The sequence below is a fragment of the Massilia scottii genome (assembly GCF_030846495.1).
GTDB classification, from domain to species: Bacteria; Pseudomonadota; Gammaproteobacteria; order Burkholderiales; family Burkholderiaceae_D; genus Telluria_A; species Telluria_A violaceinigra.
In genome coordinates, this window is the sequence record NZ_JAVCWM010000022.1 from 1 (window position 1) to 56,586 (window position 56,586).

Here is a 56,586-nt window from a genome sequence, read left to right on the forward strand (position 1 = left end):
GTACGTCATCACAACAATCAGTGCGCCGGACGTCAAACGGTTGAAAATACGGCGGGTCATCGTGCAGCTCCGGTTTGGCTCGTCAGACGGCCGGTTTTGTCATAGGTACGGGTAATCTGGCGCACAAGGTTGCCTTTGTGGTCGCGCACTTCTTCCTTGATCCGGTTGCCGGTGAGGTCGAGCGTATAAATGATGCTTTCGATGCTCTCGTCACGACCGCTGACGACGGAGGTCAGCCGCTGGGCTGCATCGTAGGTATACTTCGTCACGCTGTTGTCGGGGAACGTGACCATCTCGATCTGACCTGAAGGCGTATAGGCGTATGTGGTCGTCTGTGGAGGCTTATTCGCGTCTATGCCGCTTGATACGATTTTCGACTTGACCCATCCGCGCTCGGTGTAGTCCAGCTCTGTCGTGACGCCGTCAGGCGCGCGTATCGTGTGAACCCGGCCGTGGGCATCGTAGCCCCCGTACGTCGTCGCTCTGCCGGCGGCGTTGGTTACCTTTACCAGGTCGCCCGTGGACTCATCATAGTCGTACTTGGTGACGTCGACGATGTCGGTACGCGGACCGGTGACGGTTTCCAATTGCCCCTTATTGTATGTATATGCCCATTTCCGGACGCTTCCCGTCACAGGCGCGTTCACTCCCTGCGCGCCCGTCAGGTCGGTGGTGGCCTGCTCGGTCTTGGTCAGTACATTGCCGGTTTTTACGTCGTACTGGTATTTCGTCATACGCTTGGGTTCGGCGATGGTCTCCGGCATGCTAAGCTCCGCGTGCCATTTGGTCGTGGTTTTACGTGCTGGCGAAGCAAGTGTCTGCGCGGCCAGCAGCGATGTACAATCGCCAGTCGACGCGCCTTCAACACGCGACGTTTCAAGATTGCGCCCAGCCACATATTCGAAGCAGCTGTAATTGTTGTTGAAATCCTTCGTCATTGTGACGTTTCCAACGGTGTCATACTTACGTTCGGCGATCGGGCCGCACTCCAGGCACGGCGCATTGATGGTGGTGGTTTTCGCAACGTTTAGCACATAATCTTTTTGAAAGGTGCTCGCCGACGTCACTGGCTTTTCCCTCGGCCCCAGAAAGTGGATCACTATTGCGAATGGGGGGCCACCCCACTCCGGCTCAGGGACATAGACAACCTTGACCTTGTCGGCATCTTCACCGAGTTGCGATGAAGTCGCCCGCCCGGCACAGTCGTAAGTCCAGCTGATGTGGCGCTCTTCATTTTCATCGACCAGGCCAGTCATCAGGTTTCTAAAAGCCGTGGGGCCAAAACCATTTCCGGTTGTTTTGGTCAAGACTTTGCATTCCTTCTCGTCGTTGATTTGGATTTTGCTCGCTTCGTTATACCAATACGTCTGGCTTTTTCCGTCAGGGTAAGTCACCTTGGTCAGATTGTTGGCCTTGCAGGCGACGGTGGACTCATTGCCTGGAATGCAGCCGCCGGAGGCTCCATCATATTCATAAAGAGTGGATTTACCCGCCGGATCGATCATCTCGGTAATGCGGCCTTTCACGTCATACTTGAACTGAAGCTGGCGTCCCCAATTGTTCGTCACGCAGAGCAGGCGACCGGCGGGGAGTACGTCGTCCGGATGCACACTGGCGCACGCTGGCGCGGCCGATGGAAAATGGCTGACGCTGGTGTTGTTGCTGACGCCGTCGCTATACGTGAATTCTTGCTTGAGGCCGCTGCGTTCCGTTACCGACAACAGCAAACCCTTAACGTCGAAACGTTCCGTGCGGTCATGCTGCGCGCTGGTAAGAATCCACTCTTTTACTGCCAAATTGTCGTCCGCCATGACTGGCGACAGCCTGTCGCACACGTCGGCCGAACTGGTGTATTTGCCGTCGGTGGAACGAGTGAACATCGTTTGCTTGCCGTCGGGGTGGCTGATGGATACCCTGCCTGGGATAGGTTCATCGCTCCGGAAGCCGGACGAGCATTCAAAGGAGCCGTCTTCGGAGACACGCCAGCACGTGTTGCCATTGGCGTACTGCTTTTCCGGCCTGAGCGATTTGTTATACGAATGGGTCCAGCGCACGCCAAATCCACGAATCACAGCGGGGTCCGGATAGGTGGGCGCACTGTTATAGATACGGCTCAGCGTCAGGCTACTCGCGCTTTTCGACGCTTGGTAATCCGTGATGATGTGCCACATATTGCCGGTGGCGGGCTGAATCGGTTGGCCAACGGTCGGTCCTTTCGTGGGTGGACATCCCTCGCCGATATTTTTCCCGTCCGAGTCTTTGTTGGACTCAGGTTTGTCCTCGACACATGCATTTTTCTCAGCGGAATAACGCAACTTGTCCGCTGCGCTGCATCTCACTCGCTCGCGCTTCATAGTAAAGATACCGGGTCCGTATTTCGTCACATTGGTGCATGCGCCCTGGTCCATAGTATAGTAGTAAGCGTCTATCGGCTTGCTTGAATAAGCGGCGTTTCCAGAGGAACTGATAGTTTCAGGTCCATAAATTGATGACGCAGGTGGTACAAAATCCACCTTACAAAGGACATTATTTACGTCCGGGTCTCGTACAAACTTAATCGCCGTTTTTATTGCACCTTCTTCATCCAAGTCACTACTTCCACCAAAAATAGTGTATTTATACGGACCAAAGGTGTCGGGCGTAGGTGCAGGTGCAGGCTCAGCGGCCGGCGCGTGGAGCGTGACGCACAGAAGAATTACAGTGATTATTGCGAAAAAAATGCGGTGGGGCGATAGGCGCAATACGAATGTAGGGCTTGCGAAAGGAAAAGCCATTTCATACCTTTGATTTTTTAAAGTTGCGAGATTATCTCATGCTGCGTCAATACATTTTGAAATCTGACAACAATTTTTGAAAATTAACGTTGTTTTATTGCAACTAATATATGTTGACATGCTGCCTTTTATCACCGCGTTTGACGGGTGGTATCGAACGCACGATCGAAATGCTTCTCATGGATCGGGTGGGGCAGGGCGGTGCGCCGAGTAGGAGAATCGGGCGCTCTTGAATAGTCGGATGTTTGTAGATCGTCGCTATTTAGCGGCTGCTCTTAAACGACAAGGTCCGCAGCAATTGCGGGCAGGCGCTACCACCGGATGGGTATGATTGAGAGTGTAGGCGGCTAGCGAGGGTGAAACACTGGGCTTCGAGCACTCTTCACTTGGCTATCAGCGTCTGCCTACGCCCCCACTCCCGACTTGCTTGCTGCTCTGCGGAAAACGCAGCCGGTAATGTAAGCCTCGCTCGGAGTACTGTCCACCCTCACCAGCCCCCCATCGGCCCCGTCACCAAGTCGTATACGATATGCGCCCCAGCCCGCTGCCGCCATGCCCACGCCACGTCGTGAAAAACGGGTCGAACTGCTTCGCCAAGGTTTGCTGGTCCATGTCGGTGCCCCATCGCTGTATTCGAACCACACTTTCCCGCCGTCCACCTGCACGTCGATCCGAATCGTTCCCGCCTGCTCGCGCGCGTTGCCGTGCACCAGCGAATTGATCACCAGATTGGTCACGATCTGCGACACCGCTCCCGGTAAACTGTTCAGTGCAATATTCTCGGGATAAAAGTCGGCGCGCTTGGCCATGCCGATGGCGCGTTTCTGGATAGTCAAATATTAGTTAGGTCTGGCAGGGGGCGCCGCCGGTACCACCGCCGGTGCCGGCGTAGCCGCCATACGCGGCACCCGCCTTGCCGTTTCGATGCCCTGGTTGAACAGCACCTGGAACGGATTGCCCAGGTAAGGCAACACCATCACGATCACCAGCATGCCCACGCCCAGGGTGATCGGAAAACCAATCCCGAAGATGTTCAGCTGCGGCGCGGCGCGCGTGAGTATCCCCAGCGCGACCTGGGTAATGAGCAGCGCCGCCACGATCGGCAGCGACAAATGCAGCCCGGCGCTGAAAATCAAACCACCCCATTTCGCGATTTCCCATTCCGCCGAAGACGACATCGGCGTGGCCGAAATCGGCATCGTCACGAAACTCTCGGCCAGCGCTTCAAGCAGCACCAGGTGCGCATTCACCGCCAAAAACGCCATGGTCGCGATCAGCGCCAGGAACTGGCTGACAGCCGAGGAGCGGCCCTTGGTGAGCGGATCGAAAAAGCTGGCAAAGCCCAGGCCCATGGTCAGGCTACAGATTTCGCCGGCCATTTCGATGGCGGCAAACACCAGCCGGATGGAAAACCCCATCGCGATGCCGATCAGCATCTCCTGCACCAGAATGAGTAAGCCCGCCATCGACATCGGATCGGCCGCGGGAATAGCGGGAATCGCCGGCGCGATGATGCTCGCCAGAAGTATGCCGAGCGAGATCTTGACCGACACGGGCACGCTGGCATTGCCGAACAGGGGAGCTGCCGTGATCAGGCCGAGGATGCGGGTCAGCGGCCACAACAGGCCGGCGATCCACGCGTTCATCTCGACGCTGGTCAGGGTAATCATGCGGGGGCGGCAGGCAAGGGCGGGGCGCGGATGCGCCTAGCCGACCAGGCCGGGAATGCCGCTGAACACCTGGCGCATGTAGTCGAGCATGACCGCCAGCATCCACGGTCCGGCCACGATCAGGGCGACGAAAATGCCGACCAGCTTGGGGATGAACGACAGCGTCGCCTCATTGATCTGGGTAGCGGCCTGGAAGATACTGACGATCAGGCCGATGATCAGCGCCACCAGCAGCATGGGCGCGGCCACCATCAGGGTTACTTCCATGGCCGTGCGGCCCATTGTCATCACGCTTTCGGGTGTCATGGCGGGCCCTTCCTAATAAAAACTCTGCGCGAGCGAGCCGAGCAGCAACTGCCAGCCGTCGACCAGCACGAACAGCATCAGCTTGAACGGCAGCGAAATGACGGCCGGCGACATCATCATCATCCCCATCGACATCAGCACCGACGCCACCACCATGTCGATGATAAGAAAGGGAATAAAAATGGCAAAGCCGATCTGGAACGCGGTTTTCAGTTCGCTGGTGACGAACGCGGGAATCAGGATGCGCAGCGGAATGTCTTCCGGCCCCTGCAGCGCGGCCGAGCGTGAAATCTTGACGAACATGGCCAGGTCGGCCTGGCGCGTCTGGCGGATCATGAAGGTTTTCAGGGGCGCCACCGCCTTGTCCACGGCTTCGCCCATCTGGATCTTGTTTTCCTGCAGCGGCTGGTATGCCTCCACATATATCTTGTCGAACACCGGACCCATCACGAACAGGGTCAGGAACAGCGCCAGCCCGACCATGACCTGGTTGGGCGGGGCCGACTGGGTGCCGATCGCCTGGCGCAGCAGCGACAGCACGATGATGATGCGGGTAAAACTGGTCATCATCAGCAGCACCGCCGGCAGGAACGACAGCGCCGTCATCAGCAGCAGCGTCTGGACCGGCAGCGAGTACGCCGTGCCGCCGCCCGGGGCCGGCGTGCTGGTGAAGGTCGGGATGCCCGGCGCGGCGATTGCCAGCGCCGGCAGGCACAGCGCCAGCAGCGGCAGCCAGCGGCGCGCGCGGCTCAGGGGCGCAGAAGAAGGCGGCTTAGCGTCCATTGCGTTTGTCGATGGTCTGTTTCAGCCACTCGGCAAAGGTGCCCGATGCCGGGCCGTTGGCCAGCACCGCCGGGCCGCCGGGGGGCGTTTCCTGCTTCGGCATGGTGGCCAGCGCGTTGATGCGGCCGGGCGAGGCGCCCACCACGATCCACTGGTCGCCCACCTCGACCACGATGATGCGTTCGCGCCCACCCAGGCTGAGGGCGCCGACGGTGCGCATCTGGGCCGCGCCGGCGGCGGCTTGGGGACCGTAGCGTTTCATGAACCAGACCATGGCGCCCAGCAAGGCCAGCACCAGGGTCAGGGCGAAAATCGTTTGCAGCAGGTTGCCGGCCGATGGACCCGCCATCGGACCGGGCGCCGGCTGCACGGCGGCTGCGGCAGGAGCCGTCACTGGCACCGCGGCCGGGGCGGCAAGCGCGAGACTGGCCTGCGCTTCGGCGGCGGCAGGAACCGCTGCCGCCGGAGTGGAGACGTAAGGTACAGGAACCGAAGCGGCAGGAGCCGACGCAGCAGGAACCGAAGCGGCCGGAGCCGAAGCAGCAGGAACGGAAACGGCCGCCTGTGCGGCGGCCGGACCCGGCGCCAGGCTGCACGCCAGCGCCACGGCGGCAAGCAGGCGGGCCGTCATTTATTCAGTTTTCGAATCCGTTCGGACGGCGTGATGATGTCCGTCAGCCGAATACCGAATTTATCGTTCACCACCACCACCTCGCCCTGGGCGATCAGGCAGCCGTTGACCAGCACGTCCATCGGCTCGCCCGCCAGTCCGTCGAGCTCGACCACCGAACCCTGGGCCAGCTGCAGCAGGTTCTTGATGGCGATCTTGGTCCGTCCCAGCTCGACCGTGAGCTGGACCGGGATATCGAGGATGAAGTCGATGTCGTTCGGCGTGTCGGGCTTGGTGCCCTTGTTGGAAAAATCCTTGAACACGGCCGCGCTGGCGGCCTGGCTTTGCAGCGCGTCGGCTTCCGCCTTGGCCTGCTCGGCGATGGCCGCGCCCCAGTCGTCATCCATTGCATCATCTTCGAGATTATCGGCCATATTGCCCTCCTAAATTATTTGGTGTCCGCATTGGCGAGCAGTTTCTCGACCTTGAGCGCGTACTGTCCGTTGAGCACGCCGTAAGTACAATCCATCACCGGCACGCCGTCGACGGTGGCCTGGATCTGTTCGGGCACGTTGAGGGCGACGATGTCGCCCACCTTGAAATTGAGAATCTCGTCGAACGAGGCGCGCGCGGTGCCCAGCACGGCCACCAGCTCGACTTCGGCGATCTGGATCTGCTGGGTCATCAGGCGGATCCAGCGCTTGTCCACTTCCAGGGCCTCGCCCTGCAGGCTCGAGGTAAGGGTGTCGCGGATCGGCTCGATCATCGAATACGGCATGCAGATGTGAATCTGGCCGCTCACCGAGCCGAGCTCGATGGTGAACGTGGACGACACCACCACCTCGTTCGGGGTGGCGATATTGGCGAACTGGGTATTCATCTCGGAACGGATGTACTCGAACTCGACCGGATACACCGGTTCCCACGATTTCGCATACGAATCGAACACGATATCGAGGATGCGCAGGATGATGCGCTGCTCGGTCTGGGTAAAGTCACGGCCCTCGACCCGGGTATGGAAACGCCCGTCGCCGCCGAACAGATTGTCCACCAGCAAAAACACCAGGCCCGGATCGAACACGATCAGGGCCGTGCCGCGCAGCGGCTTCATGTGCACCAGGTTCAGGTTGGTCGGCACCACCAGGTTGCGGATGAATTCGCTATATTTGGAGACCCGCACCGAGCCGACCGACACCTCGGCGCTGCGCCGGATGTAGTTGAACAGGCCGACCCGCAACAGACGCGCGAAACGCTCGTTGATGATTTCGAGCGTCGGCATGCGCCCGCGCACGATCCGTTCCTGGGTCGCCAGGTTGTAAGTACGTACGCCCGTGTTGTCTTCGGGCGCGGAAGCTTCGTCCTGGTCGCCGTTGACGCCCTTGAGCAGGGCATCGACTTCTTCCTGCGAGAGAAAATTATCGGCCATGGCGGATCATTGGGACTGGATGATGAACTGGGTGAACATGACTTCGTTCACTTCCTGCGGCTCGTCGTGCTCGGCGAAGGGCTTCTTGAGCGCTTCGAGAATTTCCTCGGCCAGCTTGTTCTTGCCTTCCACCGTCTTCACGTCCGACGCTTTCTTGGCCGACAGCAGCAGCAGCACGCGGCTGCGCACCTTGGGCATGTTGGCCTTGATCAGGTCGGCCTGCTCCTGGCCCAGCATTTCGAGCGTGATCGTGGTTTGCAGCATGTTTTCTTCTTCACCGTCCGGTTGCAGATTGACGGTAAATACTTCGAGCGGGGCGAACACCGGCGGCGCCTGCGCCTTGGCCTTTTTCTTTTTCTTGCTTGGCTTGGCGGTTTCCTCGGCTTCTTCGCCGCCCTTACTCTGCGTGAAATACCAGCCCGCACCGCCGCCGCCCAGCACAAGCACGGCCACGATCGCACTGATCATGGCCATTTTCTTCGACGGCGGCTTGGCGGCCGCATCAGGGGGGGCTGCAGCTTTCATGTTTGCTTTCGCTTTCAAGGTACCTCAAGACGGCGTCGGTGGATCATGCCTGCATTATGTCATTATCGCGAAGAAATGAGCGGGCGCATGTGTGGAAAACAGGGCCGAACCCGGCCCAACTCGTGGCTAGCTATCGACAGCCGATCCGCTTTTCATTCGCGGCGCATGCTTCGCGCCGGGAAGGCCAGGCAGTTCGGCAAGTTCATGCCGCGCCATCAGGCGAAGGTGTCGACCATCCCCAGCTGTCCACCCTGGACCGGGGCCTTGGCGGCCAGGCGCTCGTTGGCGTCGGCCGCGCTGCCGTTGACCGGGCCGCGCACGCCGTCCGCGCCACCGCTGCCGCCCGCCGTGGCACGTTCGCCCTGGTCCTGGCGCTGTTCCGGCATGCCGGCGTTGACGCTGGCGTTGCCCAGCGAAATGCCGCTCTCGTCCATCATCTCGCGCAGTTTCGGCATGGCATTCTCCAGCGCCTGGCGCACTTCCAGTTCGCCCGAGGAGAACGTCACGCTGGCGTTGTCGCCGCTGACGTTGAGCACCACCTGGACCGGACCCAAGTCGGGCGGGTTCAGCGTCAGGGTCGCGCTTTGTTCCTTGCCGGCCACCATCCAGACGATTTTCTGGCCGACCTGGTTGTCCCAGGCCGGGGTGCCGACACGCGCCGACAGCTTGTCGGCGCCGCCATTGGCCGCCTGCGCCAGGCCGACCGCGGCCTGCTGCAGCGGGGCGCCGACCGGTGTCGGTTCGATCGCCGTGGTGTCCGTCGTTGCCGCCTCGGGCAGCTCGCGCGCGGCGGGAGCGATGCGCGCAGCCTCGGTTTGCAGGGCGGCCGTTTGCAGCGCCGGCGCGCTGCCTTGGGCCTGGGTGGTGTCGGCGGCGGCGCTGGCGCCGGCCGCGCGCGGCATGGCGCCTTCGAGCATGGCGCGCAGCTCGCCCAGCGCTGCGCCGTCGGTCTCCATCGCCGCTTCGGTCGGCAAGCCCATCGCGCCGACAGCGGGCGGGGTAGGGGCGCCGTCGACGGTCGGGAAGCGGCCGGCCGCGGCCAGGGCCGGCGCGGTGAAGGCGGCCAGCGCGGCATCGGCCGCCAGGCCTGGATCGGCGGCGGCGGTGGTGGCGCTGCGGGTCGCGGCCAGGGTGCTCCAGGCCGGATCGGTGGCCACCGGCGCGGCGGCCGCTTGCGCCGGCTGGGTCAGGCTGGCGACCAGGGCCAGCATGTCGGTCAGGGGCAGTTCGGCGCGCGCCGCGGCTGCGGCGGCGCTGTCGGCGGCAGCGGCCGCGGCGGCCGCGCTATCGTCGGTCGCCGGGCTGTTGCCGCTCTCGCCGGACTGGTTGTTGCTGGCATTGCCGGCAGCCGCTGCGTTCGGCCGGGCGGGCGCGGCGTCCGGGGCGGGCGCGCTGGCCTGCTCCGCCTTGGCCCCCTGTTCCGGACGCGGCGCCTGGGCTTTTTCGGCCGGGCGCGGCGCTGCGGGCTTGGCGCTCGCGCCCGCCGGTGGCTGCTGGGTCATGCTCTGGCGCTGCGCGATTTCGCGCGACAACGTCTGGCCGAACTGGACCGCCGGCGCCGCGGCGGCGGCATTGCTGCGCGCCGGTGCCGGCGTAGCGTTCAGGGAAGCCAGTGGCTGCGAAATGGGAGTAGTGGACATGGCGGGCGATCGGTTGGTTATGACAGGGTGCATCAACGTTTGTAATAAGCCTGGCGGGCGGCGTGTTCATCCATCTGTTTCTGGTCGCGCTTGTTTTCCAGGCGCAGTGCTTCGGTCGCCGCGCGCTCGTTCAGGGTGCGGTACGACACCCGTTTGCGCTCGCTGGCCTGCCACAAGCCCTTTTCCACCGCACTGCGATGGTGCGCATGCTTGACGATCTCGCGCTGGCCCATGATGGCATGCTCCAGCTTGCCGATGAAGGCGATGAAATTGGCGTACGCCATCGGCGTGATGCCGCTGCGCTGGGCCGCGTCCAGCTTTTGCGCGTAATCTTCCAGATAGCCCAGCAGCATCTGCAGCTTTTGTTCGGTCTCTTCCGCCGCCTTGATCGCCACCCCCAGCCGCTTGGCGGCATCGTCGGTGTCGCGCTGGGCGAGTTCGAGCAGGGTATCGAGGACGGTTTGTTTTGCCATAATGCATCATTATAGGCATCCCGAACCCTGTTCCATCACGAGAATAGAGAGGTCAATTCGGCCAAGCTCTGCGGCATGCCGACGTTATCCGTGATCTCCTGGCACAGGAACGCTTCGATTTTGTCGTTCAGGGCGATGGCCTGGTCGAGCACCGGGTCGGTGCCGTGGGCGTAGGCGCCGACCGTGATCAGGTCGCGCGAGCGCTCGAAGCGCGAATACAGTTGCTTGAGGCGGCGCGCCGCGTGCTGGTGGGCGGTGGTGGTGATCGTGTGCATGGCGCGGCTGATCGACTGTTCGATGTCGATGGCCGGATAGTGCCCGGCCTCGGCCAGGCGCCGGTTGAGCACGAAGTGGCCGTCCAGGATCGCGCGCGCCGAGTCGGCGATCGGGTCCTGCTGGTCGTCGCCCTCGGTGAGCACGGTGTAGAACGCGGTGATCGAGCCGCCGCCCACCAGGCCGTTGCCGGCCCGTTCCACCAGCACCGGCAGCTTGGCGAAGACCGACGGCGGATAGCCCTTGGTGGCGGGCGGTTCGCCGATGGCCAGCGCGATTTCGCGCTGGGCCATCGCGTAGCGGGTCAGCGAATCCATGATCATGAGCACGTTCTTGCCCTGGTCGCGGAAATGTTCGGCAATCGCCGTGGTGTAGGCCGCGCCTTGCAGGCGCATCAGCGGCGGGGTGTCGGCCGGCGCCGCCACGACGGCTGCCCGCGCCAGGCCTTCCGGTCCGAGGATGTGTTCGATGAATTCCTTGACCTCGCGGCCCCGTTCGCCGATCAGGCCGACCACCACCACGTCGGCCTTGGTGAAGCGCGCCATCATTCCCAGCAGCACCGATTTGCCGACGCCGGACCCTGCGAACAGGCCCAGGCGCTGGCCGCGGCCGACGGTGAGCATGGCGTTAATCGCCCGGATGCCGACGTCGAGGGTTTCCACGATGGGGGCGCGGTCGAGCGGATTGGCGGGGCGCACGTTGATCGGGCCGCTGTCTTCGGTGAGCAGGGGGCCCAGGCCGTCGAGCGGGCGCCCGGCGCCGTCCACCACCCGGCCCAGCAAGCCCATGCCTACCGGCAAGTGGCGCGCGCGGTCGCTCGGACGGCGCCGTGGGTGCGGTACCGTGCCCGGACGCGGCAAGGTCGCCTCGACCGGCAGCACCTTGGTGCCCGGCACGATGCCTTCGACATCGCTTTGCGGCATCAGGAACAGGCGGTCGCCGTCGAAGCCGACCACTTCCGCTTCCACGCGCGCGCCGTTGGGCATCGGGATGGTGCAGGCGCTGCCGACGGCCAGCTTGAGGCCCACGCATTCCATGACCAGGCCGGCCACGCGCGTGATGCGGCCCGACACCTGCTGCGGCTCGACGAAGCCGACCAGGGTGCCGCAGTCGCGCAGGTAGGACGACCAGCGGGCGGTATGTCGGTCAACAGTGCGGTCGGGGGCGGTCATCGGTCCAGCCACTCGACGTCGTTCTTGCCGAGCGCGTGGGCCAGGCGCTGCCAGCGCACCTCGACCTGGGCATCGATCTGGTTGCTGGCGGTATCGATCTTGCAGCCGCCGCGGCTGATATGGGCGTCGTCCGCCACGCGCCAGCCGCCTTTGTCGAGTTCCTCGCCGATGGCGTCGCGCACCAGGCGCGCATCGTCCGGGTGCAGCATCAGCACGGCCGGCTGCTGCAGCACCGGCAGGTAAGAGATGGCGTCGCGTATCACCGGGATGATCAGCTCGGGCTTGACCCCGAGCGCGCTGCGCAGCATGTTCTTGGCCAGGTGCAGGGCCAGTTCCAGCATGTCGTTGGCGATGGTCTCGTCGGCCTGCGTGAGCGCCTGCGCGAAGGTGGCGGCGATCGATTGCAGGTTGGCGATCTCGCCCGCGCTTTCCTCGCGCCCGAGCGCGAGCGCGTCGGCGTAGCCGGCCGCGTGGCCCGCCTCGTAGCCTTCCAGGCGCGCCTGCTCGCGGATGGCGGCCAGTTCGTCCTCGGTCGGCCAGGCTGGCGCGGGCGGCTCGTCCGGCAGCGCTTCCGGCTGCGGTTCGGCCGGAAGATAGACCGGTTCCGGTTCCGGAACGCGGTCGAAGGAATTCATTTCCCAGCGCTGGTACGCGGTTTGCAGTTCTTTCGGAAGGGTAGCCATCAGACGAAGGAATCCTCACCTTTGCCGAGCACGATCTGGCCTTCGTCGGACAGGCGGCGCACGATCTGCAGGATTTGTTTTTGCTGCGTTTCGACTTCGGACAGGCGCACCGGCCCTTTCGATTCGAGGTCTTCGCGCATCATTTCGCCGGCGCGCGCCGACATGTTGCGGAAGATTTTCTCGCGCAATTCCTGCGAGGCGCCCTTGAGCGCCATGATCAGCATTTCGGACTGCACTTCGCGCAGCAGCAGCTGGATGCCGCGGTCGTCGATATCGATGATGTTATCGAACACGAACATTTCGTCCATGATCTTCTGGGCCATATCGTTGTCGTAGTTCTTGATGTTGTCCATCACCGAACCCTCTTGCTCGCCGCTCATGAAGTTGAGGATTTCGGCCGCCGCGCGCACGCCGCCGAGCGAGGATTTCTTGATGTTTTCGTTACCCGACAAGAGCTTGGTGAGCACGTCGTTCAGTTCGCGCAGCGCGGCCGGCTGCACGCCGTCGAGGGTGGCGATGCGCAGCACCACGTCGTTGCGCAGGCGGTCGGTGAAGTTGCCCAGGATTTCGCAGGCCTGGTCGCGCTCCAGGTGGACCAGGATGGTGGCGATGATCTGCGGGTGCTCGTTGCGGATCAGTTCCGACACCGACGAGGCGTCCATCCACTTCAGGCTTTCGATGCCCGAGGCATCCTTGCCGCCCAGGATGCGCGACAGCAGCACCGACGCCTTGTCGTCGCCCAGCGCCTTGGTCAGCACCTGGCGGATGTATTCGTCCGAATCGAGGCCGACGGTGGAGGTCAGTTCGGTCTGTTCGCGGAACGATTCGAGCACCCCGACCACCTGCTCGTGCTGCACGTTCTTCATCGTGGCCATGGCCGCGCCGAGCTTGAGCACTTCGCGCGGGCCGAGGAAGCGCATCACCTCGGCCGCCTCGGACTCGCCGATGGCCAGCATCAGGATGGCTGCCTTCTGGATTCCATTATCATTCATTTGTACCTACCCATGCCTTGATGACGTTTGCGACGATGCGCGGATCTTCCTGCGCCAGTTTCTTGGCCAGCGCCAGGTTGGCCCGGTAGCTGTGGTCCTGCTGCGATTCGGCCTGGGCTTCGGCTTCCTGCTCGGCCGCGGCGGCGTCGGCTATGGCTGCCTGTTCGGCCGCCTTCTCTTCCTCGGTGGGGGTCGGCTCGGGCGGCAGTTCGTGGGCCTTGTCGAACTTGGTCATGACCGGGCGCAGCATCGGCCGCAGCAGGCGGAAGTACAGGAAAGCGATGATCGCGAACACGAACAGGTACTTGGCGACATCCTTGGCCAGCGGCAGGTTGGCCGGGTCGCGCCACCAGTCGAGCGTGGCGGCCGGCACATCCGGCTTGTCGACGCCGTCGAAAGGGGCATTGGTCACGTTGAGCGTGTCGCCGCGGGCCTGGGAGTAACCCATCGCTTGCTTGACCAGCTCGTTGATCTGGGCCACCTGGGCGGCCGGCAGCGGGGTTACCGTGACCTTGCCGGTCCTGGCGTCGACCGAGCGGCGGTGGTTGACCAGCACGCCGACGGTCAGGCGCTTGATCAGGCCCATCGGACGCTGCTCGTAGCGGATGGTCTTGTCGACTTCAAAATTGGTGGTGGTGTCCTTGCGCGTCGGGCCGGTGGTGGTCACCGGCACGGTGCCGGGCGCGCCGGTGGCGGTCAGGGGCGCGGTGTTCAGGCCTGGCGGCTGGTTGGTCAGCGCGCCCGGCACGCCGGACGCCACGGTGGTGCCGGGGCCGTTCGCTTCCGAGGTTTGCTGGCTGCGGATCGATTGCGGCTCCGGCGGCGAGTTCGGCTTGTAGACTTCGGCGGCGGTGTCGACCTGGGCGAAGTCGATGTCGGCGGTCGCTTCGGCGCGTACATTGCCGGGGCCGACCAGCGGCGAGATCAGCGACTCGACCTGCTTGATGATGTTCTTCTGGACCGCTTCCACGTACTTGAGCTGGTTCGGATCGAGCTTGCGCGCGTTGCCCGATTTGTCCGGATCGGACAGCAGGTTGCCGGCCTGGTCGACCACGGTCACGTTCGAGACCGGCAGTTCCGACACGCTCGAGGCCAGCAGGTGGACGATGGCGTTGACCTGGGCCTGGTCGATGACGCGGCCGGTTTGCAGGTTCAGCAAGACCGAGGCGGTCGGCTTTTGCTGCTCGCGCACGAAGACCGACGGTTTCGGCAGCGCCAGGTGCACGCGCGCCGAGCTGACGGCGGCGATCGATTCGATCGAGCGCGCCAGTTCGCCTTCGAGCGAGCGCTGGTAATTGACTTGTTCGTGGAACTGGGACACGCCCAGTTTCTGGTTTTCCATCAGCTCGAAGCCGACCGTGCCGCCCTTGGGCAAGCCCTGGGCAGCCAGCTTCAGACGGATGCCGTGCACCTGCTCGCTGGGCACCAAGATGGAGGCGCCGCCGTCGGAAAACTTGTAGGGCACCGCCATCTGGTCGAGCGAAGCCATGATGGCGCCGCCATCCTTGTCGCTGACATTGGTAAACAGGACACCGTATTCGGTGCGCTGGCTCCACATCCAGACGCCCAGCATCAACGCCAGCACCGCCGCGATGCCGAGACCGCGCAGGAAATTCTTTCCGAGCGGGGTCTGCAGGAACGTTGGCGGAGGCGTTTCCGGGATATCGACGAGTTCTTCTGCGGTTGCAGCTGCCATAGTGGGGGTGTCCGACGGGCTAGGCCCAAACTGGTAGGAATTTCCCAAACCTGCGCAAAGGCTGGGGCTCAGACTCCATTATGTGGGGCAGGGCCCCCGGTCAAAGCATCGAACAGAGCGCGCTTTTGGCCCCTGCTCGCGGGGCCGGCGCGCCACCCGGGTGCTATTCTGGCACCCTGACTTCGCTGGTATACATATTGTACTCGCGAGATGGGGCATGGATGCGCCCGGCAGTGTGAACAGAGGAAACGACATGAACGTGAACGGAATCGGATCGGACCGGATCGAAGCGATGATGGCCCAGCTCAAGGCGGCGGCTGCGCGCCCGGCGGGCGGCGTCGGGCCGGCGGTCAAGGTCACGCCCGAGCCGGCTGTCGCCAAGGTCGACTTCGCGGACGCGCTCAAGAACTCGATTGCCCAGGTCAGCGAAGCCCAGCTCAAGGCGGGCGAGCAGGGCAAGGCGTTCACCATGGGCGACGACAAGGTGAGTTTGTCGGATGTGATGGTGTCGATGCAAAAGGCCAGCATTGGCTTTCAGGCAACCGTGCAGGTGAGGAACAAGCTGGTGTCGGCGTACCAGGAGATCATGAATATGCAGGTGTAAAGGTAAGCAAGCCCATTTTTCATTCATCGATTCCCCCACATTGGCGGACCCTGGCCGCTATCGCATGTTGCGGATTTGCCTGGACCAGCGATTGCCATCGTTAAATTCGGGTCAATGTTAACTTTTTCGCATGATGGTCATTTATGCTTGGAATGCCGCACGTTCGCGGCTATTTCGGCAAAGGTGCATCATGCTCAAGCATCCATCTGGATTTCCTGCTCGACTGTTCGTTGCGGGCTTGTTATTGTCCTCGTTCTCCGCCCATGCGCTGACGGTCCGTTCCAGCGTCCACATCCGTAACCTGACCATCGACGTGATCGATCTGCGTCCGGATGATGGCGTAGCGCCGGGCGCCGAGTTCCGGGGCTTGAAAACCGATTCGCACCTGTCGTACACGGATTACCAGAACGTTCATGACAGCGTCTGGAAGCATGGCCACGGCGACCTGCAGCGCATCTGGACGGATGGCGGCGCGCAGACGCATACCACACCGACCACGCTGGCGGCATCGGCCATCTATGACGGACCGGCCCAGACCAACCGTTCCATTTATGCCGGTAATACCTACGGTGTGTCGTTCTTCCTGGCGCCCTATACCGCCCTGCGTTTCAGCGCAGCGATCGATCTCGGCGCCTCGCCGCCCGACGCCAGTGCGAACGCCTCCAGCCTGGCCATCCTCAGCGGCCGCTTCGAGGAAGAACAGTGGCTGTATTCCAGCTTCGACGTCGATTACAGGTCGAACGAGGATGGGGTCGGGACTCACCTGTTTTCCCGGACGCTTCAGACCGGGAAAAATCAGGGCAGCGGTTCATTCACACTCTGGACCGGCGCCTACGCGGGCATCCATGGCGTGCCGGCAGTTCCGGAGCCATCGGCCTACGCAATGCTGCTTGCGGGGTTGGGACTGGTGGCGTGGCGCGCACGCGGCACATCCCGAAAGCCGGGCGAGGCCGCGGGCGCATCGTAATTCACACGGGGATGCTATTTCGCGGAATTATCTTGCGTAGCTTTCTGGGCCAATATCCGAAATGGGCCGCCATCCTGGCATCGGCCGGGATGTTCGGCTTTGCGCACATGAATACCTATCAATATGTCGGCGCCGTGATCATCGGGGTGTTTCTCGGCTGGCTGTATGAGCGCACCAAGTCCTTGCTGCCCTGCATAGGGCTCCATGCCGCGTATAGCACCTTGTGCGTTGCGCAGGAGGGTTTGCCGCAGTTCGCATCCTCGTCCTGGCTGATCGCGATGTTGTCAGGGGCGGCGGGGGCGGCGGGGGCGGCGTTTTTGTATCGTGTACTGCATGTGCGGCCGCTCAGTGCGGCAAATGAGCGCAAAGTGATTGATCACTGGAAAGGCACTGATGTTTTGGAATATTGATATAGGGCAGGGCGTGGTCGTGTTCGACGACATTTCTTTTCTTCCCGAGATGTTCGATGCGGCCCAGCATGTCGACTATCTCAAGGAAGACCTGCTGCAGATTGTTTTTTCCGACGATCTGGTGCTGGACGTCGGCTGGACTCCGTCGTTCGATGAGCATGGCCGCTTTCTGCTCATGCTGGTGAGAGATCGCAACTGGGACGAGCCGGTCGAGCGTGCCGAGGTCACGGATGTGGTTTCGCTAAAACGGCGCATCGGACACATTGTCCGTAGTCTTGCTCCCCGCATTTGAGCTTGTTTTGATATGTGGAAGTGAATTCTTCTTATTGCCCTGCAAGGGTGTCATGGGCCGGTGCGGATGTTGGTAAGACCGGCTGGGCCTTACTACCGCCAACCTGTCTTCGCCCTCAATTGCCGTTTCCATTTAGCACCAGTTCGTTGCAGATAATTAACTGGGTGGCGCTACGCCAAGCTGTTGTCGAATTAGTCGTCACATCCGTAGATAACGCCGGGTTGTAATTTCCATATGGCAGTACCGGCGTTGGATAGTGCCAGTCTATCCAGTTGAAAAATAAATTCGTCGGTCGCCTCCTGTGTCACTGCGGCGCTATTTTGATGTGGAGTAATTTTTCCTTTTTCCGATTCACTCAAAAATTCAATCGTCAATGTGGAGAATGATTCGTTTTTCGAGAGATGAGAAACTACACTGCCTCCAGCATCGGCAGGATTGAAAGATCCGAAAGAAAAGGTACAAGAAGACTTGTCCGATCTTTTTTTGTATTCCCGTAAAACATGAGCGAAAATCGAGAGGCGATCATTCTCGGAGTATAGTTCGATATCTTCATCACTGTCGAGATGAATTGATAGTCGCAGCAATATTGAGTCTTCCGGGATTCCCTGGGTTTTATGTATTTTTACTTCATGCCGAGACATTGTTGCTCCATATTAAGCGGGTTCTTTAAATCCTATGCAGTCGTACTCATAAGAATTTTTTAGTTTCGTTTGGTGGACTTGGCCAGTGGTGACGTTATACATATAGTGCATATTGAATTTAAAAACGATTTTAACGCCAGGATTATCGGCACTTAAATAATGATCAATGCCGATCGCCTGATATTTAAGCCATTGGCCGTCGGGGTAATTGGGATCGGTAACGATGATGGGTACTTGGGTGCCGACCGGCTTCCCCGTTTCGTGAATCTGATCAATCGTAGCTTGCATGAAATCATACTCCCTACTACAACCTGGCTGCGTACGGTTGTTGTCCATTGATTTGCCGGTAGTGCCATCCGACCGGCTTCCACCTCCACCAGATCCCCCACCACCGCCTCCACCGCCACCCCCGATTCCTCCTGTATCTCGCCCATTTCCACCGCCACCACCAGGCCAGCTGCCCCCGCCTCCTCCGCCTCCTCCAGTCTCTACCTGACATGCCTCTGCTTCGCCGCCTTCTGGACACACAGGATCTTTGGTCATTGGCAATACCAGGTCGCCAATATTTTTTCCCTGGATTGGGGGACTAATTACACTTGTGTGACCAGAAGTATGCAGAGTTAAAAAAATGATGCAAAGCAGGGCGGCCTTCAAGATATGATTACTTGGTTTCATGCTATTTTCCTGAAAAGATTATAAAAATAAAATTCGCAGACTGTAGTTGTGTTGAGTCCTAAGTATATGAAAATTTCTATCCGTGGAATATTTATGGCTGGCTACTAAACGGATTGTTAAGAGTCGTGCCATCGGTCGGCGCAACGCATCCGGAAATCAATAATTCAGCTTTTTTTCTTTGTTGGGAGGTAATATTGTTTTTCAAATATTCTATTTGCTCATCCATTTTATTAGATGGTTCCTGGCGCTGTAATGGTAGGGTGTAAGCATAGGAGGCTGCCAGATCTCGCGAGCCGAATGTTCCGTCTGTGTATGCGCGAGCAAGAAAATAGGTCGCCTCCCGCGATCCTGCCGCGGCGGCAGCCACAGCGAATTTTTCCGCATTTTCTTTCAGGCGCTGCGCCTCCCAGGTCGAATCATTTGTGCCCGATTGCATGAAGTTTTTTGCAAACGCGGGTGCATTGATGGCGTAAGTGGTTTGTGCCGCAAGGTCATTATTTAGTGCTGCCCTTTCCAGTAATGAAAAACGATTCTCTATGTATTTCCGATCCAGCTGCGGGCATCCTTTTGGAGGCGCGATCCTCGTATCAACGAGATTTTTCGGGGTTGGATAACATGAGGAAATCATCTGAAATAGCGCGATCGCGGCAATGCTGTCGCCATTTTCAGCCTTCTGAATGATGGAAGCCGGACTGAGAAAGCTGTCCGTTTGCGCTGTTTCCAGCTGGTCATTGATCAAGACATTTCTGAGCTTTAAGGGGACGAGTAAAGGAGTTTTTGTTGAGCTGCACGTGTTGTCATCGTTGATTGGGAAAGAGGCAATTTTCTTGCCGGGCTCAGAAAAAATCTCCGAAGAAATATTTTTTTTGTGAATATTAATGGTTTTTGGCCACTCGACTTGCGTCAATAGCCATCCGACTGGCAATGCCACCGTGACGAAAATCATTAGGGAAACTTTGTTCATTATCTTATTTTGGTATATTTAATTTCTATAAAATATACACAAAATTTTTAGCGTCGTCGAGAAGTTTTATTAATCATGTTTTTGAAAAATGTCGCGTTAAAAAAATTAAAGATAATCAATCTTTTTGTGCAATTTATTTGAGGAAATGAATGATTTCAAAGCGAAGAATCTAATGAAAGTCGACGCTGTGGAGATGGAGGTGCTCACCAAAGAGTTCGGTAGGCAGCGAAAGGATGAAATTCGCCATTGACGATTGTTGCATTTGATACCAGATACAGCAGGCTGGAGGGGCCATATACCAGCCTGCCGCATTGGTGCGGTGGAATCAGTTGCCGCATCCCGCCGCCGCCGGCTCGCCGCAGGCAATCATGCGCCGCACCGCCTCATTGCGCGGGTAATTCGTGTGCGCGCTCGTTGGCAATGCAATCAGCCCCAGGTAGGTCGGTGCGTTCGACACCACCACATCGATAATCGGATACCCCGCGCGCGCGGCGAACGGGCTCTTCACCAGGGTGTACGCGAGCACGTCGTTGGGATCGGTGAACGCCACCACGGTCGGCACATCGGTCGGCTTGCCGATGCCTTGCGCGTTGCGCTGCGCGATCAAGGCCTGGATCGGATCGGCCGGAAAGTCGCCCGGCCCCGGTGGCGCCATGGAACCGTCCAGGTCCATCTCGGCCAACCTGAGCAGCGGCAACTGGTTGGCGCGCATGAAGATCAGGGACATGCGGTTGAACACTTGCAGCGCCGTTGCCGATTGCTCCGGCGTGGTGGAGAGCTTGAAGAGGGCGTCGAACGCCACTTTGCTGCCCAGGCTGTCGGTGATGAGCACCAGCGGGATCGGCGCCGGCGGCACCTCGCCGCCACCCGGCACCAACGGCCGGCCGGTCCCGCCGCCGGTCCCGAGCGCCTGCAGGATCGCCGCCTGCATGCGCTGGCTGATCGCCTCGCGCGCCTTGCCCTGGTAAATCACGGCGTCGGCCAGGCAATCGTCGAGCAGCTTGTCTTTTACTGCCCGGTTGAGCCTGGCGCGCTTGTAGGGAAAGGCGGCCTGGTCCGCCGGGCAATAGCCTGCCTTGTCGCTCTGGTCGTAGCACAGCTCGGCCTTGAGCGGCGTGGTCAGGGGCGACCACAGGATCGCGTTGACGTTCAGCGCGCCGGCCGCCAGCGGCAATGTCTGGCGGTACAGCACGATGCCGGTGTCGGCCACCGCGGTCGAGGAGAGCGCCACCTGGGCCGGATCGCCGCCCAGGCTGGCGTACAGCTGCGTGACCGATTCCCTGGCCCACGATGCGTCCTGGGTGCAGATGCCATGCACCAGCAGCACGTCGAGCGCGCGCTCCGGCTTGAGCAGGCCGGCCACGCCGGAGAAGGTCGGCAAAGTGGCCGGCGTGGCGTCGAGCACGGGCGTACGGTAGGGGGTGGAACAGGCGACAAGCAGACCCAGCGTTGCTGAAAGCACGAGTGTACGTTTCATCATCATTCTCCGAAAGTTCGCGGTGAACTTGAAACATACCTCGTTCAGGCTGGGCCATGACGGCCTATCGGCACGCTCTTGGCCTCCGGTCAATGACGCTGCTGCCAGGCGGATAGTTTGCCTGACCGAACGAATTGACTCAGTGAATGGAACCCGGATCAGCCCAGGCCGGCCAGGCGCGCATTCCGTTCGCGCTCGAGCTTGGTGATGTATTTTTGCACGCTGGCAAGGCCACCGCGCGAAATGTCCACAAAAGCGCAGCCGAGGCGGCGGTTGGTCTTGTCGTTGAGCAGGGTCAGGTCGACCGAGTTGCGGATCATCAGCGTGGTCTGGACCGCGCCGACCTCGGGCAAATCGATGCGGCACCCCGTGTAGCTGTGGCCGATCGTGTTGCCCAGCACCAGTTTGTTGTCGAGGATGGCAATCCCGCCGCAGCTGATATCGGCCAGCGGAAACACGTGGGTGCCGCCGCCGGCGTCCTGCGCCAGCCGGATCACCACCGACACCGGGTTGCTCACCGGCGTGAGCATGCGGTAAAACTCGCGCCGCTGCAGGCGGATCATGGTCTCGGGAATGGGAATCGTAAACGCCGGCGTGTCCTCGAAGGTGGTGGCTTGCACTTCCTCGGAGGAAAACAGGATGCGGATCTTGTCGAGCGAGGTTTCAAAAGCCATCCGCCCGACGTTGGCAAAGCGGCGGTGCTGTTCCGGGTCGGCCGAGCCGTCCAGGGTCAGGGTGTTGCTGTCGGGATCGACATCGAGGATGGCCGAGACGCACACTTCGGTGCCGCGCCGGATGACCATGCGGACCAGCTGGCGCTTTTCGCCGATGCTGCGCAGCAGCGCGATGATTTCCTTGCGCGAGGCGACTTCAAAGTCGTGCCAGCTTTCAATATCGGAATCATTGGTTGATTGCATCTTTGTCTGCCGCTTCTTGTGGTCGGTCGATGAACAGGGCTGCGTCCGGCGGGGCCGGCAGGGGGCCACCTGCCGCTTGTGCGGCTTCAATATGATATAGCCAGGCCAGCAGTTCCGCAATCGCCCGATACAGGCCGGGCGGAATCTGGCGGTCCAGGTCCACGCCCATCAGCAGGGCCACCAGTTCCTTCGACTCGTGCACGAACACGCCGGCGTCCCTGGCGCGCTCGATGATCTGGGCGGCAATCAGGCCCTTGCCCTTGGCCACCACCTTGGGAGCGGGGTCGCCATTGTTGTAGGCCAGCGCGACCGCCGACTGGGGGCGCTTGGGCAGCGGCTCAGCCATCGCCAGGCTCCGGCGTGCGGATGATGAGCGAGGCCAGCGCCGTGCCCGACACGTCCAGCGCCGAGGTCAGTTCGCCGGCGCGCGCGCGCAGGGCCTCGCCCGTGCCCTGGCTGCCGGTGCGCAATTCGATGTGCACGCGGTCGCCCGTGGTGACGATGCTCGCTTCGATCTCGCCCAGCAGCGGAAAGCGCAGGCGCATGCCGCTGCGCCATACGGGAGCGGTGTCGTCGTCAAAGCCGCGTCCACGCTGCTCCGGCGCATCCTTATGGATTTCCCATTGCAATTCCTGGCCCGGCGCCAGCTGGCCCTGCCAGGTGACGCGCGCCTGTTCCTGGGCCGTCAGTTGCAGGTTGATCAGCTGGGCGCTGGCCACTTCGGCCGCGGCCGGCCGGGTGCCGTTGCCGGGCGTATTCATGGCTTGCTGCATCTGCGGTTCGCGCTGCAATTCGCTCAGGGGACGCTTGCCGTCGGCCCATTCGGCCACGTGCGATTCGTAGAACACGCCGCTGCGGCTGATCGTCTCTTCCAGCTTGCGCGCCAGCGTGGCCGCTTCCGGCGCGCCCTGTTTCGGGTCGATCAGGGGCGCGGCGCCGGCAATCGCGGCCTGCTTGCCGGGGGCGGGATGGCCGATGTCGAGTATGCGCGCCAGCAGTTGCCCGGTGTTGCTGAGGGTGGCGGGCCGGGTCGAGGCATCGAGCGCGGGCAGGTCGGCGCTGGCGGTCAGGGGCGACTTGCCGAGCAGGGTGGCGGCCAGGCTGGTGGCGCGCCCGGCCGTGTTGGCGGCGTTGGCGCCCTTGCTTTCCTGCGGCTGCGCCTGCGGCAGCACGGGGGCCTGGAGCGGCGCGCGGTCGGGCGTGGCGCCGCCGGGCAGGGCCTGGCCGGCGGCGCCGGGCAAGGGTGTCTGGGCGGTAGCGGCGGGCTGGTTATCGAGGCGGAACTGGGGACGGGGATTGACCGCTACCAGGGTCATCGGCATCTCGGTGCCGGCTTCCGCGCCCTGCGGCAGGCTCATGCGGGCCTGTTCGCCCGCCACGCGCACCAGGAAGGTGCCGTCTTGAAACTTCGACAGGATCGCCACCTGCATCGACTGGCCGACCTGGGTCGACAGCACGCGCGCGAGCGCTTCCTGGCGGATGTCGCCGACGCCGAGCGCGGGCCGGGCCGGGTCGACCTTGCCGACCGCATGCACCGCCGGGCCGTCCGTGCGCGCCAGCATCGCGAGCGCGACTAGACGCCGCCGTAGGCGTTATTCAGACGGCGCGCGGTGCCGCTGCTGTTGATCAGTTGCGACAGTTGCGCCATCCACGGGGTGGTCAGGTCGCGGATGATGCGGTCGTAGGCCAGCAGCTGCTTGATGATCGCCACTTTCTTGACGCGGCTGGCGCCTTCGAGCACGATCTGCCTGTCATTCGCTTCCAGGGTGCGCACGTGGGCGCCGACCCGTTTTTCGAGCAGGCTCAGTTCGTCCCACTCGCCGCTTTCGGCGGCGGCCACCATCTGTTCGGACAGGGCCAGCATCGCTTCGTAGGTCGACAGCACGTCATCGTTGGTCATGGTCATGGTTCAGGCACTCACAAGGTTGGAAATGCGCACTGGCGCGACGTCGGGAATGGCGGCCGGTGCGGCGCCGATGGCGTTCCAGGTCTCGCGCAGCTCGGTCAGCAAGCCCTGGATTTCGACCATGATCTCGATATCGTTCTTCAGGTTCGCGGCCAGCAGGCGCGCGCTCATGTATTCGTACAGCGAATCGAGGTTCTCGGCGATCTGGCCGCCGGCTTTCTTGTCGAGGCTGGCGCGCAAGCCATTGTCGATGATCTGGATGGCTTTCGAGATCGCCTTGCCTTTTTCCGGAATATTGCCCGACTTCATGTGCATCAGACCGCTGAGCACCGCCACCAGGGCGCCGTCGAACAGCATGACGATCAGTTTGTGCGGGGACGCCGCCACCACGCTGGTTTCCAGGCCGACCTTGGCATAGCTGCTCGCGCCCCTGTTGGGAGATCCAAACATAATTAATGTCCTCTTTCTGTCGTACGCTATCGAAGGTTGCTAAGGGCGGCGAGCTGCTGCGCAAGGAAGTTGCTGGTCGAACTCATGCCCGAGAGGGTCACGTCGAGCGATGAATATTGCCGGCGCAAGTCTTTTTCGGTCTGGGCCAGGCGCACATTGAGTGCCACGCGCTGCTTGGCGATATCGGCCAGGCTGGCGTTGATGCCGGCGTTCTTGCTCGGAATCGTGCCCTTGCTGCTGAGAAAGCTGTCGATCAGCTCGGTAAATTGGGCGCCGGCCCCTTTCGAGATATTCACGGTGCCGCGCTCGCCGATGGCGCCGCCGGTGATCTGCACCTGGATTCCCGAGCTGGCCGAGCCGGCGTTGCCGGTCAGGTTCTGGCCGCTGCCGGTGGCGGCCGCGCCGCCGATGGTGCCGGCCACGTCGAGCCCGTCGACCAGGGTCTGGGTGCCCAGCAGGCTCGCCGCGGCGCTGCCGCTGATGCCCACTTTCGAGGTCGAGCCGTATTTGTTCGAGGTGATCGTGAAGATCCCGGCTTCCTGCTTGACCGACACGCCGGTGCCGCTGGTGGCGCTGGCGCCCGTCGCGCCGACCGCGCCGTTGATGATCGACTGCACGTGGCTGGCCAGGCTGGCCGCCGAATAGTTACCGGCCAGCAGGGTGGCGCTCGAGGTCACGCCGTTGATGGTCAGCGACAACTGGTCGTTGACACCCTTGGTGATGCTGGTGTCGGCGGCGACGCTGCCCTTGGCGCTGCCCTGGGTCGCCAGCTGGCTGATCACCAGGTTCTTGGTGCCGACCGTGCTGTTGGTGGTGGAGCTGACGAAGCTGACCAGGCTGTCCGTGGTCGAGCCGACCGTGCTGAGCAGCTTGGAAACGTCTTCCAGGTTGCTGTCGAGGGCTTTCTGCAGCTTGGTATTGTCGAGCTTGAGCGAACCGTCGGCCTGGAACGACACGCCGAGCTGGCTCATGCTGCTGATGTCGCCATCCATGCCCGGCACCGGGGTGAAGAACATCTTGCGCAGGCTCGATTGCAGGTTGCGCGTGGTCGAGTCGCCCAGCAGCACGCCGGCGCTCTTGCCTTCGCTGGCCTTGGGGGCCGTGGTCAGGCCGGCGATCGTGCTGTTGAGTTCGTTATACGACTTGATGAAATTGTTCAGCGCCGTCTTCGCGCCCGTGCTGTCGCTGGTGATGTTGACGGTGCTGGTGCCGATCTTGAGCGCGCTGATGGTCACGCCCTGGATCGCTTCCGAGACATTGTTGCCCGGGCTGCTGATGGCCACGCCGTTGATCGACAGCTTGGTGTTTTGCGCCGCGCTGTTCTGCGTCATGTTCTGGGTGCCGTCGGCGGCATATCCCAGCAGGTTGCCGATGTCGGCGTCGCCCGACACGCCGATGCGCATGCTCGACGTTTCGCCGGTCTGCGACGAGGTCAGCACCAGGCGGTTGGGGCTGGCGCTGCCATCCGAAATGATGCTGGCGGTTACGCCCACGTTGGCCTTGTTGATGGCGTCACGGATGCCTTGCAGCGAGTTGTTGCTCGAATCGATGGTCACGGTGCGCGCCGAGCGCGTGGCATCCTGGGCAAACGCGGCGCCGGTGTAGGCGCCGTTGGTCAGGGTGCCGCCCGTGATGCTGCCGAATTCGAAGGTGAGCGTGGTGGCCGCGCCGCTGCCGATCAGCGCCGTGGTGCTGGCCTGGCCGGCCGCGGTCAGCGTCTGCGCCTGCGACAACTGGGTCACGTTGACGCTGTAGCTGCCCTTGACGGTATCCTTGGCGGCGCTTGCGGTGAGCACGGCCGGATCGGACGAGGAGGCGCCGACAGTCTTGAACTTGGTCGGGTCGGACAAGCCGCTGACGGCGGTCTGGAAGCCGCCCAGGGCGCCGCTGAGGGCACCGTAGGCCGACAACTTGGCCGTGTACGCCTTTTCCTTGTCCTGCATGGCGACGAAAGGCCGGCTCTCCGCCATCATCAGTTTATTGACGATGTCGTTGACGTCGATAGAGCCGCCTGAACTGACGGATGAAATGGCCACGAACGCCTCCTGGTAAAAGCATGAATATACTAAGTTAACGGCATCTTCTATCCATACTTTAGAGGGGTAATCCGGTGCTTGTTCGGTTTATCCCCGATTTATGCCTATTTGCATCAATTCTTGCCGGCATCTAACGATGGGCCGTACGGATGGGTTCAGGCGACCTGCCTGATCAGCAAACCCTGGACTTTTTCCAGCGCCTTGCCGATCTCGAGCGCCTCGGCGGTAGGCATCTGGCGGATCACTTCCTTGGTGGTCTGGTCGATCACCTTGACCACCGTGCGCTTGCTGTCGGCATCGATCGAAAACTCGATATTGCGCGACAGCGCCTGCATCGCCACGTTGATTTCGCCGACCACCTTGGTCACTTCGGCCGGGTCGGGTTCGGCCGCTTCCCTGGCGGCCTCGGTCTTGCCGGCGGCGGCCGGCGGTGCCGTCCGGCTGGCGGCGGTGGCCGCGCCGCTCTCGGGGGCGGCCGGGCGCAGCGGAGCAGCGGCTGCGGTGTTGTCCAAGGGGCGAAGTTCCATGACCGTATTCCTTTAACGAAAATTCCCCGGCGCGCAAAAAGCGGCCGGGGAGTGTAACGAAGCGGGGCCGATCAGCCGCGCAGCAGGGACAGCACGCCGTTCGGCAGCGAGTTGGCCTGGGCCAGCATCGCGGTACCTGCCTGCTGAAGGATCTGGCCGCGCGTCAGTTTGGCTGTTTCCGAAGCGAAGTCGGTATCCTGAATCCGGCTGCGCGAGGCAGACAGGTTTTCCGACGTCGACTGCAGGTTGGTGACGGCCGTTTCGAAGCGCGACTGCAGTGCGCCGAACGAAGCGCGCTGGCTGTTGACGTTGGCCAGGGCCGAGTCCAGCACTTTCAGCGCATCGGACGCGCCCTTGGCGGTCGAGACATCGATACCGGAGACGGTATTGAGCTTGGCGGCGCCGCCGGCGGTAAAGGCGGTCGAACCGCTGCTGCCGATCGAGAAACCCTTGTCCGAGTTCATCGACACATAACCCATCGAGGTCGAAGTAGCGCCGGTGGCGACAGCGGCGGTGGTGCCGGTAACGCCGGCCGAGTCGATCGAGCCGACGGTCACCGAAGCGGCCGCGCTGTTGTTAGCCAGGGTAATGTTGTTACCAGCGGAGTTGGTCAGGACCAGGCCGTTGTTGGCATCATTGAGCTTGGCGGTCACGCCGGTTTTCGACGACACATCGTTAAAGGCGCTGACGGCCGATGCCAGGCCGGAAGCGTTGAGTGCGGCGCCAACGGTGAAGGTGACGTTGGCGGCAGTGCTGTTATCGGACGTGACAGCCAGCGAGTACACGCCGGCGGCGGTCAGGCTGACCGCTTCTTCGGTCTTGGCAGTGGCGGTCACACCGGTGGTCGAGGTGGCGCCATTGATGGTCGAAGCCAGCGACTGGGCGGTATCGGTCGCGGTCACGGCGATGTTCGAGGTGGCCAGGCCTTGCAGGGCGAACGAGCCGGCGGTGTAGGCGGTGCCGGTGGTGGCCAGGGTGGTTGGCGCTTTTTCCGACAACTCGTTGTTACCGTAGTTGTTGGTGCGGAAGTTGGCGGTGGTGGCCTGGATCGTCTGGCCGGCATTGGCGCCAACCTGGAAGGTGGCGGTACCGAAGCTGCCGTCGAGCAGTTTCAGGCCGTTGAATTCCGAGGTCTGGGAGATACGGTCGGCTTCCGACAACAGTTGACCAACCTCAGCCTGGATCGCCTTGCGGTCGCCGGCGGAGTTCGTCGCATTCGAGGACTGGACAGCCAGTTCGCGCACACGCTGCAGGATGTTACCGGTCGATTGCAGGGAGCCTTCAGCCGTTTGCAGCATCGACACGCCGTCGTTGGCATTGCGCTTGGCCTGATCGAGACCGCGGATCTGGGAGGTGAAGCGTTCCGAAATGGCCAGGCCGGCGGCATCGTCCTTGGCGCTGTTAATACGCAAGCCGGAAGAGAGGCGTTGCAGCGAAGTCGCCAGCGAGGAGGCCGAGGTGCCCAGATTGCGTTGTGCATTCAGCGATGCGACGTTGGTATTGATGACGCTCATGGTAATACTCCTTGCAGATACTACTTGTACATGTTGGCAACTTGCCTTCGCTTTGGTCTGCCCCTTCGGTCCGGGACAATCACACCGCAGTCCTTATATATAACGGATTGCGTTTGGGAAAGTTTAGGGAGGGATGGAGGTATATTTTTTATGTTGGGCCTCAATACGAGGCCAGGGAAGCGAATAAGCGGGCATGACGCCACCGCCTTATTGCATGTGAGGCAAGAATTTACTGCCGGGATTTGCTGCTGAAGTGAAAATCCCCAGCCGGCCAGGGGCCGACCGGGGATGCAAGGCTGTTATTACTTGGCGCTACCTGGTGCTTAACCGCGCAGCAGGGACAGCACGCCGTTCGGCAGCGAGTTAGCCTGGGCCAGCATCGCGGTACCTGCCTGTTGCAGAATCTGGCCGCGCGTCAGTTTGGCTGTTTCCGAAGCGAAGTCGGTATCCTGAATCCGGCTGCGCGAGGCGGACAGGTTTTCGGAGGTCGACTGCAGGTTGGTGACAGCCGTTTCGAAGCGCGACTGCAGTGCGCCGAACGAAGCGCGCTGGCTGTTGACGTTGGCCAGGGCCGAGTCCAGCACTTTCAGTGCGTCGGACGCGCCCTTGGCGGTCGAGACGTCGATACCGGAGACGGTATTGAGCTTGGCGGCGCCGCCGGCGGTAAAGGCGGTCGAACCGCTGCTGCCGATCGAGAAACCCTTGTCCGAGTTCATCGACACATAACCCATCGAGGTCGAGGTGGCGCCGGTGGCGACAGCGGCGGTGGTGCCGGTGACGCCGGCCGAGTCGATCGAGCCGACGGTTACCGAAGCGGCCGCACTGTTGTTAGCCAGCGTAATGTTGTTACCGGAAGCGTTGGTCAGGACCAGGCCGCTGTTGGTGTCGTTCAGCCGGGCGGTGACGCCGGTCTTGGACGAGACATCGTTAAAGGCGCTCACAGCCGCTGCCAGGCCGCCGGCATTGAGGGCGGCGCCGACCGTGAAGCTGACGTTGGCGGCGGTGGCGTTATCGGACGTGACGGCCAGCGAATAGACGCCGGCGGCGGTCAGGGTGACCGCTTCTTCGGTCTTGGCCGAGGCGGTCACGCCGGTGGTGGCCGAAGCGCCATTGATGGTCGACGCCAGCGACTGGGCGGTGTCGGTCGCGGTGACGGCGATGTTCGAGGTGGCCAGGCCTTGCAGGGCGAACGAGCCGGCGGTGTAGGCGGTGCCGGTGGTGGCCAGCGTGGTTGGCGCTTTTTCCGACAGTTCGTTGTTGCCGTAGTTATTGGTACGGAAGTTGGCGGTGGTGGCCTGGATGGTCTGGCCGGAATTGGCGCCAACCTGGAAAGTAGCGGTGCCGAAGCTGCCGTCGAGCAGTTTCAGGCCGTTGAATTCGGAGGTCTGCGAGATACGGTCCGCTTCCGACAGCAGCTGGCCGACTTCAGCCTGGATCGCCTTGCGGTCGCCGGCGGAGTTGGTGGCGTTGGACGACTGGACAGCCAGTTCGCGCACACGTTGCAGGATGTTACCGGTCGATTGCAGGGAGCCTTCCGCCGTTTGCAGCATCGACACACCATCGTTGGCATTGCGCTTGGCTTGATCCAGGCCGCGGATTTGCGACGTGAAACGTTCAGAAATGGCCAGGCCAGCCGCATCGTCTTTTGCACTGTTGATACGCAAACCGGAGGACAGGCGCTGCAGCGAAGTCGCCAGGGCGGAGCCGGAGGTGCTCAGGTTACGTTGTGCATTCAGGGACGAGATGTTGGTATTGATGACGCTCATGGTATTACTCCTTGCAGTTACTGCTTATTCATGTTGGCTCCGTGCCGTTTGCCTTGGTGTGCCCCTTTGTTCCGGGACAATCACACCGCAGTCCTTATATGTAACGGATTGCGGTCTGGAAAGTTTAGGGGGATTTCGGGTGTATATTTTTTCTTTTGGGCCTCAAGGCGTGCGCAGGCACGGCGCCAGACGACAGCGTTTCGCCAAACTTGAGGGCAAAATAAATCTATTTGGCGGCTCATGAACGAGGCCAGGAAGAAGATAAGCCGGCATTGCGCCGCGGCTTTATTGCATGTACGACAATGATTTGCTGCTGAAGTGAAACTCCCCAGCCGGCCAGGGGCCGACCGGGGATGCAAGGCTGTTATTACTTGGCGCTACCTGGTGCTTAACCGCGCAGCAGGGACAGCACGCCGTTCGGCAGCGAGTTGGCCTGGGCCAGCATCGCGGTACCTGCCTGCTGAAGGATCTGGCCGCGCGTCAGTTTGGCTGTTTCCGAAGCGAAGTCGGTATCCTGAATCCGGCTGCGCGAGGCAGACAGGTTTTCGGAGGTCGACTGCAGGTTGGTGACAGCCGTTTCGAAGCGCGACTGCAGTGCGCCGAACGAAGCGCGCTGGCTGTTGACGTTGGCCAGGGCCGAGTCCAGCACTTTCAGTGCATCCGATGCGCCCTTGGCGGTCGAGACATCGATACCGGAGACGGTATTGAGCTTGGCGGCGCCGCCGGCGGTAAAGGCGGTCGAACCGCTGCTGCCGATCGAGAAACCCTTGTCTGAGTTCATCGACACATAACCCATCGAGGTCGAAGTAGCGCCGGTGGCGACAGCGGCGGTGGTGCCGGTAACGCCGGCCGAGTCGATCGAGCCGACGGTCACCGAAGCGGCCGCGCTGTTGTTAGCCAGGGTAATGTTGTTACCAGCGGAGTTGGTCAGGACCAGGCCGTTGTTGGCATCATTGAGCTTGGCGGTCACGCCGGTTTTGGACGACACATCGTTAAAGGCGCTGACGGCCGATGCCAGGCCGGAAGCGTTGAGTGCGGCGCCAACGGTGAAGGTGACGTTGGCGGCAGTGCTGTTATCGGACGTGACAGCCAGCGAGTACACGCCGGCGGCGGTCAGGCTGACCGCTTCTTCGGTCTTGGCAGTGGCGGTCACACCGGTGGTCGAGGTGGCGCCATTGATGGTCGAAGCGAGCGACTGGGCGGTATCGGTCGCGGTCACGGCGATGTTCGACGTGGCCAGGCCTTGCAGGGCGAACGAGCCGGCGGTGTAGGCGGTGCCGGTGGTGGCCAGGGTGGTTGGCGCTTTTTCCGACAACTCGTTGTTACCGTAGTTGTTGGTACGGAAGTTGGCGGTGGTTGCCTGGATCGTCTGGCCGGCGTTGGCGCCAACCTGGAAGGTGGCGGTACCGAAGCTGCCGTCGAGCAGTTTCAGGCCGTTGAATTCCGACGTCTGGGAGATACGGTCGGCTTCCGACAACAGTTGACCGACCTCAGCCTGGATCGCCTTGCGGTCGCCAGCGGAGTTCGTCGCATTCGAGGACTGCACAGCCAGTTCACGTACACGCTGCAGAATGTTGCCCGTCGATTGCAAAGAACCTTCAGCCGTTTGCAACATCGAAACGCCGTCGTTGGCATTGCGCTTGGCTTGATCGAGACCGCGGATCTGGGAGGTGAAGCGTTCCGAAATGGCCAGGCCGGCGGCATCGTCCTTGGCGCTGTTAATACGCAAGCCGGAAGAGAGGCGTTGGAGCGAGGTCGACAGTGCGGAGGCCGAGGTGCCCAGATTGCGTTGTGCATTCAGCGATGCGACGTTGGTGTTGATTACGCTCATGGTAATACTCCTTGCAGATACTACTTATTCATGTTGGCAACTTGCCTTCGCTTTGGTCTGCCCCTTCGGTCCGGGACAATCACACCGCAGTCCTTTTTTGTAACGGGTTACCTGGCGGAAAGTTTAGTGATATCAGGCAGGTATATTTTTTATTTCGCCCCTCAAGCGGGCCCGGGTCGGGGCGCTTGACGGCAGCGTCCGCCAGAACTTGAGGGCCAAATAAAGGTAATTGCGGCCCTGTTTTTGCGCTGTGGAACGCTGTCCGGGCGCTCCTGAGTGATGTGGCCTGGATAAAAATGCTATTTCCATACAACATCGTATTTATCCGGAACAGGTAAAATCGCCGCCTGACATTGCCATACAACATTACCCCTTTCGGAAAACTCAACATGGATTACAGCGACAACCCGCCGGACGAGACCGTTTCGCGCGTGAACCTTCTTGCCAACATTGCATTGGCGATCGGCTTCCTCCTTCCCGTCTGGGCAGTCATGAAGGGGAACGGCGACGCCGAGATGGCCGGGGGTTTCATCGGCGGCAGCCTGGTTGCGGTATTCATCATCCTGCTGCTGCTCAAAGGCATCCTGAAGACGCATCCGCCGCTGCGCATGGCATGCGCCAAGCTGGTGGTCGCGATCGTCCTGATATTGATGTCGCTGGGTAAAATCGGCGCGATGAAGCGCGACATCGGCGCGATCCGCGCGGCGAGCCAGAGCCTGGTGGCGACCATGAACGAAAAGGGCGAGCCAAGCGGGCCGGCGGTACCGCAGGCCGCCAGTGAAGAAGCACGCCAGGTGGTGGCGTTCGTCAATGGCGCCGGCGCGCTGCTCAAACGCCAGGTGGCCGAGCGCGAACTGCTGGACAAGGAATTCGAAAAAATCGACATGAGCACCTTGCTGACGCCGCAGACGCTCACCTCGCGCAAGGGAATTGCCGATTCGCGCGCGAAAATGGCGCGCTACGTCGAGCTGATCGACCAGCGCGACAAGATGATCGTCGCCGCCGTCGAGGAAGGCCGCACCTATGTGCGCACGGCCAAGGTGCCGGAACAATACCGCAGCGAATCGAGCGCCAGGGCCAAGGTGGGCGAGGAGACGCTCAAGCACAACGCGGCCTTGTCCGCGGTCGGCAAGGAATTCATCAAGGGGGTGAACGACGTGCTCGACTTCGGCCAGTCGCAGCTCGGCAAAGCGAAGTTCCAGAATGGCAAGCTGATGTTTGCCAGCGAGCGCGACGTCGCCACCTACCGCAGCTTGTCCGCGGCGTTGGAGCAGATTGGCGTGCGCGAAGCGGCGGTGGTCGAGCAATTCAACGCGCATCTGGAAAAGACCAAGCGCGACGCCGCCAGGCAGCTCGGTCCCGCCCTCCGCTAAGACAGCTCAGGACTGGCCAGACAAATCCGACGGCCGAGCTCAGACCTCCGACAACCGGGGTCAGAGCTCTGATTAGAAACATTGTGACATCCGTAGCCCTCCCTGGCAGCAGCACCGCCTGCATCACGCAGAACGGGAGGGCCGGTCACGACGACGCGCGCCGCCAAAAGTCAGGATGGGCTCTTCCATGGCCGTGGCGCCCATGCTGCGCCGGCACAGTCGCCATGCGTGGCGTTTCACTTATCAATTTCAACCGTACAAACATGCATACCGATGAAAAGGCGCTGCAAACGCCGGAGCGCACCGTCAACAGCGTTGCCAATCTCACCCTCGCGGCGGCGATTTTTCTGCCGCGCCTGGCCAATCCTGGCGGGCAGAGCCATGCGCAAATGGCCGGGAAATTATTTGGCGTCGTGCTTGCGGCCGCGATTGTGCTGGGTGCACTCCGGTTTTTCCTGGGGAAACGGCCTGCGCGCCAGATGGTGAGGGCCAAGTTCGTGGTGGCGTTTTTGCTGTTCCTGGCCGGCGTGGGCAATGTGGTGGGAACGCACCAGGACCAGGCGGCAATGAACTCCGCGCAGCGGCAACTGCTAGCGACCATGAACCAGACGGGGCAGCAAGGCAGCGCGCCGGCGCCCGCGCCCGCCAGTGAAGAGGCACGCGAGCTTGTCGCGTTCCTGGATGGGCTAGGTGCCGTGCTCAAGCGCCAGATGGCCGAAGGCGAGCGCTTGGAAAAGGAGTTCGGGAAGATATCCCTGGACGGGCTGACCCCGGAAAGCTTCATGTCGCGCAAGGGTATTGATGCTGCGCGGATACAGATCGTGCGCTTCAGGCAGCTCATCGAACAGCGCGACACGCTGGCCAAGGCGTCCGTCGAGGAAGGCCGGGAATATCTGCGTACGGCGCGCATCCCGGAACGCTATCGCAATATGCAGATGAGCAACGTGGTACGGATTGGCGAGAAGACGCTCGAACTCAACGCGGAGTTGTCCGCGGTTCAGAAGGAAATGATCGACGGCGTGGGTGGCCTGCTCGATTTCGCCCAGTCCCGGCTCGGCAAGATGCAGCTTCACCAACAAACGCTGGTGTTTTCCAGCGACGCCGAACTTGCCACCTACCAACGGCTGTCCGCGGCCCTGGACGATGCCGCAACACGGGAAGCGGCGGTGATTGAGAAATACAATGCCCATCGCCAAAAGATCAGGAACGAGGCCAATACGAGCCTGTCAGCTGGCCTGCGCTGACACCGTGGGCCTGTTTGCCCGTTCAAGAAATGTTTCGAGTCGGAGGTCTGACCCCGATTAAGAAATGTTTTAGAAGCGGAAGAAGTCGTCGATCAGGCGGCGTTTCGATGGCTTGACGGTCAGTTCGCCCGCCGTGCCTGCGAATACCATGCAGTCGCCCGGCGTGTCGCGGTTGATCACGCCGGTGCCCTGCGAGACCGTGGTGTTGTCGCCAACACGGCAGCGCCCGATGATGGCGCTGTTGGGATACAGGATCACGCCTTCCCCCAGCACCGGCGCCACGCCGTGGTTCTTGCCGACCGTGGAATTTTGATACAGCACCAGGTAGTTCCCATACGTCGCCTTGGCCAGCACGATGCCCACCGAGTGCCCAATAAAAAACACCTCCGGCAATGCGATCTCGTAGAACAAATCGATACCGTTGAGCGCCTTGTTGAGCAGGAACAGGCGCGTCGCCACGCCCAGCGCCTCTTCGCTGCGCTCTTCACGCCATATCGTATTCGACAGGAAATACAAATACTGGCAGTACTGGCTCGAATTGAGATAGTTGAATTGCCCCTGCGGCCACATCTTCACCTTGTCGATGCACGCTTGCAGGCGCGCCATCGCCGTGTCCCAATGCGTCGCGATAACGCGCTGCAGCACGGCCGCTTCCATCCCCGGGAAAAAGGTCGTGACCTGTTGGCAGGTGTAAGCGCTCAAGTGTTCGTTCGCCATGCGCTGTTTTACTCCGGTGCCTGATAGCGCATGTACACCAGCGCCGGGGCATCGCTGCCTGCCGTCGGATCTTCAACCCACGTGACCTGGCCGTCCGCGCTGCTGCTGGCCAGCGGCACGCGCTTGACCTCGCCAAAGCCGGCTTTCGCGTAAAACGCCACCGCCGGGTTGTCCGAACGCACCCGCACCCAGGCATCGTCCAGCCCGAGACCCGCGCGCGCCCAGTGCAGCAGCGCCTGCAGCGCGAGCGTCATCAAGCCCTTGCGGCAGTCGCCGCCGCGCACGATGGCGTCAGCCTCCACGTAGCCTTTGTCCCAGTCGATGAATCCCAGCCCCACGTGGCCGACCGGGCGGCCGTCGAGGGTGTCGACCATGAACAGGATCTTGCCGGGATCGCGCGCCACGGCTGTGGCCAGCCAGTTCGCGGTGCGCGTTTCGTGCGAGTCGAATTCGGTCAGGAACGATTTGACGAAGCGGTTGCGCCACTCGCTGAGCAGGCGCGCATCGTCCAGGTTGATGTGGACGCTGGCCGTGGCGATCGGGCGCAGCAGGGCTTCGACCGGCCGGCCCACCGGGATCACCAGGTCGGCCCCGGCACCGGCCGCCTGCTTGTAGGCGGCGAACAGGGCTTGCCCGTTCATGCCGGCGTCCCGGCGGCCGGCGCCCCGGCGGCCGGCGTCCCGGAGAAATACAGGCCGATCTGGCGGCACACTTCATCGACCAGGGCCAGGTCCATGCGCGAGTGCAGCGGCAGGGACAGGATTTCATTGCCGACCCGGTCGGTCACGCTCAGGTCGCCCGCGCGACAGTTTTTCCAGAGCGAAAACCAGTGCCCCGGCTGCCAGTGAATGCCGGTGTCGACGCCGTTTTCCTTCAGAAACTTGCGCAGCTCATCGCGGTCCTCGGCCGGCACGCGGATGTAGTACAGGAACGGATTAACATCGGCAAAGTCGGTCAGCGGGGTACGCACCTGCGTCACGCCGGCCAGCAGCGCGTTGTATTTGATGCAGGCGTCGCGCCGGCTGCTGGCGATCAGCTCCAGCTTGGACAGCTGCGCCAGCCCGATGGCGGCGTGCATATTGAGCATGTGGTAGCGGTAGCCGACGCGTTCGACATCAAACGTCCAGGCGCGCTGGTTCTGGTACATGACCGAGGCCGGCTGCTGCATGCCGAGCAGGCGCAGTTCGTGCACCATGGCCAGTTCTTCCCTGGTTTTCACCACAATCGTGCCGCCGTCGAGGCAGGTGATGGTTTTTACCGGGTCGTGGCTGAACACGCAGATGTCGGAAAAGCTGCCGACCGGTTTACCCTTGTACTTGGACCCGAAGGAATGCGCGGCATCGTGGATCACGCGCAGCTTGTGTATGGCTGCGAATTCGGCGATTTCATCGTGATCGCAGAGGATGCAATCGTAATCCATGACGATGATGGCTTTTGTCTTCGGCGTGACGAGCTTGGCCGCCTGTTTCATGTCGATCGCCAGGGTGGCGTCGAGGCAGTCGCAGAAGACGATTTCGGCGCCCACCCATGAAATTGCCTGGAAGTCGGCCGAGCAGTTAAAGGAAGAGACGATGACCTCATCGCCCGGACCGACCCCGGCGATGAGCAAGGCCACGTGCAGCCCGGCCGTGCCGGTACTCAAGGCGGCCACGTAGCGCTCTTCCGTGCCCAGGATTTCCTTGACCTTGTTTTCAAAACCGGACACGTAGCTGCCCATGCCGAGCCAGCCCATTTCGAGCGATTCGCGGCTGGCGTCGATTTCTTCTTTTTCGATCAGCGGCTTAAATACGGGGATCATGGCAATCCTTCACAAAGCAGGTTAAAGGTTCAGGGTCAGGGCGAGCGTGCGGGCGGCCAGGGTCGGCCATGCCCGGTCATTGTCGGAGATCTTGCGTGATGCGCACACGGGCCAGGGAATGTTCAGCGCCGGATCGTCCCAGCGCAGGCCGCCTGCGGAGGCGGGGCGGAACGGTGTACTCATCTGGTAGAGCACTTCGGTATCGGCTTCCAGGCTCTGGAAGCCATGCGCCATGCCGGCGGGAATGTACAACTGGCGGCGGTTGCCGGCCGACAGTTCGGTGTGGAATTCCTTGCCGTAGGTCGCGGAGCCAGGCCGCAGGTCGACGATGGCGTCGAAGATGGCGCCGCGCGTTACCCGCACCAGCTTGATTTCCTGGTCGGGCGCGCTCTGGAAATGCAGCCCGCGCAGGGTGCCTGGGTGGGGATTCCAGGAAACGCTTTGCTGCACGAAACGCCCCACCAGGCCGTGCCGCGCGAACTCGTCCTCGCAGACGGTGCGGGCAAACAGGCCGCGCTCGTCTTCGACGGGTTCGATGTCGATGAGAAAGGCACCGGCCAGCGGGGTAGGGTGGAATTGCATCAGGCCACCACGTGAATGTGCGGGTTGGCCAGCAGGAATTGCCCGCCCCAGCCGCGGATGCCGGCCATCTGGGTCATCAATTCTTCCTTGATGTTCCACGGCAGGATCAAGAGGTAGTCGGGTTGCGTTTCAAACACCGCCTCGGGCGCGCGCACGGGAATGCGGCTGCCGGGCAAGAGCCGGCCTTGCTTGGCGGGATTGCTGTCGACCACGTAATCGATGATGTCGGTGCCGATGCCGCAGTAGTTGAGCAGGGTATTGCCCTTGGCGGCGGCGCCGTAGGCGGCGATGGTCTTGCCTTCATCCTTGGCGTCGATCAGGAAGCGCTGCAGCGCGCGCTTGGTGGCGCGCATGCGTTCCCCAAAAGCGGCGTAGGTGTCCAGGCGCGCCAGGCCGGCTTCCTGTTCCAGCGCCAGGCAAGCTTCCACTTGCGCCGTGGTGCTGTGCGACGCCGTTTGCAGGCAGGCGTGCACGCGCAGGCTGCCGCCGTGGGTCGGGAGGTGCTCGATGTCGAATACGCGCAGGCCGGCGCGGGCGAACACGGGCATCAGGGCCAGCAGGGACAGGTAGGAATAGTGCTCGTGGTAAATCGTGTCGAATTGCTGGTCGGCGATCAGGCGCAGCAGGTGGGGAAACTCCAGCGTCACCACCGCCTCGGGTTTCATCACGGCCGGCATGGCGCCCACAAAATCGTTGAGGTCGGGCACGTGGGCCAGCACGTTGTTGCCCAGTAAAAGGTCGACCTGTTCGCCCTCGGCCGCGAGCGTGCCTGCCGTGGCGCGGTTGAAGAACAGTTCGCGCGTGTCGATGCCGCGCGCGCGCGCCGCCGCCGCCGTGTTGCCGCTCGGTTCGATGCCGAGGCAGGCAATGCCTGCCTGCTGGAAATACTGCAGCAGATAGCCATCGTTGCTGGCGATTTCCATCACGCGGCTGGAGCCGTCCAGGCCAAGGCGCGCCGTCATCTGTTCGACGTATGCGCGCGCGTGGGCCAGCCAGCTGCTCGAAAACGAGGAAAAATACACGTAGTTGGCGTGGAAGTGCAGTTCGGCGCGGGTGGTGTCGGCCAGTTGCACCAGCCAGCAGTGGTCGCACACCATGGCGTGCAGGGGATAGAACATCTCGCCCTCGGCCGCTTTGTCCGGCTCGACAAAGGCGTTCGACACGGGCGAGAGGCCCAGGTCGGCAAAGCTGTGGTGGAGAGCGGCGCCGCAGGCGCGGCAGGAGCGGGCGGGACTGTTCATGCGCAGAAGTGTTCCAGTTGCTGTTCGGTGAAAGCGCGCGCGCCGCCGGGGTCGCGCGCGGCCGCGGCGTACCAGGCGGCCGTCTGTTCGATGCCAAGCGCCAGCGGCCAGCGCACCTGCCAGCCGAGTTCCTGGCGCGCCTTGCTCGAATCGAGGTAGAGCAGGGCGGCTTCCTTGGCGGCATGCTGTTCGCCGTCGAGGCGCCAGGCCAGTTGCGGCCAGTGTTCCTGCAAGCTGCTCAAGAGGGTGGCGACCGAGATGTTGTCGGCGGCGTCCGGGCCGAAATTGTAGGCGCCGGCGCAGGACGTGTCGCCCGCGAGCAGACGGGCGGCCAGCAGCAGGTAGCCGTGCAGCGGTTCGAGCACGTGCTGCCAGGGCCGGGTGGCGTGGGGACTCCTCACCGGCAGCGCGCTGCCCTGCTGCATGGCGCGCACGGCGTCGGGAATCAGGCGGTCGACGCTCCAGTCGCCGCCGCCGATGACGTTGCCCGCGCGCGCGGTGGCGATCAGCGGGCCGCCGGCGGCAAAAAAGCTGCCGCGGTAGCTGTGCGCGACCAGTTCGGCGCCGGCCTTGCTGGCGCTGTACGGGTCAATCCCGCCGAGGCGATCGTTTTCGCGGTAGCCCCATGGCCAGTGCTGGTTTTCGTAGCATTTGTCGGTCGTCACCACCAGCGCCGCGCGCGCATCGGGGCAGGCGCGCAGCGCTTCGAGCACGTGCACGGTGCCCATCACGTTGGTCGACCAGGTTGTCACCGGATCGGCGTAGCCGTGGCGCACCAGCGCCTGGGCCGCCAGGTGCAGCACCAGCTCGGGCGCGGCGTCGGCCATGGCGCGCGTCAAAGCCGCCTGGTCGCGCACGTCGGCGATGTGGTGGCGCTCCAGGGTGTCGCTAACCCCCGCCAGTTCGAACATGGTGGGGGTGCCGGAGGGAGCCAGGGAATAGCCGGTGACGCGCGCGCCCAGCCGCGCCAGGAACAGGCACAGCCACGCGCCCTTGAAGCCGGTGTGGCCGGTGACGAACACGCGCCGCCCCTTGAAGGCCTGCGCGAGCGCGTCCATGCCGCTCACGCCCACACCTTCCATGGCGCCGTGCCGGACTGCCACATGTCTTCGAGCATGTTCTTTTCGCGCAGGGTGTCCATCGGTTGCCAGAAGCCGGCGTGTTCGTAGGCCATCAGCTGGTTTTGCGCGGCCAGCGCTTGCATGGGTTCGACTTCCCAGCTGCAATCGTCGCCATCGATCAGGTCGACCACGTCCGGCTGCAGCACGAAAAAGCCGCCATTGATCCAGCCGCCGTCGCCCTGCGGCTTTTCCATGAAGGCGGTGACGGCCTCGCCCTGGCGCACCAGCGCGCCGTAGCGCCCGGGCGGCTGCACGGCGGCCACCGTGGCCAGGCGCCCGTGCGCGCGGTGAAAGGCGATTTCGGCGGCGATGTCGATGTCGGCCACGCCGTCGCCATAGGTGAAGCAGAACGGTTTGCCCGGTTCCAGGTATTCGCGCACGCGCTTCAGGCGCCCGCCGGTGAGGGTGTCCGCACCCGTGTCGACCAGGGTCACGCGCCACGGTTCGGCATGCCGTTCGTGCACTTCCATGCGGTTGTTCTGCATGTCGAAGGTGACGTCCGACATGTGCAGGAAGTAGTTGGAAAAGAACTCCTTGATCAGGTAACCCTTGTAGCCGACGCAGATGATGAATTCGTTCACGCCGTGGTGCGAGAACACTTTCATGATGTGCCAGAGCATCGGTTTGCCGCCGATTTCGATCATCGGCTTGGGCTTGAGATGGCTTTCTTCGAGAATGCGGGTGCCCAGGCCGCCGGCCAGGATGACGGCTTTCATGACAGCGCTCCTTCATTGCTGGTGTTGCACCATTGTTCCCACATGCCGCGGTAGGCCTGCTCCAGATGGCGCGTGAAGCGCTCCATGTCCATCAGCGGACTGGCGCGGGTGCGCTCGCGCAGGCCGCTGCGCAACTGGCGCAGGCGGGCCGGGTCGAGCGCGAGTCCGGCGGCGATGCGGATATACGCCTCTTCGTCGTCGGCAATGAGCTCGTCGAGGCCGCCGTTGTGCAGGATCGTCACGCCCAGGCGCGAGATGAAATTGCTGCCGGCCAGGGTGACGAAGGGCACGCCCATCCACAGGGTGTCGAAGCTGGTGGTGCCGCCGTTGCAGGGGAAGGGGTCGAGCGCGATGTCGATCCGGTTGTACAGCACGAACTGGTTCTTGCGGTCGTTGGCGATCAGGATCAGGCGCGCCGGGTCGATGCCGAGGCCCGCGAAACGCGCCTGCACGCCTTCGCGCATGCCGGGGTTGTCCAGACCCAGGATTTCCAGCATCAGGCGCGCTTCCGGCACCTGCTGCAAGATCGCCGCCCACAGCACGATGGCCGGGTCGCTCACCTTGGCGTAATTGTTGAAGCAGCCGAAGGTGATGTAGCCATTGTCTTCATGCGGCGGATGGTCGATCACGGCCGGGCTGTTGGCGTGCGCGGCGTAGCAGCAAAACACTTCCGGCAGGCGCCACAGGGTTTCGACGTTAAAGTGTTCGCTCAGGCCCGGCGGCTCGGCAAAGGCGTCGGTCAGGCGGTAATCCATCGTGCTCAAGCCGGTGGTGGACGGGTAGCCGATGTAGGTCAGCTGCACCGGCGCCGGCTTGCGCGCGAACGCCAGCAGGCGGTTGCCGGCCGTGTGGCCGGCCAGGTCGACCAGGATGTCGATGCCGTCGGCGTGGATGCGCTCGGCCAGCTGCTGGTCGGACATGCTGCGGCACGGGATCCAGTGGTCGGCATCGGCGCGGATGCGGGCCGTGAATTCATCGTCGATCACATGGCTGTAGTAGCAGAACACCTCGACCTGCGCTTTGTCGTGCCGGGACAGGATCGGTTCGATGAAAAACGCGACCGCGTGGCGCCGGAAGTCGGGCGACACATAACCGATTTTCAGGCGCCTGGCGCGATCGAGGCCGGGCGCGTGCTGGAAGCGCTGGGCCGCCAGGCCTGGTTCGAACTGGGCGGCGAAGCGCAGGTGGAGCGCGAACAATTGTTCCTGGGTGATGCCGGCCGCGTACTGCATCGACAGCAGCAGGTTGTTGTGGGCCGCCGCATAGTTGGGCGCCAGCGCAATGGCTTGCTCGTACATCAGGCGCGAGGCGTCGGGCTTGCCCTGGTCTTTCAGCGCGCTGCCGAGGTTGTTGAAGGCTTCGGCAAAGCCGGGGCGCAGGGCGATGGCTTGCTCGAAGCAGCTGACCGCCTCGTCGTAGCGGCCCTGTTCCTTGTAGGCCACGCCCAGGTTGTTCCAGGCGTCGGCAAACTCCGGTTTGCGCAAGATCGCCTGCTCGAACGAGGCGATCGCTTCGCCCAGGCGGTTCATGTTGGCGAACGCCACGCCCAGGTTGAAGTGGGCGGCGGCGCTGTCGGGCCACATGGCCAGGGTCTTTTCGCACCAGGCCAGCGCCTGCACGTGGCGCTGCAGGTCGGCGTTGGTCAATGCCAGCATGGCGTACGGCTCGGCGTAGCCGGGTTTCAGGTGCACCGCGTTCTCGAAGCAGATCAGCGCTTCTTCGAGCCGGTAGCTGGCCTTGTAGGCGATGCCGAGGTTGCAGTACGCCTCGGCGTAGTCGGGGCGCACCGTGACGGCGTGCTGGAAGCGCTGGATCGCCGCCTCGGTTTCCTGCCGTTCCAGCAGGGCGCCGCCGAAGTTGTTGAGCGCTTCGGCAAAGTCGGGCGCCAGCGCCAGCGCGGCCTGGTAGGCGGCAACCGCTTCGTCGAGGCGGCCCAGTTCCCTGAGCGCGATGCCCATGTTGTTGTACGGCTGGACAAAGCGCGGGTCGATGGCCAGGGCGCGCCGGTAGCAGGCCAGGGCCTCTTCCAGCGCGCCCTGGGCCTGGCGCGTGACGCCGAGGTTGTAGTGGGCCGCGGCCAGCTCCGGCTGCTGTTCCAGGGCGGCCTCGAAATGCGCGGCCGACAAGTCCCACTGTTCTTGCTGCTGGTACAGCTCGCCCAGGTTGTTGTGCACTTCGGCAAAGCCGGGGCGCAGTTCGAGCGCCCTGGCGTAGCAGACCTGGGCTTCGTCCAGGTTGCCCATGAGCTTCAAGGTGTCGCCCAGGTTGCTGTACGCCTCGGCGTGCTCCGGCTGCAGCGCCAGCACGGCCAGGTAGCTGCCCAGCGCGTTGGGCAACTGGCCGCCGTCGCGCAGGGCGTGGCCGAGCTGCAGGTGGGCCTCGGCATTGTCCGGCGCCAGTGTCAGCAGGCGCTCGTAGCTGGCCTGCAGCTCGGGCAGCATGTGCAGGGCGCGGCAACTGGCATCGAGCGCGAAATAACAGGCCGGGTTGGCCGGCGCCTTGTCGATCGCGCGCCCCAGGGCGTCGATGGCTTCCTGGTGGCGGCCGCGCTGCTGGTGGAGCAGGCCGAGCAGGTGGAGGGCGTCGGCCCTGCCGTCCAGTTTGCGGTACAGCGCTTCCGCCTGGTCCAGCCGTCCCGCCCGGTGATGCTCCATGGCGATGTCCAGGGGGGAGGGCGGGGCGAAGGAAGCGGGTTTTTTCATGGGGCGCGGTCAGTCATCCTGGGTGAGGGGAGCGGGGGGGCGGTCGCGGTCAGTCGGCCACCACGACGCGGTTCTTGCCGGTTTGCTTGGCCTGGTACATGGCCTTGTCGGCGCGCCGCACCAGGCTGGCCTGGTCTTCGTTGGGCGCGCGCAGGGCCACCCCGGCCGAGAAGGTGATCAGTACTTTCTCGTTATCGTGCAGGAAAAAATGCTTGGTCAGGTCGCGCTGCAGGCGCGTCATGGTCAGCGAGGCGGCTTCGACATTCGTTTCCGGCAGCAGGATCAGGAATTCCTCGCCGCCGAAACGGGCGATCACATCCATCGAGCGGATGGTTTCCTTGACAATCTTGACCAGGTGCTTGAGGGCGGCGTCGCCGGCCAGGTGGCCGTAGGTGTCGTTGAGGCGCTTGAAGTCGTCCAGGTCGAGCATGGCGATGCACAGCGGCGTGCCGCGGCGGTCGGAGCGGGCCGTTTCGCGCTCGAACACATCGTCCAGGCCGCGCCGGTTCAGGCTGCCCGTGAGCTGGTCTTCGCGCACCAGCTCGCTCATGTGCTGGAGCTTGGCCTCCAGGGTGTGGATGCGCTGCTCGGCTTCCTGCACTTCCTGGCGCGCCAGCACCATGCGGTCGCGCGACTTGAGCGCTTCGGTCTGCACCAGGCGGGTTTCGCGCAGCACTTCCTCGAGAATCACGTTCAGTTCGGCGATATTGTCGGTGTGGCTGATCTTTTCGGAAAAGGAGCCGATCTTTTCGTGGAAGTCGCCGGTCGTGGTCGCCACGGAACTCAAGCGGTCGATGAAGGTGAGCATCATGTTCTTGACCGTCAGCTTGACGTCCGACAGGCTGTGCTTGAGCTGGCTCTGCTTGTAGATGACTTCCTTCAGGCTGCGGGTGGCGTCTTCCAGCGCGCGCTGGTCGATCGGGCCGGCGATGAGTTCCTGCACCGAATCGATCTGGCCGCGCAGCCAGCTGTCGTCGTCGAGCAGTTCGCTGACGTTTTCCAGCAGCAGCTTGAACAGGCGCAGCAGCAATTCCTGCTGTTCGCCGACGTCGCCGCTTTTAATATCGATCTGGTAACACAGCTGCTTGAGGCGCACGCTGACGTCGTTCAGGGCTTCGTCGGTGCCGGCCACCTTGACGGCGGCGCCCAGCGCTTCGGCTTCGGCCATCAGGGCCGGGGAATCGGCCAGCAGCGAGGCAACGGCGAAACTCAGGGTGCGGCTGAGCAGGTCGCGCAGGATCTTGGCGTCCGGCTCGTCGGACATGGCCGACAGCTCGATCCCGCCGCTCTTGCGGATGTGTTTCTCGAGCAGCTGGGTCAGGTTGCGCGCGTAGCCATCCCAGTCGCGCGTCTTGACCGCGCGCGCGAAGCGGCGCCCGAAATCGGCCAGTTCGCCCGGCGTCTCGCTCAGTTTGGCCGCGAAGTCGCCCAGCACGTTTTCGGCGCCCGCGCCGGCCTCGGGCGCGGGCGGCGCAGCCTCGGACGCGCGCGCGGGGGGGGCCTCGGCGATGCCGGCGATTTCGTTATAGATCTCGCGGTAGGCTTCCGGGGTTGGCGCGATGCGGCGCGTGGCCAGGCGCCGGAATGCCTCGCGCGCGATCTCGGCGGGATTCTGGGCGCTGGCGGGGTTCGGCGTTGTGGACATGGTAAAACAGTGCCTCAGTCAGGTTTGGCGTTGATGTGCCAATGATAAGCGAGTTTGTTTCCTGCCATCTCTAGAATAGAGGCGGATAAGGCATCTTACTCCAGAGCATTAACATGGCGCGCAGTACAGGAAAAACTTATTCGATCAACTGGTTTTTGATCGCATAGTGCGTCAATTCGGCACTGTTCTTCAGTTTCATCTTGACAAGCAGGCGCGAGCGGTATTCGCTGATGGTCTTCACCGACAGCGACAATTCCTTGGCGATCGCCCCCACCGTCTTGCCGGAAGCGATCATGGTCAGGGTCTGGTATTCGCGGTCCGACAAGGTGTCGTGCAGCGGCGTGTCGTGGTTCTCGCCGACCGCGCTGGCCAGTTCCTGGGCCAGGGCGGCGCTGACGTACTTTTGCCCGCTGGCGACCTGGCGGATGGCGGTGACCAGTTCGCGCGGCGCGCTCTGCTTGGTCAGGTAGCCGGCCGCGCCGGCCTTGAGCGAGCGGATCGCGTACTGGTCTTCGCGGTGCATCGACAGCATCAGCACGGCCAGTTCGGGATGCTCCTTCTTGACCAGCTTGAGCACCTCGATGCCGCTGCGGTCGGGCAGGGAAATGTCGAGCAGCATCACGTGGCACCTGGCCTTGCGCACATGCTTGATCGCGTCGACCCCGTCTTCGGCTTCGCCGGCGACGATGATGTCGGGCGACTCGGCCAGGATTTGTTTCAAGCCTTCGCGCACGATCGCATGATCGTCGGCGATGAAGACCCGGATGATGGCTTTGTCGGTCATTGCAGCTTCTTACTCGGTTCGGGTGGCGCTGGGCGCCGGTGGTACAAGGTGGGCCGGGACGGCCGCGTCTGGCTGCGTAATATCGTCTGGCTCGGCGGACTCGGGCGTTTCATCCCCTATTATCCTCGCTCTGGCCATACTCAGCTTAATTTTGATGGTCACCACCGTGCCGCCGCCGGGCGCATCGGCCAGGGCCATGGTCCCGCCCAGCGCCTGGGCCCGCTCGCTCATGCCGCGCAGGCCGAACGATTGCGGCTTCTGGCGGTCGGCCTGGGCGATGCCGGCGCCGTTGTCGGCAATCGTCAGGACGATGTGCTGGCGCAGCAATTGCAGGCGCACCCCGACCCGGCTGGCGTGCGCATGCTTGGCGATATTGGTCAGCGCTTCCTGGAAAATCCGGAACAGCGCTGTCGCATGGTCCAGGTGCAGGTCGATTTCCTTGTCCGGACAGGTGAAGCTGCAGGCGATGCCGTTCTGCTTTTCGAATTCCTTGACCTGCCATTCGAGCGCGGCGACGATGCCGAAATCGAGCATCGACGGGCGCAGGTCGAGCGAAATGCGGTGCACCGCGTCGATGGTGCGGTCGACCAGCGAGTCGACATAGGCGGCGCGCTCGGCCAGCTGCGGCTGGTCGGGCGGCAGGCGCTGGGTCAGCATCATCAGGGCCATCTTGATGGCGGTCAGGTTGCCGCCCAGGTCATCGTGGATTTCGCGCGCGATGCGGGTGCGCTCCTGTTCCTTGACGTGTTCCAGGTGGGCGGCCAGTTCGGCCAGGCGGGCGCGCGAGCGCGTCACTTCCAGCTGTTCGAGCTTGCTGGCCGTGATATTGGTCATCAAGCCTTCCCAGTGCACGCTGCCGGGGTGTTCGGGCATGGCGCGCGGGGTGGAACGCAGGTTGATCCATTTCTGGTCCTTGTATTCGTGGATCCAGACCCGGCCTTCCCAGTTCCAGCCGGACAGGCTGGCGGCCGAGGCGTGCATGGCGTCGAGGTAGCTCTTGCGGTCTTCCGGCAGGATCAGTTCGATGAAGCGCCCGGGTTCGGCCTGCAGCTCGGCGGCGGACAGGCCGAGCAGGGCGGCGCAGCCCTCGCTCAGGTAGGGAAACGCCACCCGGCCGTCCGCATGCAGTTCGAACTGGTACACCAGCGCCGGGGTGTTGCTGACGAACGGCTTCATGGTGTGGGCGATGGTGGGTGGAACTGGGCTCATCAAGGGTCGGCGGAAGAATAATGCTTGGAATCATACGGGAAAAACGGCGGGGTCTGCTGTCCCCTTGCACCGCGATGGCGCGACCGGCGCAGGGTTCGTTTCAGTGCTGACAAGCTGGCTAAATCTTTTTACAACTAATGTAAGAATTAAACTTGACGACTGGTAATCATTTCTATAAAACAATGTACTTACATAATTTACAGGATGATTTCATGGCAAATTCCATCGTCGGCGATAGTGGCAATAATTTCCTGCCTGGTACCTGGGGTGACGATCTCATGGAGGGCAAGGGCGGCGCCGACATGCTCGACGGCATGAATGGCAACGATACCCTGATCGGCGGCACCGGCGACGACACCATCGACGGTGGCCCGGGCAGCGATACCGTCGTGTTCAACCGGGGCGACGGCCAGGACACCCTGCGCGCATTCGGCACCATGCCCGGCATGCACGACCGGCTCGTGTTCGGCGACGGCATCGCGCCGGCCGACATCTACCTGCAGCGTCTCGGCGCCGGCCTGTACATTGAAATCCGCGGCACCATGGACCGCATCCTGGTCGAGCGCTTCTTCGACCGCCCCCAGGACATGAACGGCGTGCCGGTGCAACAGGGCGCCATCGAGCAGATCGTGTTCGCCGACGGCATGCAGTGGAACCGTGAAACCATCCTGACCCGGCTTGCGCTCGACAGCATGCCGCTGACCACCCTGGGCGAGCTGGACGACCGTTTTTACGCTTACGGCAATGTGGACGCCGGCGCCGGCAACGACACGGTCGACGGCCACGCCGCCTATATCGACGGCGGCGCCGGCGACGACGTGTTGACCAATATGGGCGGCCCGCATGGCGCGGTGCTGCTGGGCGGCTCCGGCAACGACCGGATCCAGGCCGGCCCCGTCGACGATATCATTGACGGCGGCAGCGGCAACGATAGCCTGGATGGCGGCGCCGGCAACAATACCTATCTGTTCAGCCGCGGCTGGGGTGAGGATCGCCTGCAATTGGCGCCGCCACAGAGCTGGGAGCAGTCCCGCCACAACATCGTGCTGGCCGACGTGCTGCCGGGCGCCATTGCGCTGGACCGTTCCGCGCAAGGCATGGGCAACGATTTGCTGATGACCCTCAGGGGCGGCGGCGACAGCCTGACCGTGGCCGACTTTTTCTCGAACCGCGGCATCACCACCATTACCTTTGCCGACGGCACGCTATGGAGTTCCGAACAGATCGAGCAGGCCAGCATGCGCCCCATGATGCCCGACGTGGTCGGCGGCAGCGCGCCGGACACGCTGTACGGCAGCTGGGAGAGCGACATGCTGTCCGGCGGCGACGGCGACGACCACCTGTTGGGCATGGATGGCAACGATGTCCTGATCGGCGGAAATGGCAACGACTTCCTGAGCGGCGGCAACGGCGACGACACCCTGATTCCCGGCGCCGGCTTCGACCACCTCGAACCGGGTGCGGGCAACAACATGATTCTGTTCGGGCGCGAGAATGGCCAGACGGTACTGCTGCCCGGGCCGCTCAACGATACCCGCAACACGGTCGTGATGGCGGCCGATGTGCGCCCGTCCGATGTCACCCTGGCGGCCCAAGGCCCGCATCAGGTGCTGCTGCGCATCGCCGGCAGCAACGCGACGCTGCAAATGGACTTGGTTACCGAACCCCTCCCGTCCGGACCGGTCCAGTGGCACTTGCCGGCGCAGTTGCAGTTCGCCGACGGCACCCGCTGGGACAGTGCCAGGCTGATCGAGATGAGCCTGACCCAGACCGGCGACGAGGGCAATAATGTGCTGGAGGGCTACCCCGAGCGCAATGACCGGATCGACGGCAAGGGTGGCCACGACATGCTCAACGGCTGGAGCGGCGACGATCTGCTCTTCGGGCGCGACGGCAACGATCACCTCGACGGCGGCGACGGCAACGATACCCTCGACGGCGGCGCCGGCGACGACGTGCTGGTGGGCGGCCCCGGCAGCGATCTTTTGCGCGCCGGGACGGGCCACGATTTCCTGATGGGCGGCGCCGGCGACGATACCTATGTCTTCGCCCTCGGCGATGGCGTGACGCTGGTCGACGAACTGTCCCACAACGGCGGGCCAGGCAATGTACTGCAGTTCGGCGCCGGCATCACCGCCGCCGACCTGCGCTTTGTCTCGGCGGGCACGGAGCAGCACATCTATTACGGCGCGACCGACCAGATCAAGCTGTTCAATCGCGGCGTGGGTTTTGATCGCATCGACTTTGCCGACGGCACCTCCACCACCATCGGCCAGCTGAACGGGCACGCGCCAGTGCTGCAGACCCCGCTGAACGATGCCGATGTGCGCGTCGGCAGCCCGTTCACGCTGCAGATCAAACCAGGCATCTTTACCGATGTCGATGCGGGTGACGTGCTCACCTACAAGGCCGCGCACGCCGGCGGCGGCGCCTTGCCGTCCTGGCTGTATTTCGACGCAGTCAACGCCATCTTCGTCGGCACGCCGGGCAACACCGACGTGGGCAGCTTCGAGGTGCTCCTTACCGCCACCGACACCACGGCGCGCTCGGCCACCGACACCTTCAGGATGACGGTCGCCGCCGCCAACGTGTCCCCGACGCTAGTCTGGTCGGGCGGCAATGTCACGCTCAAGGAAGGGTACGGTTTTTACCAGCGCCTTCCGGACTTCAAGGATGCCAATCCGGGCGACGTGCTGAGCATTGCGCTCTCCAGTGCGGACGGCAGCGCCCTGCCGACATGGATGGCGCACGATGTCGCCCAGTACGGCCTGACGGGCAGCGCCGGCTACGATGCGGCAGGCACCTACGGTATCCGGGTCACGGCGACCGACCAGGGCGGCCTGTCCGCCGTCAGCACGTTTGACGTGATCGTCACCGACGTCAACCGCGCCCCCGTGCTGGCCAAGGCGCTGCCGGACGCGGCGGCGAGCGCCGGCACGGCCTTCGCACTCACCATTCCGGCCGGCAGCTTCAGCGACCCGGACACGTATGACGCGCTGGCGCTCACGGCCAAGCTGGCCAGCGGCGCGGCGCTGCCGTCATGGCTCAAGTTCGACGCCGCCAGCGCCACCTTCAGCGGCACGCCCGGCCATGCCGACAGCGCCGTGCTCGACATCACCGTGAGCGCCACCGACCAGGGCGCCATGGCGGCCAGCGACGTGTTGCGCCTGACGGTGACCGACGTCAATGTGGCGCCGACCGTCTCCGCGCCGGGCAATGGCGGCAGCGTGGCCGAAGGCAAGGCATTCTCGGTGTCCGCACCGGTTTTCCAGGACGCCAATCCGAACGACGTGCTCAGCGTCGTGGTGACCCGCGCCGATGGCAGCGCGCTGCCGGCGTGGATGTCGTACAGCCCGGCGACGATGACCATCAACGGCACGGCCGGCTACAGCGATAGCGGCAGCTATGCGCTCAAGGCCACCGCGACCGACCAGGGCGGCCTGTCGGCATCGAGCCTGTTCGACATCACCGTCGCCAATACCAACCGCGCACCGGTGCTGGCGGCGCCGCTCGCGGCCAAGACGCTGGCCGACGGCGTGGCTTTCACCTACAGCGTGCCGACGGCGACCTTTGCCGATCCCGACGCGGGCGACACCGGCAGCTACAGCGCCGGCGCGCTGCCGGCGTGGCTGTCGTTCAATGCGACAACGCGCACCTTCAGCGGTACTCCGGCCTCCAGCGACGCCGGCAGCAGCAACGTCCTCGTGCGCTACACCGACGCCGGCGGCCTGGCGGCGACGGCGAGCCTGGCGCTGACCATCACCCAGACCGCTAGCGTGACGCTGACCGGCACGGCCGGTGACGATATCCTCACCGGCAAGGCCAACAACGACACCCTGTTCGGCTTGGCCGGCAACGACCGCCTCGACGGCGGCCATGGTGCCGACAGCATGGCTGGCGGCAAAGGCAACGATACCTATATGGTTGACCAGACGGGCGATGTGGTGACCGAAGCGGCGGGCGAGGGCACCGATAGCGTGAGTACCGGCCTGAGCTACGTGCTGCCGGCCAACGTGGAAAACCTGACCCTGACCGGCAGCGGCGCGGTCAATGGCAGCGGTAACGCGCTGAACAACGCGATCACCGGCAATTACCTCGCGAACGTGCTCGACGGTGGCGCGGGTGCCGACACCCTGGCCGGCAACAACGGCAACGATACGTATTACGCCGATCACGTGGACGACATCATTACCGAGTGGGCCGGCAATGGCTTCGATCAGCTGTTCAGTTCGGTTACCAAGACGCTGGCGCACAACGTGGAAGTGCTGACCCTGACGGGCACGTTGGCCATCAACGGCATGGGCAATCCGACCAACAACCTGATCAAGGGCAATGGCGCGGACAACACCCTGAGCGGCAACCTGGGCTACGACATCATGCTGGGCGGCGCAGGCAACGACCGGCTCAACGACACGTCGAAAGAGTCGAACGTGTTTCATGGCGGTGCGGGTAACGACTCCCTGTCGGGCGGCGTCGCCAGGGAACTGTTCATCGGCGGCACGGGCAACGACAGGATCGACGTCCAGACCGGGGTCGACCTGCTCGCCTTTAACAAGGGCGATGGGCAGGACCAGGTGCTGGCGTTCGGCGGCAACGACGACACGCTCTCGCTCGGCCATGGCATCGTGTATGCCGATCTGTCGCTGAAAAAAGCCGGTGCCGCGCTGGTGCTGACGATCGGCGCGAGCGACCAGATCACCTTCACCAACTGGTACGGTTCGAGCGGCGGCAGCGTGTCGACCTTGCAGGTGGTGACCGCCGGCGGCGCCGATTACGTGCCCGGCTCGGCCAGCGCGATCAACGACAACAAGGTCGAGCTGTTCGACTTTGCCGGCCTGGTCGGCCAGTTCAACCAGGCGCGCATCGCCGACCCTTCCTTGACCAGCTGGAGCATGGCGGCATCGCTGGCGGCGTTTTCGCGCGGCGGCAGCGATAGCGCGGCCATCGGCGGCGACCTCGCTTACCACTACGCGGTCGACGGCGACCTGTCGGCAGTGGGCATGAACGCCGGGCTGGCCATCATCGGCAGCGCGACCTTCGGCAGCGGCATGCAAACGCTGCTGGCCGGCGCTGCGCTGGCCGATATGTCGCCGATGCTGTACTAAGCGGCGGCGTCCGCCAGGGGGAAATGCCTTACACTGGAGCGATGAAAAAACTCCTGTTCTCCCTGCTTGTTTGCCTGTCTGCCCAGTTGTGCCAGGCGGCCGACGCCCGCTTCACGGTGGTGACGGTCGATCCTGCGCGCCAGGACCTGCGCCTGTTTCTCAATGACGAGACGGGCCAGCCCTTCAAGGGCTTCGGCCGCCTGCAGGAGTGGCTGCAGGAGCGCAAGCAGCGGCTGGTATTTGCCGTCAACGCCGGCATGTACCACCCGGGATTCGCGCCGGTGGGTTTGCATGTGGAAAATGGCAAGGAACTGGCGCCGCTGAACCTGGCCGATGGCAAGGGCAATTTTTTCCTCAAGCCGAATGGCGTTTTCTTTTTGACCAAGAGCGGGCCGCAGGTGCTCGAGTCGACGGCCTACGCGGCGCAGGCCGCGCAGGTGCGGCTGGCGACCCAGTCCGGTCCCATGCTGGTTATCGACGGCAGGATGCATCCGCGCTTCGAGGCGGACTCACACTCGCGCCACGTGCGCAATGGCGTCGGCGTGCTCGATGGCAAGGCGATTTTTGTGATCAGCAACGTGCCGGTCACCTTGCACGAATTCGCCGCCTACTTCCGCGATACGCTCCATTGCAAGAACGCCCTGTACCTGGACGGCTCGATCTCGAGCCTGTTCTCGACCGAACTGGGGCGTGCCGACTTCGGCCCGCCGCTGGGACCGATCCTGGGCGTGGTGGAGCCGGCCCAGCGCTGAGGCAGGCGCTGTCGCCTGCCTCAGCGCGTGCCTGCATCAGGCCTTGCGCGCTTTCCTGCGCGCCGCGCCGATCACCAGCAGGCCGGCCGCCAGCATGCCATACGTTGCCGGTTCAGGTACCGGCGACGTCGGGGTGGCGCCATCGTGGGCCAAGCTGATCATGGTGCTGGCGTAAAGTGTTCCGGTGGCGACGGCCGCTCCCGAACTGAGCGCGCCTTCCAATAGCCGGCTGCCATTTCCCTCATTGCTATCGAAGCCCGTGTGAAATTCGCTGAATCCACTCACCCCGTTGATGGTCGAAAACAACTGGCCGCTCATGCGGGCATTCGACGATGCCCGATCGATCCCATCCTCATCCAGGAAAGCATCGGCTTGTGCCGAAAACAACAGCCTGGTCGAAGGCGACAGGGTGAAGTAGAGGCTTTGCGCCGTGTGGGCGTGCGCCGCCAAGCTCGATGGTAGCGAATTCACATGCGCTTCCACATGCATGCCGGTGGGCGCACTGGTCGCGCTGGCGCTGCCAGTGGCGTAAGCGCCGCTGATCGTCCCGTAATCATCCAACAAATCATGGTCCTCCCTCTGGATTTCATGATACGTGAAAACATTGACAGCGCGTAAATAGGGTATCGCCCGGACAGGAAGCGCCTGCGCCATTACAATGAGACGCATGAATAAAGCATTTGTCAAAGAATCGGATAACGACGACGAGGAAGCCATTGCGCTGGCGCAAGCCATTCCCGCGGGCGCCAAGAATTACATCACGCCGGCCGGCTACCAGCGCATCAAGGATGAGCTGCTGCAGCTGATCGATGTCGAGCGGCCCGAGGTGGTCAAGGTGGTGCACTGGGCGGCCTCGAACGGCGACCGCTCGGAAAACGGCGACTACATCTACGGCAAGCGGCGCCTGCGCCAGATCGACGGGCGCATCCGCTTCCTGACCAAGCGCATGGATTCGGCCGCCGTGGTCGATCCCAGCGTTCAACATGGCAATGACCAGATTTTCTTTGGCGCCACCGTCACCTATTGCAACAGCGCGGGCGAGGAGCACACCGTCACCATCGTCGGCATCGATGAACTCGATCCGCTGAACGGCAAGATCAGCTGGGTCTCGCCGGTGGCGCGCGCCCTGACCAAGGCCAGGGAAGGCGATCTGATCACCTTGCAGACGCCGCTCGGCCCGGATGAGCTGGAAGTGCTCAGCGTGCGCTATCCGGCCCCCGCCGGAGATTGATTTTTCATTTTAGCGAGTTGCCGATGTCGATTTCCCATGCCACTTTCAACCACGCCCTGCGCATACCGCTGGCGGCCGAGGTCCACTCGCGCCCGTCGCTGCGCCTGAACGGCTCCGAAACGCTGACCCACCTGGCAGTCTATGCGCGCGAGGAGGGTGATGCCGATGCGCATCAGCTGGCATGCCAGAACCGGTTGCTTGCCGGCCTGTGCCGTCACTTCGGGGTGGCGCCGCCGCATCCGCAAGCGCGCTATTTCTTTCACGATTTCGGCAATTTCCGCCTGCAATGGGAATCGCACACCGAGTTTTCCACCTACACCTTCGCCGAGCAGCGCGCCAAGCCGGTCGCCGCCGAGCAGGCGTTCGAGCAGGTGCCGCTGCGCCATGTTCCCGATGAGTGGCTGCTGAGCCTGGAAGGCACGGTGATGGCCGCCACCCACGTGAGCTTGCAGCAGGTCAGCGCCTCGCTGACCGAGATGCGCCACGTGTTCGCCGGCAATCTGCTGGTCGGCTGCGACAGCCAGAATTTCGCCAAGGTCTGGACCGATTTCGCGATCGCGCCCGATGGATTTGGCAGGGTGGTGATCCAGGACCTGGGCATGCAGTACCAGCAGGCCGGGCGCCTGGTGCAGCGGGTGCTGGAAATTGAAACCTACCGCATGATGGCGCTGCTCGGCTTGCCGCAAGCGCAGCTGGCCGCCCCCGTGCTCAACGGCATCGAGGCGGACCTGGCGCGCTTGTCGGCCGGCATGACCGATGCCGGCGACGCGGTATCGGACGCCCCCGACGCCCCTGACGACGAGCGCGAATTGCTGCACAAAATCACGGTGCTGGCTGCGCGCATGGAAAAGCTGGCGCTGGAAAACAGTTACCGTTTCGCCGCCTCAAAAGCGTATTACCGGCTGGTGCAGGCGCGCATCGAGGAGTTGCGCGAAGCCCGCATTCCGGGCGTGCCGACCATCCGCGAATTCATGGACCGGCGCCTGGCCCCGGCCATGAACACGTGCGAGTCGACCGTGCGGCGCCAGGAAGCGCTGGCCGAGCGCATCGGCCGCACCAACGACTTGCTGCGCACGCGCGTGGGCATCGTGCAGGAGCAGCAAAACCGGCGCATCCTGGAGTCGCTCAACGCCCGCGCGGCCCAGCAGCTGCGCTTGCAGCAGGCGGTGGAGGGCTTGTCGGTGGTGGCCATTTCCTACTATTCGATCGGGCTGATCGCGTATGCGGGCAAGGCCATGAAGGCGGCCGGCGTGCCGATCAACCCGGACATGGTGACCGGCGCCGCCATGCCGGTGATGCTCGCCGTTGTCTGGCTGGGGCTGCGCCGCATGCATCACCACGTGAGCCGCTAGGCTTACTCGCTTGCCAATGTGGCGCGGCCCGGCTGCTGGTCGACCGGCTTGCCTGGCGCGAAGATCCAGGACGTGGTGGAAAAGGCCAGGTCGGACCAGCTGACGCCGTTGTCGTGGGATTCGCTGCGCAGCACGGCGCTGACCGTGCAGACAGGCGGCTTGACGCCGCGAGGGTCGCCGCCGCCGCAGCCCTCGGGCACGACCGGGTATTCCAGCGCCATCACGTTGTTGCGCCGGGTCACCGCGGCAGGCGGTTCGGCTTGCCTGCCCCAGGTCAGGTTCTGCCCCTTGAGCGACGCGCTGACTTCGGGCGGCAGCGCCTCCGGATACTAGATCTTGTCCGGATACGTAAAACGCGTGAAGCGCTTGCGGTCCCGGTCGAGCATGGTGATGCCGATGTAGGGAACGCCATTGGCCACGCCGGCGCTGCCGCAGATCTCGTCTCGCTTGGGTCTCGGAACGTCCGCCAGGAACGTGAGCATCGACAGTTCGGGTTCCACGTCGATGGCTGCGCGGCCGGGTGCGGCGACATAGGCAAGCGAGACCAGTTGCACGAAGATCGACCTTTCGCCGCGCCATTCGCGCTTGATCTCTTCGTCATCCGGCTGCTTACCGGAGAGAATAAATTCGGATTGATCGGGCAGGCGGCAACGCATCACCAGTGGCTTGCCCTGTGCCAGCACAATTCGCCGGTCCCGGCGTTTGTCTTCATCGGGTGCAAAGCCTGGCCTGGCGGCGTCCGGCTGGTCCAGCGCCGATTTGCCGATGGTGAACAATTTGGATGCGCTGGTGACGACCGGCTCGCTCCATCTGTCCCCCTGGTCGGTCGATTGCATTTGCAATACGTGCGACAGCGGCGCGCGGTACACATCGGCATCCGCGTAGTGGCCCAGGTAGCGGCGCGTGAGCGCTTCTTCGAGCACCCACGTGGTGCCGAGTACCGCCACGCGCCTGTAGCCGGTATAGTTCAGGGCTTCCCGGGCGGAGCCGCGATTGGCCTGTGTTTCGACCTCT

53 protein-coding genes (1 of these 53 only partly in view) are annotated in these 56,586 nt (G+C 63.1%); 10 read left to right on the top strand and 43 right to left on the bottom strand.

The features are described from left to right. Positions 1–56: 56 nt before the first annotated feature. From RBA41_RS24600 to fliF, 15 genes are all read right to left on the bottom strand, one after another. Entirely contained in the window at positions 57–2,588 is a 2,532-nt protein-coding gene (locus RBA41_RS24600) for a DUF6531 domain-containing protein (RefSeq protein WP_306626869.1), read from the bottom strand. A gap of 590 nt (positions 2,589–3,178) precedes the next feature. Further along, entirely contained in the window at positions 3,179–3,610 is a 432-nt protein-coding gene (locus tag RBA41_RS24605; protein ID WP_306626870.1) for a hypothetical protein, read from the bottom strand. 3 nt (positions 3,611–3,613) lie between these two features. Then, complete coding sequence (gene fliR / locus RBA41_RS24610) at positions 3,614–4,444, bottom strand: flagellar biosynthetic protein FliR (protein ID WP_306626871.1); 831 nt, start codon at positions 4,442–4,444, stop codon at positions 3,614–3,616. A gap of 36 nt (positions 4,445–4,480) precedes the next feature. Then, positions 4,481–4,750: a flagellar biosynthesis protein FliQ gene (gene fliQ / locus RBA41_RS24615; RefSeq protein WP_167088009.1), complete on the bottom strand. Its 270-nt coding sequence runs from the start codon at positions 4,748–4,750 to the stop codon at positions 4,481–4,483. A 12-nt stretch (positions 4,751–4,762) separates the two neighbouring features. Next, a complete protein-coding gene (gene fliP, locus RBA41_RS24620) occupies positions 4,763–5,533 on the bottom strand; it encodes a flagellar type III secretion system pore protein FliP (RefSeq protein WP_306626872.1) in 771 nt (256 codons plus the stop codon). Beyond that, positions 5,523–6,164 carry a flagellar biosynthetic protein FliO gene (gene fliO / locus RBA41_RS24625; RefSeq protein WP_306626873.1) on the bottom strand — a complete coding sequence of 214 codons (642 nt, stop codon included), beginning with the start codon at positions 6,162–6,164 and terminating at the stop codon, positions 5,523–5,525. Before fliO ends, fliP begins: the two co-directional genes overlap by 11 nt. Then, positions 6,161–6,577 carry a flagellar motor switch protein FliN gene (gene fliN, locus RBA41_RS24630; protein ID WP_054264145.1) on the bottom strand — a complete coding sequence of 139 codons (417 nt, stop codon included), beginning with the start codon at positions 6,575–6,577 and terminating at the stop codon, positions 6,161–6,163. The genes fliO and fliN overlap by 4 nt, the downstream gene beginning before the upstream one ends. A gap of 14 nt (positions 6,578–6,591) precedes the next feature. Continuing rightward, positions 6,592–7,569, bottom strand: coding sequence for a flagellar motor switch protein FliM (fliM, locus tag RBA41_RS24635; RefSeq protein ID WP_054264144.1), 978 nt, complete (start codon positions 7,567–7,569; stop codon positions 6,592–6,594). A 6-nt stretch (positions 7,570–7,575) separates the two neighbouring features. Beyond that, positions 7,576–8,094, bottom strand: coding sequence for a flagellar basal body-associated protein FliL (gene fliL, locus RBA41_RS24640; protein ID WP_306626874.1), 519 nt, complete (start codon positions 8,092–8,094; stop codon positions 7,576–7,578). A 215-nt stretch (positions 8,095–8,309) separates the two neighbouring features. Continuing rightward, on the bottom strand, positions 8,310–9,734 hold the full coding sequence (locus RBA41_RS24645; protein ID WP_306626875.1) for a flagellar hook-length control protein FliK: 1,425 nt from the start codon (positions 9,732–9,734) through the stop codon (positions 8,310–8,312). A gap of 32 nt (positions 9,735–9,766) precedes the next feature. Next, positions 9,767–10,207, bottom strand: coding sequence for a flagellar export protein FliJ (gene fliJ, locus RBA41_RS24650; RefSeq protein WP_306626876.1), 441 nt, complete (start codon positions 10,205–10,207; stop codon positions 9,767–9,769). A gap of 35 nt (positions 10,208–10,242) precedes the next feature. Next, entirely contained in the window at positions 10,243–11,652 is a 1,410-nt protein-coding gene (gene fliI / locus RBA41_RS24655; protein ID WP_306626877.1) for a flagellar protein export ATPase FliI, read from the bottom strand. Next, a complete protein-coding gene (locus tag RBA41_RS24660) occupies positions 11,649–12,335 on the bottom strand; it encodes a flagellar assembly protein FliH (RefSeq protein WP_306626878.1) in 687 nt (228 codons plus the stop codon). Before RBA41_RS24660 ends, fliI begins: the two co-directional genes overlap by 4 nt. Next, a complete protein-coding gene (gene fliG / locus RBA41_RS24665; protein ID WP_126075345.1) occupies positions 12,335–13,327 on the bottom strand; it encodes a flagellar motor switch protein FliG in 993 nt (330 codons plus the stop codon). Before fliG ends, RBA41_RS24660 begins: the two co-directional genes overlap by 1 nt. Then, the gene (gene fliF, locus RBA41_RS24670) at positions 13,320–15,023 is read right to left on the bottom strand and encodes a flagellar basal-body MS-ring/collar protein FliF (protein WP_306626879.1); all 1,704 of its coding nucleotides are present in this window, start codon (positions 15,021–15,023) and stop codon (positions 13,320–13,322) included. The genes fliG and fliF overlap by 8 nt, the downstream gene beginning before the upstream one ends. Before the next feature lie 253 nt (positions 15,024–15,276). Between fliF and fliE the strand changes: the two genes are divergently transcribed. The 4 genes from fliE (at position 15,277) to RBA41_RS24690 (ending at position 17,296) form a co-directional block, all read left to right on the top strand. Then, positions 15,277–15,627 carry a flagellar hook-basal body complex protein FliE gene (fliE, locus tag RBA41_RS24675; RefSeq protein WP_099875601.1) on the top strand — a complete coding sequence of 117 codons (351 nt, stop codon included), beginning with the start codon at positions 15,277–15,279 and terminating at the stop codon, positions 15,625–15,627. Positions 15,628–15,817: 190 nt separating this feature from the next. Beyond that, on the top strand, positions 15,818–16,594 hold the full coding sequence (locus RBA41_RS24680; RefSeq protein ID WP_306626880.1) for a PEP-CTERM sorting domain-containing protein: 777 nt from the start codon (positions 15,818–15,820) through the stop codon (positions 16,592–16,594). Positions 16,595–16,605: 11 nt separating this feature from the next. Beyond that, on the top strand, positions 16,606–17,004 hold the full coding sequence (locus RBA41_RS24685; RefSeq protein WP_306626881.1) for a CPBP family intramembrane glutamic endopeptidase: 399 nt from the start codon (positions 16,606–16,608) through the stop codon (positions 17,002–17,004). Continuing rightward, positions 16,988–17,296 (top strand): hypothetical protein, encoded by a 309-nt coding sequence (locus tag RBA41_RS24690; protein WP_306626882.1) that lies wholly within the window; start codon positions 16,988–16,990, stop codon positions 17,294–17,296. Before RBA41_RS24685 ends, RBA41_RS24690 begins: the two co-directional genes overlap by 17 nt. A 191-nt stretch (positions 17,297–17,487) precedes the next feature. Here the strand turns inward: RBA41_RS24690 and RBA41_RS24695 are convergent, their stop codons facing one another. From RBA41_RS24695 to RBA41_RS24760, 14 genes are all read right to left on the bottom strand, one after another. Continuing rightward, a complete protein-coding gene (locus RBA41_RS24695) occupies positions 17,488–17,937 on the bottom strand; it encodes a hypothetical protein (protein WP_306626883.1) in 450 nt (149 codons plus the stop codon). A gap of 12 nt (positions 17,938–17,949) precedes the next feature. Then, a complete protein-coding gene (locus tag RBA41_RS24700) occupies positions 17,950–18,612 on the bottom strand; it encodes a hypothetical protein (RefSeq protein ID WP_306626884.1) in 663 nt (220 codons plus the stop codon). A 91-nt stretch (positions 18,613–18,703) separates the two neighbouring features. After that, positions 18,704–19,576, bottom strand: a complete 873-nt coding sequence (locus RBA41_RS24705; protein WP_306626885.1) for a hypothetical protein — start codon at positions 19,574–19,576, stop codon at positions 18,704–18,706. Between the two features lie 325 nt (positions 19,577–19,901). Further along, positions 19,902–21,053 carry a hypothetical protein gene (locus tag RBA41_RS24710; RefSeq protein WP_306626886.1) on the bottom strand — a complete coding sequence of 384 codons (1,152 nt, stop codon included), beginning with the start codon at positions 21,051–21,053 and terminating at the stop codon, positions 19,902–19,904. Positions 21,054–21,211: 158 nt separating this feature from the next. Continuing rightward, the gene (locus RBA41_RS24715; RefSeq protein WP_306626887.1) at positions 21,212–21,970 is read right to left on the bottom strand and encodes a flagellar brake protein; all 759 of its coding nucleotides are present in this window, start codon (positions 21,968–21,970) and stop codon (positions 21,212–21,214) included. Next, the gene (locus RBA41_RS24720; protein WP_306626888.1) at positions 21,954–22,316 is read right to left on the bottom strand and encodes an EscU/YscU/HrcU family type III secretion system export apparatus switch protein; all 363 of its coding nucleotides are present in this window, start codon (positions 22,314–22,316) and stop codon (positions 21,954–21,956) included. The genes RBA41_RS24715 and RBA41_RS24720 overlap by 17 nt, the downstream gene beginning before the upstream one ends. Then, complete coding sequence (gene fliK / locus RBA41_RS24725) at positions 22,309–23,532, bottom strand: flagellar hook-length control protein FliK (RefSeq protein WP_306626889.1); 1,224 nt, start codon at positions 23,530–23,532, stop codon at positions 22,309–22,311. Before fliK ends, RBA41_RS24720 begins: the two co-directional genes overlap by 8 nt. A gap of 11 nt (positions 23,533–23,543) precedes the next feature. Continuing rightward, positions 23,544–23,870 carry a flagellar protein FliT gene (locus tag RBA41_RS24730; RefSeq protein WP_306626890.1) on the bottom strand — a complete coding sequence of 109 codons (327 nt, stop codon included), beginning with the start codon at positions 23,868–23,870 and terminating at the stop codon, positions 23,544–23,546. Positions 23,871–23,879: 9 nt separating this feature from the next. Next, on the bottom strand, positions 23,880–24,326 hold the full coding sequence (gene fliS / locus RBA41_RS24735; protein ID WP_306626891.1) for a flagellar export chaperone FliS: 447 nt from the start codon (positions 24,324–24,326) through the stop codon (positions 23,880–23,882). A gap of 26 nt (positions 24,327–24,352) precedes the next feature. After that, positions 24,353–26,362 carry a flagellar filament capping protein FliD gene (fliD, locus tag RBA41_RS24740; RefSeq protein WP_306626892.1) on the bottom strand — a complete coding sequence of 670 codons (2,010 nt, stop codon included), beginning with the start codon at positions 26,360–26,362 and terminating at the stop codon, positions 24,353–24,355. A gap of 155 nt (positions 26,363–26,517) precedes the next feature. Next, a complete protein-coding gene (locus RBA41_RS24745; RefSeq protein WP_306626893.1) occupies positions 26,518–26,889 on the bottom strand; it encodes a flagellar protein FlaG in 372 nt (123 codons plus the stop codon). Positions 26,890–26,960: 71 nt separating this feature from the next. Beyond that, on the bottom strand, positions 26,961–28,403 hold the full coding sequence (locus tag RBA41_RS24750; protein ID WP_306626894.1) for a flagellin N-terminal helical domain-containing protein: 1,443 nt from the start codon (positions 28,401–28,403) through the stop codon (positions 26,961–26,963). Between the two features lie 323 nt (positions 28,404–28,726). Further along, positions 28,727–30,169, bottom strand: coding sequence for a flagellin N-terminal helical domain-containing protein (locus RBA41_RS24755; RefSeq protein WP_306626895.1), 1,443 nt, complete (start codon positions 30,167–30,169; stop codon positions 28,727–28,729). Between the two features lie 388 nt (positions 30,170–30,557). Then, positions 30,558–32,000, bottom strand: coding sequence for a flagellin N-terminal helical domain-containing protein (locus RBA41_RS24760; protein WP_306626896.1), 1,443 nt, complete (start codon positions 31,998–32,000; stop codon positions 30,558–30,560). Positions 32,001–32,389: 389 nt separating this feature from the next. On the opposite strand from RBA41_RS24760, the gene RBA41_RS24765 reads away from it, so the two are divergent. After that, a complete protein-coding gene (locus tag RBA41_RS24765; RefSeq protein ID WP_306626897.1) occupies positions 32,390–33,373 on the top strand; it encodes a hypothetical protein in 984 nt (327 codons plus the stop codon). Between the two features lie 224 nt (positions 33,374–33,597). Further along, complete coding sequence (locus RBA41_RS24770) at positions 33,598–34,617, top strand: hypothetical protein (RefSeq protein WP_306626898.1); 1,020 nt, start codon at positions 33,598–33,600, stop codon at positions 34,615–34,617. 69 nt (positions 34,618–34,686) lie between these two features. Here the strand turns inward: RBA41_RS24770 and RBA41_RS24775 are convergent, their stop codons facing one another. The 11 genes from RBA41_RS24775 to RBA41_RS24825 form a co-directional block, all read right to left on the bottom strand. Continuing rightward, positions 34,687–35,334: an LbetaH domain-containing protein gene (locus RBA41_RS24775; protein ID WP_306626899.1), complete on the bottom strand. Its 648-nt coding sequence runs from the start codon at positions 35,332–35,334 to the stop codon at positions 34,687–34,689. 8 nt (positions 35,335–35,342) lie between these two features. Further along, positions 35,343–35,975, bottom strand: a complete 633-nt coding sequence (locus tag RBA41_RS24780; RefSeq protein WP_306626900.1) for a GNAT family N-acetyltransferase — start codon at positions 35,973–35,975, stop codon at positions 35,343–35,345. Then, positions 35,972–37,132: a DegT/DnrJ/EryC1/StrS family aminotransferase gene (locus tag RBA41_RS24785; RefSeq protein WP_306626901.1), complete on the bottom strand. Its 1,161-nt coding sequence runs from the start codon at positions 37,130–37,132 to the stop codon at positions 35,972–35,974. Before RBA41_RS24785 ends, RBA41_RS24780 begins: the two co-directional genes overlap by 4 nt. Positions 37,133–37,153: 21 nt before the next feature. Continuing rightward, the gene (gene rfbC / locus RBA41_RS24790) at positions 37,154–37,714 is read right to left on the bottom strand and encodes a dTDP-4-dehydrorhamnose 3,5-epimerase (protein WP_306626902.1); all 561 of its coding nucleotides are present in this window, start codon (positions 37,712–37,714) and stop codon (positions 37,154–37,156) included. Next, positions 37,714–38,955, bottom strand: coding sequence for a class I SAM-dependent methyltransferase (locus RBA41_RS24795; RefSeq protein ID WP_306626903.1), 1,242 nt, complete (start codon positions 38,953–38,955; stop codon positions 37,714–37,716). The genes rfbC and RBA41_RS24795 overlap by 1 nt, the downstream gene beginning before the upstream one ends. Beyond that, positions 38,952–40,013, bottom strand: coding sequence for a CDP-glucose 4,6-dehydratase (gene rfbG / locus RBA41_RS24800; protein ID WP_306626960.1), 1,062 nt, complete (start codon positions 40,011–40,013; stop codon positions 38,952–38,954). Before rfbG ends, RBA41_RS24795 begins: the two co-directional genes overlap by 4 nt. A gap of 5 nt (positions 40,014–40,018) precedes the next feature. After that, entirely contained in the window at positions 40,019–40,792 is a 774-nt protein-coding gene (rfbF, locus tag RBA41_RS24805; protein WP_306626904.1) for a glucose-1-phosphate cytidylyltransferase, read from the bottom strand. Beyond that, positions 40,789–43,494 carry a tetratricopeptide repeat protein gene (locus RBA41_RS24810; RefSeq protein WP_306626905.1) on the bottom strand — a complete coding sequence of 902 codons (2,706 nt, stop codon included), beginning with the start codon at positions 43,492–43,494 and terminating at the stop codon, positions 40,789–40,791. Before RBA41_RS24810 ends, rfbF begins: the two co-directional genes overlap by 4 nt. Before the next feature lie 49 nt (positions 43,495–43,543). Continuing rightward, positions 43,544–45,139, bottom strand: coding sequence for a GGDEF domain-containing protein (locus tag RBA41_RS24815; RefSeq protein ID WP_306626906.1), 1,596 nt, complete (start codon positions 45,137–45,139; stop codon positions 43,544–43,546). A 136-nt stretch (positions 45,140–45,275) separates the two neighbouring features. After that, positions 45,276–45,923, bottom strand: a complete 648-nt coding sequence (locus RBA41_RS24820; RefSeq protein ID WP_306626907.1) for a response regulator — start codon at positions 45,921–45,923, stop codon at positions 45,276–45,278. 9 nt (positions 45,924–45,932) lie between these two features. After that, entirely contained in the window at positions 45,933–47,132 is a 1,200-nt protein-coding gene (locus tag RBA41_RS24825) for a sensor histidine kinase (protein ID WP_306626908.1), read from the bottom strand. 212 nt (positions 47,133–47,344) lie between these two features. On the opposite strand from RBA41_RS24825, the gene RBA41_RS24830 reads away from it, so the two are divergent. Both RBA41_RS24830 and RBA41_RS24835 read left to right on the top strand, forming a co-directional pair. Beyond that, entirely contained in the window at positions 47,345–52,237 is a 4,893-nt protein-coding gene (locus tag RBA41_RS24830) for a putative Ig domain-containing protein (protein WP_306626909.1), read from the top strand. A 41-nt stretch (positions 52,238–52,278) separates the two neighbouring features. Further along, positions 52,279–52,989 (top strand): phosphodiester glycosidase family protein, encoded by a 711-nt coding sequence (locus RBA41_RS24835; protein ID WP_306626910.1) that lies wholly within the window; start codon positions 52,279–52,281, stop codon positions 52,987–52,989. A gap of 36 nt (positions 52,990–53,025) precedes the next feature. Here the strand turns inward: RBA41_RS24835 and RBA41_RS24840 are convergent, their stop codons facing one another. Beyond that, positions 53,026–53,643: a PEP-CTERM sorting domain-containing protein gene (locus RBA41_RS24840; RefSeq protein WP_306626911.1), complete on the bottom strand. Its 618-nt coding sequence runs from the start codon at positions 53,641–53,643 to the stop codon at positions 53,026–53,028. A 13-nt stretch (positions 53,644–53,656) separates the two neighbouring features. On the opposite strand from RBA41_RS24840, the gene greB reads away from it, so the two are divergent. Then, the gene (greB, locus tag RBA41_RS24845) at positions 53,657–54,220 is read left to right on the top strand and encodes a transcription elongation factor GreB (protein ID WP_306626912.1); all 564 of its coding nucleotides are present in this window, start codon (positions 53,657–53,659) and stop codon (positions 54,218–54,220) included. A gap of 23 nt (positions 54,221–54,243) precedes the next feature. Further along, on the top strand, positions 54,244–55,572 hold the full coding sequence (locus tag RBA41_RS24850; protein ID WP_306626913.1) for a DUF3422 family protein: 1,329 nt from the start codon (positions 54,244–54,246) through the stop codon (positions 55,570–55,572). A gap of 2 nt (positions 55,573–55,574) precedes the next feature. Here the strand turns inward: RBA41_RS24850 and RBA41_RS24855 are convergent, their stop codons facing one another. Further along, complete coding sequence (locus tag RBA41_RS24855; protein WP_306626914.1) at positions 55,575–55,796, bottom strand: hypothetical protein; 222 nt, start codon at positions 55,794–55,796, stop codon at positions 55,575–55,577. A gap of 105 nt (positions 55,797–55,901) precedes the next feature. Then, a protein-coding gene (locus RBA41_RS24860; protein ID WP_306626915.1) for a hypothetical protein crosses the window boundary here: on the bottom strand, positions 55,902–56,586 show its 3' portion. Its footprint extends 380 nt past the window's final position; 685 of the gene's 1,065 nt are visible here — the last part of the coding sequence; its start codon lies beyond the right edge, outside the window — the gene reads right to left on this strand; it ends in the stop codon at positions 55,902–55,904.

Bases quoted from the DNA above. Each gene is read 5' to 3' on its own strand.
- fliR (WP_306626871.1), bottom strand. From the start codon at position 4,444: ATGATTACCCTGACCAGCGTCGAGATGAACGCGTGGATCGCCGGCCTG.
- fliQ (WP_167088009.1), bottom strand. From the start codon at position 4,750: ATGACACCCGAAAGCGTGATGACAATGGGCCGCACGGCCATGGAAGTA.
- fliP (WP_306626872.1), bottom strand. From the start codon at position 5,533: ATGGACGCTAAGCCGCCTTCTTCTGCGCCCCTGAGCCGCGCGCGCCGC.
- fliO (WP_306626873.1), bottom strand. From the start codon at position 6,164: ATGACGGCCCGCCTGCTTGCCGCCGTGGCGCTGGCGTGCAGCCTGGCG.
- fliN (WP_054264145.1), bottom strand. From the start codon at position 6,577: ATGGCCGATAATCTCGAAGATGATGCAATGGATGACGACTGGGGCGCG.
- fliM (WP_054264144.1), bottom strand. From the start codon at position 7,569: ATGGCCGATAATTTTCTCTCGCAGGAAGAAGTCGATGCCCTGCTCAAG.
- fliL (WP_306626874.1), bottom strand. From the start codon at position 8,094: ATGAAAGCTGCAGCCCCCCCTGATGCGGCCGCCAAGCCGCCGTCGAAG.
- RBA41_RS24645 (WP_306626875.1), bottom strand. From the start codon at position 9,734: ATGTCCACTACTCCCATTTCGCAGCCACTGGCTTCCCTGAACGCTACG.
- fliJ (WP_306626876.1), bottom strand. From the start codon at position 10,207: ATGGCAAAACAAACCGTCCTCGATACCCTGCTCGAACTCGCCCAGCGC.
- fliI (WP_306626877.1), bottom strand. From the start codon at position 11,652: ATGACCGCCCCCGACCGCACTGTTGACCGACATACCGCCCGCTGGTCG.
- RBA41_RS24660 (WP_306626878.1), bottom strand. From the start codon at position 12,335: ATGGCTACCCTTCCGAAAGAACTGCAAACCGCGTACCAGCGCTGGGAA.
- fliG (WP_126075345.1), bottom strand. From the start codon at position 13,327: ATGAATGATAATGGAATCCAGAAGGCAGCCATCCTGATGCTGGCCATC.
- fliF (WP_306626879.1), bottom strand. From the start codon at position 15,023: ATGGCAGCTGCAACCGCAGAAGAACTCGTCGATATCCCGGAAACGCCT.
- fliE (WP_099875601.1), top strand. From the start codon at position 15,277: ATGAACGTGAACGGAATCGGATCGGACCGGATCGAAGCGATGATGGCC.
- RBA41_RS24680 (WP_306626880.1), top strand. From the start codon at position 15,818: ATGCTCAAGCATCCATCTGGATTTCCTGCTCGACTGTTCGTTGCGGGC.
- RBA41_RS24685 (WP_306626881.1), top strand. From the start codon at position 16,606: ATGCTATTTCGCGGAATTATCTTGCGTAGCTTTCTGGGCCAATATCCG.
- RBA41_RS24690 (WP_306626882.1), top strand. From the start codon at position 16,988: ATGTTTTGGAATATTGATATAGGGCAGGGCGTGGTCGTGTTCGACGAC.
- RBA41_RS24695 (WP_306626883.1), bottom strand. From the start codon at position 17,937: ATGTCTCGGCATGAAGTAAAAATACATAAAACCCAGGGAATCCCGGAA.
- RBA41_RS24700 (WP_306626884.1), bottom strand. From the start codon at position 18,612: ATGAAACCAAGTAATCATATCTTGAAGGCCGCCCTGCTTTGCATCATT.
- RBA41_RS24705 (WP_306626885.1), bottom strand. From the start codon at position 19,576: ATGAACAAAGTTTCCCTAATGATTTTCGTCACGGTGGCATTGCCAGTC.
- RBA41_RS24710 (WP_306626886.1), bottom strand. From the start codon at position 21,053: ATGAAACGTACACTCGTGCTTTCAGCAACGCTGGGTCTGCTTGTCGCC.
- RBA41_RS24715 (WP_306626887.1), bottom strand. From the start codon at position 21,970: ATGCAATCAACCAATGATTCCGATATTGAAAGCTGGCACGACTTTGAA.
- RBA41_RS24720 (WP_306626888.1), bottom strand. From the start codon at position 22,316: ATGGCTGAGCCGCTGCCCAAGCGCCCCCAGTCGGCGGTCGCGCTGGCC.
- fliK (WP_306626889.1), bottom strand. From the start codon at position 23,532: ATGCTGGCGCGCACGGACGGCCCGGCGGTGCATGCGGTCGGCAAGGTC.
- RBA41_RS24730 (WP_306626890.1), bottom strand. From the start codon at position 23,870: ATGACCAACGATGACGTGCTGTCGACCTACGAAGCGATGCTGGCCCTG.
- fliS (WP_306626891.1), bottom strand. From the start codon at position 24,326: ATGTTTGGATCTCCCAACAGGGGCGCGAGCAGCTATGCCAAGGTCGGC.
- RBA41_RS24745 (WP_306626893.1), bottom strand. From the start codon at position 26,889: ATGGAACTTCGCCCCTTGGACAACACCGCAGCCGCTGCTCCGCTGCGC.
- RBA41_RS24750 (WP_306626894.1), bottom strand. From the start codon at position 28,403: ATGAGCGTCATCAATACCAACGTCGCATCGCTGAATGCACAACGCAAT.
- RBA41_RS24755 (WP_306626895.1), bottom strand. From the start codon at position 30,169: ATGAGCGTCATCAATACCAACATCTCGTCCCTGAATGCACAACGTAAC.
- RBA41_RS24760 (WP_306626896.1), bottom strand. From the start codon at position 32,000: ATGAGCGTAATCAACACCAACGTCGCATCGCTGAATGCACAACGCAAT.
- RBA41_RS24765 (WP_306626897.1), top strand. From the start codon at position 32,390: ATGGATTACAGCGACAACCCGCCGGACGAGACCGTTTCGCGCGTGAAC.
- RBA41_RS24770 (WP_306626898.1), top strand. From the start codon at position 33,598: ATGCGTGGCGTTTCACTTATCAATTTCAACCGTACAAACATGCATACC.
- RBA41_RS24775 (WP_306626899.1), bottom strand. From the start codon at position 35,334: ATGGCGAACGAACACTTGAGCGCTTACACCTGCCAACAGGTCACGACC.
- RBA41_RS24780 (WP_306626900.1), bottom strand. From the start codon at position 35,975: ATGAACGGGCAAGCCCTGTTCGCCGCCTACAAGCAGGCGGCCGGTGCC.
- RBA41_RS24785 (WP_306626901.1), bottom strand. From the start codon at position 37,132: ATGATCCCCGTATTTAAGCCGCTGATCGAAAAAGAAGAAATCGACGCC.
- rfbC (WP_306626902.1), bottom strand. From the start codon at position 37,714: ATGCAATTCCACCCTACCCCGCTGGCCGGTGCCTTTCTCATCGACATC.
- RBA41_RS24795 (WP_306626903.1), bottom strand. From the start codon at position 38,955: ATGAACAGTCCCGCCCGCTCCTGCCGCGCCTGCGGCGCCGCTCTCCAC.
- rfbG (WP_306626960.1), bottom strand. From the start codon at position 40,013: ATGGACGCGCTCGCGCAGGCCTTCAAGGGGCGGCGCGTGTTCGTCACC.
- rfbF (WP_306626904.1), bottom strand. From the start codon at position 40,792: ATGAAAGCCGTCATCCTGGCCGGCGGCCTGGGCACCCGCATTCTCGAA.
- RBA41_RS24810 (WP_306626905.1), bottom strand. From the start codon at position 43,494: ATGAAAAAACCCGCTTCCTTCGCCCCGCCCTCCCCCCTGGACATCGCC.
- RBA41_RS24815 (WP_306626906.1), bottom strand. From the start codon at position 45,139: ATGTCCACAACGCCGAACCCCGCCAGCGCCCAGAATCCCGCCGAGATC.
- RBA41_RS24820 (WP_306626907.1), bottom strand. From the start codon at position 45,923: ATGACCGACAAAGCCATCATCCGGGTCTTCATCGCCGACGATCATGCG.
- RBA41_RS24825 (WP_306626908.1), bottom strand. From the start codon at position 47,132: ATGAGCCCAGTTCCACCCACCATCGCCCACACCATGAAGCCGTTCGTC.
- RBA41_RS24830 (WP_306626909.1), top strand. From the start codon at position 47,345: ATGGCAAATTCCATCGTCGGCGATAGTGGCAATAATTTCCTGCCTGGT.
- RBA41_RS24835 (WP_306626910.1), top strand. From the start codon at position 52,279: ATGAAAAAACTCCTGTTCTCCCTGCTTGTTTGCCTGTCTGCCCAGTTG.
- RBA41_RS24840 (WP_306626911.1), bottom strand. From the start codon at position 53,643: ATGGCGCAGGCGCTTCCTGTCCGGGCGATACCCTATTTACGCGCTGTC.
- greB (WP_306626912.1), top strand. From the start codon at position 53,657: ATGAATAAAGCATTTGTCAAAGAATCGGATAACGACGACGAGGAAGCC.
- RBA41_RS24850 (WP_306626913.1), top strand. From the start codon at position 54,244: ATGTCGATTTCCCATGCCACTTTCAACCACGCCCTGCGCATACCGCTG.